Annotated in this window: 61 protein-coding genes and 2 tRNA genes (1 of these 63 running past the window's edge); 28 read left to right on the top strand and 35 right to left on the bottom strand. The window is 32.8% G+C overall.

What is annotated here, in order from left to right:
- The 3 genes in view from HA141_RS02270 to lipB are tightly spaced (at most 38 nt apart) and all read right to left on the bottom strand, a layout consistent with a single transcriptional unit that may run on beyond the window.
- On the bottom strand, positions 1 to 203 hold the start of the coding sequence (locus HA141_RS02270) for a YlqD family protein (RefSeq protein ID WP_025880659.1). The gene continues 241 nt to the left of window position 1, outside the view; 203 of the gene's 444 nt are visible here — the first part of the coding sequence; the start codon lies at positions 201 to 203; its stop codon lies off the left edge, out of view.
- 38 nt (positions 204 to 241) lie between these two features.
- Positions 242 to 2,185, bottom strand: coding sequence for an AMP-binding protein (locus HA141_RS02265; RefSeq protein WP_209116521.1), 1,944 nt, complete (start codon positions 2,183 to 2,185; stop codon positions 242 to 244).
- Positions 2,186 to 2,212: 27 nt separating this feature from the next.
- Positions 2,213 to 2,863 (bottom strand): lipoyl(octanoyl) transferase LipB, encoded by a 651-nt coding sequence (lipB, locus tag HA141_RS02260; protein WP_209116520.1) that lies wholly within the window; start codon positions 2,861 to 2,863, stop codon positions 2,213 to 2,215.
- Between the two features lie 44 nt (positions 2,864 to 2,907).
- Here lipB and hpf point away from each other — a divergent pair, with 44 nt between their 5' ends.
- From hpf to HA141_RS02240, 4 genes are all read left to right on the top strand, one after another.
- The gene (gene hpf / locus HA141_RS02255; protein ID WP_209116519.1) at positions 2,908 to 3,492 is read left to right on the top strand and encodes a ribosome hibernation-promoting factor, HPF/YfiA family; all 585 of its coding nucleotides are present in this window, start codon (positions 2,908 to 2,910) and stop codon (positions 3,490 to 3,492) included.
- Positions 3,493 to 3,499: 7 nt separating this feature from the next.
- On the top strand, positions 3,500 to 4,159 hold the full coding sequence (locus HA141_RS02250) for a 2-deoxyribose-5-phosphate aldolase (protein WP_209116518.1): 660 nt from the start codon (positions 3,500 to 3,502) through the stop codon (positions 4,157 to 4,159).
- On the top strand, positions 4,160 to 4,945 hold the full coding sequence (gene recO / locus HA141_RS02245; protein WP_209116517.1) for a DNA repair protein RecO: 786 nt from the start codon (positions 4,160 to 4,162) through the stop codon (positions 4,943 to 4,945).
- Between the two features lie 85 nt (positions 4,946 to 5,030).
- Positions 5,031 to 6,197, top strand: coding sequence for a glycosyltransferase family 4 protein (locus HA141_RS02240; protein WP_209116516.1), 1,167 nt, complete (start codon positions 5,031 to 5,033; stop codon positions 6,195 to 6,197).
- Here HA141_RS02240 and proC read toward each other — a convergent pair.
- From proC to aroQ, 10 genes are all read right to left on the bottom strand, one after another.
- Positions 6,194 to 7,006 (bottom strand): pyrroline-5-carboxylate reductase, encoded by an 813-nt coding sequence (proC, locus tag HA141_RS02235; RefSeq protein WP_209116515.1) that lies wholly within the window; start codon positions 7,004 to 7,006, stop codon positions 6,194 to 6,196. The genes HA141_RS02240 and proC overlap by 4 nt on opposite strands.
- 7 nt (positions 7,007 to 7,013) lie before the next feature.
- A complete protein-coding gene (locus HA141_RS02230) occupies positions 7,014 to 7,589 on the bottom strand; it encodes a cell division protein SepF (protein ID WP_209116514.1) in 576 nt (191 codons plus the stop codon).
- Positions 7,590 to 7,739: 150 nt separating this feature from the next.
- Entirely contained in the window at positions 7,740 to 8,375 is a 636-nt protein-coding gene (locus tag HA141_RS02225) for a YggS family pyridoxal phosphate-dependent enzyme (RefSeq protein WP_209116513.1), read from the bottom strand.
- A gap of 3 nt (positions 8,376 to 8,378) precedes the next feature.
- On the bottom strand, positions 8,379 to 8,645 hold the full coding sequence (locus tag HA141_RS02220; protein WP_209116512.1) for a PII-interacting protein PipX family protein: 267 nt from the start codon (positions 8,643 to 8,645) through the stop codon (positions 8,379 to 8,381).
- A 17-nt stretch (positions 8,646 to 8,662) separates the two neighbouring features.
- Positions 8,663 to 9,577, bottom strand: a complete 915-nt coding sequence (locus HA141_RS02215) for an energy-coupling factor transporter transmembrane component T family protein (RefSeq protein ID WP_209116511.1) — start codon at positions 9,575 to 9,577, stop codon at positions 8,663 to 8,665.
- A complete protein-coding gene (gene der, locus HA141_RS02210) occupies positions 9,577 to 10,950 on the bottom strand; it encodes a ribosome biogenesis GTPase Der (RefSeq protein WP_209116510.1) in 1,374 nt (457 codons plus the stop codon). The genes HA141_RS02215 and der overlap by 1 nt, the downstream gene beginning before the upstream one ends.
- Before the next feature lie 72 nt (positions 10,951 to 11,022).
- The gene (locus tag HA141_RS02205) at positions 11,023 to 11,508 is read right to left on the bottom strand and encodes a DUF1823 family protein (RefSeq protein WP_209116509.1); all 486 of its coding nucleotides are present in this window, start codon (positions 11,506 to 11,508) and stop codon (positions 11,023 to 11,025) included.
- Positions 11,508 to 12,263 carry a precorrin-2 C(20)-methyltransferase gene (cobI, locus tag HA141_RS02200; RefSeq protein ID WP_209116508.1) on the bottom strand — a complete coding sequence of 252 codons (756 nt, stop codon included), beginning with the start codon at positions 12,261 to 12,263 and terminating at the stop codon, positions 11,508 to 11,510. The genes HA141_RS02205 and cobI overlap by 1 nt, the downstream gene beginning before the upstream one ends.
- 18 nt (positions 12,264 to 12,281) lie before the next feature.
- Positions 12,282 to 12,890, bottom strand: a complete 609-nt coding sequence (locus tag HA141_RS02195) for a tRNA-(ms[2]io[6]A)-hydroxylase (RefSeq protein ID WP_209116507.1) — start codon at positions 12,888 to 12,890, stop codon at positions 12,282 to 12,284.
- Positions 12,891 to 13,331: a type II 3-dehydroquinate dehydratase gene (aroQ, locus tag HA141_RS02190; protein WP_209117890.1), complete on the bottom strand. Its 441-nt coding sequence runs from the start codon at positions 13,329 to 13,331 to the stop codon at positions 12,891 to 12,893.
- Between the two features lie 102 nt (positions 13,332 to 13,433).
- Here aroQ and HA141_RS02185 point away from each other — a divergent pair.
- The 5 genes from HA141_RS02185 (at position 13,434) to HA141_RS02165 (ending at position 14,698) form a co-directional block, all read left to right on the top strand.
- Positions 13,434 to 13,515, top strand: a tRNA-Tyr gene (locus HA141_RS02185).
- 9 nt (positions 13,516 to 13,524) lie between these two features.
- A tRNA-Thr gene (locus HA141_RS02180) sits at positions 13,525 to 13,596 on the top strand.
- A gap of 404 nt (positions 13,597 to 14,000) precedes the next feature.
- On the top strand, positions 14,001 to 14,210 hold the full coding sequence (locus tag HA141_RS02175; RefSeq protein ID WP_209116506.1) for a high light inducible protein: 210 nt from the start codon (positions 14,001 to 14,003) through the stop codon (positions 14,208 to 14,210).
- Positions 14,210 to 14,470 carry a chlorophyll a/b-binding protein gene (locus HA141_RS02170; RefSeq protein WP_209116505.1) on the top strand — a complete coding sequence of 87 codons (261 nt, stop codon included), beginning with the start codon at positions 14,210 to 14,212 and terminating at the stop codon, positions 14,468 to 14,470. Before HA141_RS02175 ends, HA141_RS02170 begins: the two co-directional genes overlap by 1 nt.
- Positions 14,471 to 14,698 carry a M protein gene (locus HA141_RS02165; protein ID WP_209116504.1) on the top strand — a complete coding sequence of 76 codons (228 nt, stop codon included), beginning with the start codon at positions 14,471 to 14,473 and terminating at the stop codon, positions 14,696 to 14,698.
- 483 nt (positions 14,699 to 15,181) lie between these two features.
- Here the strand turns inward: HA141_RS02165 and HA141_RS02160 are convergent, their stop codons facing one another.
- The 4 genes from HA141_RS02160 to HA141_RS02145 form a co-directional block, all read right to left on the bottom strand.
- Positions 15,182 to 15,868, bottom strand: a complete 687-nt coding sequence (locus HA141_RS02160) for a DUF1028 domain-containing protein (protein ID WP_209116503.1) — start codon at positions 15,866 to 15,868, stop codon at positions 15,182 to 15,184.
- Complete coding sequence (locus HA141_RS02155) at positions 15,869 to 17,146, bottom strand: M20 family metallo-hydrolase (protein ID WP_209116502.1); 1,278 nt, start codon at positions 17,144 to 17,146, stop codon at positions 15,869 to 15,871.
- Between the two features lie 94 nt (positions 17,147 to 17,240).
- The gene (gene asnB, locus HA141_RS02150; protein WP_209116501.1) at positions 17,241 to 19,253 is read right to left on the bottom strand and encodes an asparagine synthase (glutamine-hydrolyzing); all 2,013 of its coding nucleotides are present in this window, start codon (positions 19,251 to 19,253) and stop codon (positions 17,241 to 17,243) included.
- 4 nt (positions 19,254 to 19,257) lie between these two features.
- Positions 19,258 to 20,370, bottom strand: a complete 1,113-nt coding sequence (locus HA141_RS02145) for an aspartate/ornithine carbamoyltransferase family protein (RefSeq protein ID WP_245157255.1) — start codon at positions 20,368 to 20,370, stop codon at positions 19,258 to 19,260.
- 870 nt (positions 20,371 to 21,240) lie between these two features.
- Here HA141_RS02145 and HA141_RS02140 point away from each other — a divergent pair.
- The 8 genes from HA141_RS02140 (at position 21,241) to HA141_RS02105 (ending at position 34,327) form a co-directional block, all read left to right on the top strand.
- Entirely contained in the window at positions 21,241 to 23,004 is a 1,764-nt protein-coding gene (locus tag HA141_RS02140; RefSeq protein ID WP_348535303.1) for a hypothetical protein, read from the top strand.
- Positions 23,005 to 23,006: 2 nt separating this feature from the next.
- The gene (locus HA141_RS02135) at positions 23,007 to 24,038 is read left to right on the top strand and encodes a hypothetical protein (protein WP_209116499.1); all 1,032 of its coding nucleotides are present in this window, start codon (positions 23,007 to 23,009) and stop codon (positions 24,036 to 24,038) included.
- The gene (locus tag HA141_RS02130) at positions 24,035 to 24,748 is read left to right on the top strand and encodes a DUF6339 family protein (RefSeq protein ID WP_209116498.1); all 714 of its coding nucleotides are present in this window, start codon (positions 24,035 to 24,037) and stop codon (positions 24,746 to 24,748) included. The genes HA141_RS02135 and HA141_RS02130 overlap by 4 nt, the downstream gene beginning before the upstream one ends.
- Positions 24,745 to 26,850 carry a DNA cytosine methyltransferase gene (locus tag HA141_RS02125; protein ID WP_245157254.1) on the top strand — a complete coding sequence of 702 codons (2,106 nt, stop codon included), beginning with the start codon at positions 24,745 to 24,747 and terminating at the stop codon, positions 26,848 to 26,850. Before HA141_RS02130 ends, HA141_RS02125 begins: the two co-directional genes overlap by 4 nt.
- A 195-nt stretch (positions 26,851 to 27,045) precedes the next feature.
- Positions 27,046 to 28,485 carry an ATP-binding protein gene (locus HA141_RS02120; protein WP_209116497.1) on the top strand — a complete coding sequence of 480 codons (1,440 nt, stop codon included), beginning with the start codon at positions 27,046 to 27,048 and terminating at the stop codon, positions 28,483 to 28,485.
- On the top strand, positions 28,482 to 31,295 hold the full coding sequence (locus HA141_RS02115; protein ID WP_209116496.1) for a Z1 domain-containing protein: 2,814 nt from the start codon (positions 28,482 to 28,484) through the stop codon (positions 31,293 to 31,295). The genes HA141_RS02120 and HA141_RS02115 overlap by 4 nt, the downstream gene beginning before the upstream one ends.
- On the top strand, positions 31,288 to 32,268 hold the full coding sequence (locus HA141_RS02110; RefSeq protein ID WP_209116495.1) for a PD-(D/E)XK motif protein: 981 nt from the start codon (positions 31,288 to 31,290) through the stop codon (positions 32,266 to 32,268). The genes HA141_RS02115 and HA141_RS02110 overlap by 8 nt, the downstream gene beginning before the upstream one ends.
- Positions 32,252 to 34,327 (top strand): AIPR family protein, encoded by a 2,076-nt coding sequence (locus HA141_RS02105; protein ID WP_209116494.1) that lies wholly within the window; start codon positions 32,252 to 32,254, stop codon positions 34,325 to 34,327. The genes HA141_RS02110 and HA141_RS02105 overlap by 17 nt, the downstream gene beginning before the upstream one ends.
- A gap of 37 nt (positions 34,328 to 34,364) precedes the next feature.
- On the opposite strand, the gene HA141_RS02100 is transcribed toward HA141_RS02105, so the two are convergent.
- The gene (locus tag HA141_RS02100) at positions 34,365 to 34,787 is read right to left on the bottom strand and encodes a very short patch repair endonuclease (protein WP_209116493.1); all 423 of its coding nucleotides are present in this window, start codon (positions 34,785 to 34,787) and stop codon (positions 34,365 to 34,367) included.
- Between the two features lie 291 nt (positions 34,788 to 35,078).
- On the opposite strand from HA141_RS02100, the gene HA141_RS02095 reads away from it, so the two are divergent.
- Both HA141_RS02095 and HA141_RS02090 read left to right on the top strand, forming a co-directional pair.
- A complete protein-coding gene (locus HA141_RS02095; protein ID WP_209116492.1) occupies positions 35,079 to 35,465 on the top strand; it encodes a hypothetical protein in 387 nt (128 codons plus the stop codon).
- 37 nt (positions 35,466 to 35,502) lie between these two features.
- Positions 35,503 to 35,691 carry a hypothetical protein gene (locus HA141_RS02090; RefSeq protein ID WP_209116491.1) on the top strand — a complete coding sequence of 63 codons (189 nt, stop codon included), beginning with the start codon at positions 35,503 to 35,505 and terminating at the stop codon, positions 35,689 to 35,691.
- A 99-nt stretch (positions 35,692 to 35,790) separates the two neighbouring features.
- Here the strand turns inward: HA141_RS02090 and HA141_RS02085 are convergent, their stop codons facing one another.
- Positions 35,791 to 36,573 carry an SIMPL domain-containing protein gene (locus HA141_RS02085; protein WP_209116490.1) on the bottom strand — a complete coding sequence of 261 codons (783 nt, stop codon included), beginning with the start codon at positions 36,571 to 36,573 and terminating at the stop codon, positions 35,791 to 35,793.
- Positions 36,574 to 36,812: 239 nt separating this feature from the next.
- On the opposite strand from HA141_RS02085, the gene HA141_RS02080 reads away from it, so the two are divergent.
- From HA141_RS02080 to HA141_RS02065, 4 genes are all read left to right on the top strand, one after another.
- Positions 36,813 to 37,007, top strand: a complete 195-nt coding sequence (locus tag HA141_RS02080; RefSeq protein WP_373921799.1) for a hypothetical protein — start codon at positions 36,813 to 36,815, stop codon at positions 37,005 to 37,007.
- Entirely contained in the window at positions 37,007 to 37,510 is a 504-nt protein-coding gene (locus tag HA141_RS02075) for a hypothetical protein (RefSeq protein ID WP_209116489.1), read from the top strand. Before HA141_RS02080 ends, HA141_RS02075 begins: the two co-directional genes overlap by 1 nt.
- Positions 37,511 to 37,666: 156 nt before the next feature.
- Positions 37,667 to 41,179: a TM0106 family RecB-like putative nuclease gene (locus HA141_RS02070; RefSeq protein ID WP_209116488.1), complete on the top strand. Its 3,513-nt coding sequence runs from the start codon at positions 37,667 to 37,669 to the stop codon at positions 41,177 to 41,179.
- A 97-nt stretch (positions 41,180 to 41,276) separates the two neighbouring features.
- Entirely contained in the window at positions 41,277 to 41,816 is a 540-nt protein-coding gene (locus HA141_RS02065) for a hypothetical protein (protein ID WP_209116487.1), read from the top strand.
- Between the two features lie 10 nt (positions 41,817 to 41,826).
- On the opposite strand, the gene HA141_RS02060 is transcribed toward HA141_RS02065, so the two are convergent.
- The 9 genes from HA141_RS02060 to HA141_RS02020 all read right to left on the bottom strand — a co-directional run bounded on the left by HA141_RS02060 (position 41,827) and on the right by HA141_RS02020 (position 45,342).
- Positions 41,827 to 42,084, bottom strand: a complete 258-nt coding sequence (locus HA141_RS02060) for a hypothetical protein (RefSeq protein ID WP_012007204.1) — start codon at positions 42,082 to 42,084, stop codon at positions 41,827 to 41,829.
- 26 nt (positions 42,085 to 42,110) lie between these two features.
- Positions 42,111 to 42,347, bottom strand: a complete 237-nt coding sequence (locus HA141_RS02055; RefSeq protein WP_041484345.1) for a hypothetical protein — start codon at positions 42,345 to 42,347, stop codon at positions 42,111 to 42,113.
- A gap of 4 nt (positions 42,348 to 42,351) precedes the next feature.
- Positions 42,352 to 42,525 (bottom strand): hypothetical protein, encoded by a 174-nt coding sequence (locus tag HA141_RS02050; RefSeq protein ID WP_209116486.1) that lies wholly within the window; start codon positions 42,523 to 42,525, stop codon positions 42,352 to 42,354.
- Between the two features lie 53 nt (positions 42,526 to 42,578).
- Entirely contained in the window at positions 42,579 to 42,716 is a 138-nt protein-coding gene (locus HA141_RS02045) for a hypothetical protein (RefSeq protein WP_158508083.1), read from the bottom strand.
- 11 nt (positions 42,717 to 42,727) lie between these two features.
- Positions 42,728 to 42,904 carry a hypothetical protein gene (locus HA141_RS02040; protein ID WP_209116485.1) on the bottom strand — a complete coding sequence of 59 codons (177 nt, stop codon included), beginning with the start codon at positions 42,902 to 42,904 and terminating at the stop codon, positions 42,728 to 42,730.
- Positions 42,905 to 43,245: 341 nt separating this feature from the next.
- Positions 43,246 to 43,797: a hypothetical protein gene (locus tag HA141_RS02035; RefSeq protein WP_209116484.1), complete on the bottom strand. Its 552-nt coding sequence runs from the start codon at positions 43,795 to 43,797 to the stop codon at positions 43,246 to 43,248.
- On the bottom strand, positions 43,794 to 44,111 hold the full coding sequence (locus HA141_RS02030) for a hypothetical protein (RefSeq protein WP_209116483.1): 318 nt from the start codon (positions 44,109 to 44,111) through the stop codon (positions 43,794 to 43,796). Before HA141_RS02030 ends, HA141_RS02035 begins: the two co-directional genes overlap by 4 nt.
- Positions 44,112 to 44,113: 2 nt before the next feature.
- Entirely contained in the window at positions 44,114 to 44,398 is a 285-nt protein-coding gene (locus tag HA141_RS02025) for a DUF3764 family protein (protein WP_002805225.1), read from the bottom strand.
- Between the two features lie 89 nt (positions 44,399 to 44,487).
- Positions 44,488 to 45,342 carry a PD-(D/E)XK nuclease family protein gene (locus HA141_RS02020; RefSeq protein ID WP_209116482.1) on the bottom strand — a complete coding sequence of 285 codons (855 nt, stop codon included), beginning with the start codon at positions 45,340 to 45,342 and terminating at the stop codon, positions 44,488 to 44,490.
- A gap of 264 nt (positions 45,343 to 45,606) precedes the next feature.
- Between HA141_RS02020 and HA141_RS02015 the strand changes: the two genes are divergently transcribed.
- From HA141_RS02015 to HA141_RS02005, 3 genes are read left to right on the top strand one after another with little or no spacing between them, the layout of a single operon-like run.
- A complete protein-coding gene (locus tag HA141_RS02015) occupies positions 45,607 to 46,701 on the top strand; it encodes a WGR domain-containing protein (RefSeq protein WP_209116481.1) in 1,095 nt (364 codons plus the stop codon).
- 49 nt (positions 46,702 to 46,750) lie between these two features.
- Positions 46,751 to 47,938, top strand: coding sequence for a hypothetical protein (locus HA141_RS02010; protein WP_209116480.1), 1,188 nt, complete (start codon positions 46,751 to 46,753; stop codon positions 47,936 to 47,938).
- A gap of 12 nt (positions 47,939 to 47,950) precedes the next feature.
- Positions 47,951 to 48,373, top strand: a complete 423-nt coding sequence (locus HA141_RS02005; RefSeq protein WP_209116479.1) for a hypothetical protein — start codon at positions 47,951 to 47,953, stop codon at positions 48,371 to 48,373.
- Between the two features lie 53 nt (positions 48,374 to 48,426).
- Here HA141_RS02005 and HA141_RS02000 read toward each other — a convergent pair whose 3' ends face one another.
- The 6 genes from HA141_RS02000 to HA141_RS01975 form a co-directional block, all read right to left on the bottom strand.
- A complete protein-coding gene (locus HA141_RS02000; protein WP_209116478.1) occupies positions 48,427 to 48,990 on the bottom strand; it encodes a hypothetical protein in 564 nt (187 codons plus the stop codon).
- Positions 48,991 to 48,999: 9 nt separating this feature from the next.
- Positions 49,000 to 50,448 (bottom strand): reverse transcriptase family protein, encoded by a 1,449-nt coding sequence (locus HA141_RS01995; RefSeq protein WP_209116477.1) that lies wholly within the window; start codon positions 50,446 to 50,448, stop codon positions 49,000 to 49,002.
- Position 50,449: 1 nt separating this feature from the next.
- Positions 50,450 to 52,090 carry an SWIM zinc finger family protein gene (locus tag HA141_RS01990; protein ID WP_209116476.1) on the bottom strand — a complete coding sequence of 547 codons (1,641 nt, stop codon included), beginning with the start codon at positions 52,088 to 52,090 and terminating at the stop codon, positions 50,450 to 50,452.
- The gene (locus HA141_RS01985) at positions 52,087 to 55,077 is read right to left on the bottom strand and encodes a hypothetical protein (protein ID WP_209116475.1); all 2,991 of its coding nucleotides are present in this window, start codon (positions 55,075 to 55,077) and stop codon (positions 52,087 to 52,089) included. Before HA141_RS01985 ends, HA141_RS01990 begins: the two co-directional genes overlap by 4 nt.
- Before the next feature lie 382 nt (positions 55,078 to 55,459).
- The gene (locus HA141_RS01980) at positions 55,460 to 55,915 is read right to left on the bottom strand and encodes a hypothetical protein (protein ID WP_209116474.1); all 456 of its coding nucleotides are present in this window, start codon (positions 55,913 to 55,915) and stop codon (positions 55,460 to 55,462) included.
- Between the two features lie 107 nt (positions 55,916 to 56,022).
- Positions 56,023 to 56,490: a hypothetical protein gene (locus HA141_RS01975; protein WP_209116473.1), complete on the bottom strand. Its 468-nt coding sequence runs from the start codon at positions 56,488 to 56,490 to the stop codon at positions 56,023 to 56,025.
- Positions 56,491 to 56,772: 282 nt separating this feature from the next.
- Between HA141_RS01975 and HA141_RS01970 the strand changes: the two genes are divergently transcribed.
- Both HA141_RS01970 and HA141_RS01965 read left to right on the top strand, forming a co-directional pair.
- On the top strand, positions 56,773 to 56,910 hold the full coding sequence (locus tag HA141_RS01970; RefSeq protein WP_209116472.1) for a hypothetical protein: 138 nt from the start codon (positions 56,773 to 56,775) through the stop codon (positions 56,908 to 56,910).
- Between the two features lie 27 nt (positions 56,911 to 56,937).
- Positions 56,938 to 57,123, top strand: coding sequence for a hypothetical protein (locus tag HA141_RS01965; protein ID WP_209116471.1), 186 nt, complete (start codon positions 56,938 to 56,940; stop codon positions 57,121 to 57,123).
- Here HA141_RS01965 and HA141_RS01960 read toward each other — a convergent pair whose 3' ends face one another.
- A complete protein-coding gene (locus HA141_RS01960) occupies positions 57,124 to 57,426 on the bottom strand; it encodes a hypothetical protein (RefSeq protein WP_209116470.1) in 303 nt (100 codons plus the stop codon). It abuts the gene before it with no gap.
- Positions 57,427 to 57,671: the final 245 nt, after the last annotated feature.

Raw genomic sequence — 57,671 nt, 5'->3', positions numbered from 1 at the left:
ACCCTTGGATCTAGGGGATTAACCGATTGGGATCTAATATTATTTACTATTTGCTGCCCCTCTTGCTCCAGTTGCGATAATTGCTGATCAATGTTTGAAATTGCTTTACTTAATTCTTTTTCAGCATCTTCCTTCCAAGTTGGTGTAACTACAGCTTTAATAGCTATTGAGCGCTTTATAGATATTGAGTTTTTTGTTTCCATAAAAAATTAAATTACCTTTTTAATATAGATAGAACAAATCAAATTTTCTTACTAAATTTGTTTTCATACATATTTTCTATTTGTAATGAATACTTTTTTTCTATTTCTTTTCTTTTTTGTTTAAGAGTTTGTGTTAATAACCCATTTTCTAGAGTAAAAGCATCAACAAAATAACAATCTAATATTTGTTCTTCTGATCTTGCTCCTAATCGACTTTTAAGCAAATTATTAATTTGTGATTTGAAAAATGTACCAATTTTCTCATTAAGGTTTAATTTTGAAAGGTCTTCTTCCAAAAACTTGCTTTTAACCAATTCGACATTAGGAACTACAAGGGCTGTTAAACATTTCTTATCTTGTCCTACTAATTGAATCTGATTAATAAATTCAGAACTAAGAATTTCAGTCTCTAACGGATTGGGTTCTATATTTTCACCACTTGATAGCACTATTGTATCCTTGGCTCTTCCTGTTATAAAGAGAGAACCATTTGGTATTAGAAAACCTAAATCACCAGTATCAAACCAACCATCCTTGGATAAAACATCATTTGTAGCTATTTCATTATTAAGATAACCTTTCATTACTTGCGGCCCCCTAACAAGAATTTTCCCGACTTCTCTGAACTTCAGAATCTTTTTTTTATCATCATTCACTATTTTGATTTCAGTAAATGAAAGAGGCTGCCCAGATGATCCTCTAACATTTAATTCTCTTCTCCTACAAGTTAATACTGGACTAGTTTCTGTGAGTCCATATCCCACCAAAACATCTACACCTAAAGATTCAAAAAAAAGATCTACATGTTCTGGCAATGCACCTCCACCATTAATGGGAAATTTCAGTTTTTCTCCGCATAGTTGTCTAAGAATATTCGGCCATAAAAAAATAGTAGACAATTTATGTAAAGGATATCGGCTAATAACAGAACCCATTAAGGGGATTTTTGATTTAAAAGTTATTTGATTTATATCTATATTTCTTATCTTTCTAAGACTTCTTTTGAAAACCGAACTATTACTTATCAAAAACTTAATAAGTTTTTGCTTTTTGGAAGGCATTTTTTTCAAAGCCTGAAAAAAACCATCATGTATTGCTTCCCATAGTCTCGGTACAGTAGCCATGACAACAGGTTTTATTTGTGTAATATCATCTTTAAGAAATTTTGGAATTGTATAGTATTGAGAACAACCGCATGAAAAAAAGAAGTATTCAGCACTTCTCTCATAAGAATGCCAGATAGGCAAAACGCTTAATACAGAGGTCCCTGGTTCTGGATCAGCGATGTAGGCTAAATTGATTATTTGATGTAAAAAATTTGCATGAGTCAAAGGTACACCTTTAGGTTTTCCGGTCGTCCCAGAAGTGTAAAGAATAGTAGCGACGTCATCAATTTCTGGATTAAATTTTTCAAGATTATTATTTTGTGAATTTTCTTTTTTTACTGAACTTATGAATGTACTCCAACTTATTAAACTTTCAAATTGTTCATCTTCTAAATTGATTATAAATTTCAGTCTTTTTTTTAATTCTTCTTTGTTGTTTAACTTTAGCCAAATTTCCTTAGATTGAACTATTAGTCCTACTGAATTAGAGTGCCCAATAATATAGTCTAATTCTACTGAAGGAGAATTAATACCTCTCACTGCATTTATAGCTCCTAAACGCATTAAGCCTTGATCTACTGCTAGCCATCTTGGAGAATTTTCAGATATTACAGTAACTACATCCCCCTTTTTTAAACCATAATTTTCGAAAGAAAAAGAGACTTTTGTTATTAAATCAGCCAGCTCAGAATAAGAAAATTTTTCTTTGTATTTCCCTCTTAAATCGCAAACAGCTAAAGTATCACGACATTTAAATTTTAATTTTTCCCAAATTTGATCTATATGATCAAGGTTCTTAATAAAATCTCTATTTTTGGCAAATGTATCTTTTTTAGAAAGAGGTTTAGCTGCAGGCCAATACGCTAGATCACCCATATTAAATTGATTTTGAAATTTTAATTTCTATTTTGATATAAAATCAAAATTAAATTCTTCCTCGATGGTTTTTTTAACAATTCTCTTGACTTCTTGAATATTTAAATTTTTGTTGTAATCAATCATATTTGCCATAAGACAATTTTCTATTCCGCAAGGAACAATCTTATTAAAGTTTTCTAATTCGCAGTCAATATTGATTGAAAATCCATTTATCGTAATCCATCTTTTACACCCAATTCCAATTGATGCGATTTTCTTATTTCCTATCCAAACACCGGTAAACCCTTTTCTGGAATGACAATCTATATTAAAAGCTCCAAGGATTTTTATTATAATTTCTTCAATTTTTCTTAAGTACCAATTTAAATCTTTATTAAAATTTTTCAAATCTAAAACCAAATACGTTACTAATTGTCCTGGCATATGACAAGTTACCTCACCACCTCTATCAATCTTAAAAACATCATATTTAGTATCATTTAGAGAAAATAGTAAATTATCGTAATTAGATCCTCTCCCCAATGTATAACAGAGTTGATGCTCCCCTATCCAAATAAAATCAGGGTTAGAATTGTCTAAAATCAATGCCTCCTGATATTCTTTTTGTAATTTATAAACATCGTTAAAAGAAGAAATATTATCAGGTTGTTTAATTATTGCTGTTCTATTATCCATATTTAAGTAGATTTAGAAAGTAAGTAAATATTTTTAGATTTGTTATGAAAATTTTAATTCATGGAAAGAATCTTGAGCTCACTGGAGCATTAAAAGAATATACTGAGGCAAAGATAGAAAAAGCAACACATCACTATAAGGATATCGTTAAAGAAGCTGACATACACCTTTCAATTGAAAAGAATCCAAGAGTCTCGTTCCAAACTGCAGAAGTTACTATTTTTGCAAATGGTACCGTAATTAGAGCTGAAGAAAAAACTGAAAATCTATACTCAAGCATTGATTTAGTTTCAAATAAACTTTGTAGAAAATTACGCAAATACAAAGAAAGAAACAATAAAACAACCCATAATAAACAATTTAAAAATAAAGATTCTTTACCAATTGAAACTGTGGAATCAAATTTTTTAGATAAAGCTTTTTTTAAAGAAGGAACTGAAGCAAGTCTGCCTGAGCCATCTATAAAAAATAAATACTTTGAAATGAATCCAATTTCATCAGACGAAGCAAGAAAACAATTAGATCTAATTGATCATGATTTTTATGTTTTTCGAAATAAGAGAAATAATGAACTTCAAGTCATATATAAAAGGAATCATGGAGGTTATGGACTGATTCAATCTAAATAACTTTTAAATGCCCAATATTGAATATGAATTAAACGAGAAAATTCACGCAATTATTATTAACCCCTATCTAACTTGGGAAGATTTCTGTGCGAATTGCGATTTAATCAAAAAATATAATATTAAGAATATTTCAACTTCACTGAATTATTTAGTTGATATTAAAAATCGTTTGAGTAATTACAGCTCAAATATAAACGTTCTCATTTCTTACCCTTTAGCAGATTTACCAGTTTCGTTTATTGAAAAATTAGTTTATTTTGCAAAAGATAATGGTGCAAATGGAATTGAATATAGCCCACATTTTATCAATTTATCCAAAAGAAATTTAGAAACTTTCGCTGCTGAAATAGAGCAAGTTAAGTTATCTGGATTACCAGTTTCAATAATCATAAATAAATCAAAACTACAAAAAGAAGTTTTGTACAATGCGATAGAAATATCTTTGGAATTAGGAATAAAAAATTTTCAATTCGGAGACGGGTTTGGGCCTCCAATAACATCTAATGATGTAGTCGAAATACTAAAAATAACAGGCTCCCAAAATCAAATCAAAGTTGTAGGTGGTATAAAAAAACTGACACAAGTTATTGATTTGCTTGATAATGGAATTAGTTGCGTAGGAACTTCTAATTTTTGTGAGATTTTTCAAGAAGTAAAAGTTATTTAAATGTCTGGTTCTGGCGAGTGCAGACTAGAAGGTCTGTGTATTAAAGCATCTCCATTAGGCGAGAATGATAGATTAATAACTATTCTTACCGATGAGCAAGGGATTGTTCGATTAGCAGTACCTGGTGCCAGACGTCCAAAAAGTAGTCTTGCCGCAGCTACTCCATTAACATATTTAAGTCTGCAGATTTTTGGCAAAAGAAATCTTAAATCTGTACGTCAAATTAAAATATTAAAAAGCTATTCTGGCCTGGGGAAAAATATTGAATGCCTTGCAGCAGCACAAGCAATAACTGAATTAACATTTTTATTAGTGGGGAATAATGACAAGCAACAAAACTATTTATCTTGCGTGCTTGCACATCTAGATAGGATTTATTTATATGAAGAATCTAAAGAAGAAGATATTAAAATGCTCTCAATGAGTATTCAATCTTTAATCCATCTATTAGCCATTGGGGGCATTAATTTACCAGTTCATCATTGTTGTAAAACGGGTAATCCTATTATTCCACCTTTAGGAAATTGGGAATGGAGTTGTTATTATTTACCAAGTGAAGGTTTTTCATCTATAGAAGATCCTCAAAGTAATCTAAAAATAAATGCATCTGAAGTTGCTTTATTACAGAGACTTCTTTTCCCCGAATTACCCATAAAATCTAATGGAGAGTTATTGGGCCCTAAAAAAGTTTGGCTTAAAATATTATTTATTATTGAAACTTGGATCTTAAATCAACTAGAGAAAGATCTATCTTCACTAAAAATGTTGAGAGAAATATACAGTTAGCATTTTCTTGAAACATGAATAAATTTTAAAATTATGATCTTGGGAGCTCTGACTGTTAACTTTATAAATAGTTAATTCAAAAAATGTGGTTCATATTGCCTGGTTGGGTAAAAAATCCCCTTTTTGCGGAAATGTGACCTATGGTAATTCTACTACTGAGGAATTGAAGGCAAGAGGCCATAAAATTAGTTTTATTCATTTTGACAATCCCTCTAGTTCGAATTCATCAAAACCATTATTTCTCGCAAATGACCCTGATGTGAGTCTCCCTTATTTAATAAAGTCCCAAGTTTATACAATACCTTCCCCAAGAGCAGAAAAAGAGCTAAGGCAATCATTGGAAAGATTAAAACCTGACATAGTACATGCAAGCCTAACTTTATCTCCTTTAGACTTTAGACTTCCAGAGCTTTGTAATGAAATTAATGTTCCACTTATAGGCACATTTCACCCACCATTTGATGCAAAAAATAGAAATTTAACTGCGAGTACTCAACAATTAACGTATCAACTTTATGCTCCTTCTCTTGCAAAATTCGATAAAATAATTATTTTTTCTGAACCCCAAAAAAATGTTCTTGAGAAATTAGGAGTACCTAAAGAAAAACAAATAATTATTCCAAACGGTGTTGATGAAAATATTTGGAAACCTTTTTGTGAACAAAATAAAAAATATTATCAGGTAAAAAACAAACTTGGAAATGAAAGAATCTTTTTATATATGGGCAGGATTGCCAATGAGAAAAATATCGAGGCACTTTTACGTTCTTGGCGCCAAACAAAAAAAAATAACTGCAAATTAGTTATTGTTGGAGATGGACCAATGAAGCCAACACTTGAAAATAGTTTTTCTAACCTAATTAATGAAAAATTAATTTGGTGGGGTGCTGAATTAGATTTAGAAACTAGGGTAGCGATAATGCAAATAGCAGAAGTATTTTTCTTACCAAGCTTAGTAGAAGGTTTGTCATTATCACTTTTAGAAGCAATGTCTACTGGTACTGCATGTGTAGCCACAGATGCCGGAGCTGATGGTGAAGTTTTAGATAATGGGGCAGGAATAGTTATTTCAACTGATAATGTGGCTTCACAATTAAAAACGATAATCCCAATTCTTGTTGAACATCCTTCATTTACAAAAGATCTTGGGGAAAAAGCTAGAAAACGTGTGCTTGAGAGATATACAATTACTAAAAATATAGATGCACTTGAAAAAGTTTATATAAACTTACAAGGTAATTTCAAAAACTAACGAAATTCTTTACTTCGATTACTAGCTGAAACTATTGATTCAATTAATGCTGACCTTACACTCTTTTTTTCTAAAACTCTTAAAGCAGAAATTGTTGTTCCACCTGGAGAGGTTACTAAATTTTTAAGCTCAGAAGTAGTAAGTTTGTTTTCTTTTATTAGACTAGTAGTCCCTAGTATCATCTCCATAACAAGTTCTTCTGAAAGTATTTTTGGTAATCCACCGCTTAATCCTCCATCGCTTAATGCTTCTATAATTAATGCAATAATTGCAGGTCCTGATGAAGTTAAAGCTAAAAATGTATCAAGGTAATCTTCAACAAATTCATAAATCTTACTAGTATTTTCAAATAATTTTTTTGTAAATTCTTTCTGATCTTTTGTAATTTCTTCACCCCAAGCAATTCCAGTTAAACCTTTTCCAATAGTTATTGGAATATTTGTAACCACCCTCACACACTTATGGTTAGGAAACTTTTTAGTAAGTCTATTTATTGAAACTCCCGCAAGAATAGAAACTATTAAATTATCTTTATTTTTTATAGGATGCTCCTCATTTATATCATTAAATTGTTGGGGTTTTATCGAAAGAAGTTTATATTGACAATCCCAAATTATTTTTGAATCTTTAGAACCTGATTTATAAACGTTTATATTGTATTTATAATTATATTTTATATTTTCTAAACTTTTTTCTGAATTTACAACACAAAAAACATTCTCTGGTTTAATTAATTTTTTATCTAATAGAGGAGTTATTATAGCATTTGCAATATTTCCAAAACCAATAATCGCAATTTTATCAGTCACAGATTAATCATGAAAAAGCACTTAATTTAGAATTACCCCATGCTGGTTCGGGGGCAGTGCTATTTTCAAAATTAAATTGTGGTGTTTTTTTCTCAGACACATTAGAAGGAGTAGCTTCTTCTGGGAGGGAACTTGTTACATTTACGCAACTTGGAGCAAAAAGAAAAATGCTTTCACCCACTCTCTCTTGATGTCCATCAATCGCATAGGTCCCACCTGCGATAAAATCTACTGCTCTTTGAGCTTGATCGGGATCCATCATAGTTAAATTAAGAATTACAGTTTTTCTTTCTCTTAATGCTTGAATAGCTTGAGGCATCTCATCAAAACTTCTTGGTTCCATTAAGCTTACTTCTGAAGATGAATTTGATATCCCAGGCATTCCTACAACTTTTGATGATCTATTGTTATTCATAAATTCGAATGGATTTGAATTAGCAAGTATATTAGAGTTTTTATGATTTTGTTTAAAATCATTTACATCATTCAATTCATCTCCAGAAGCATAATCCAAATCATCAAAATCATCCTCGAGATACTCATCCCCTGCAACAACTGCCTTTAATCTAGAAATAAGTGACACCTTTTAAATCCTCTTGAAATTGATTACTAAGGTATAAAAAACCTTAAGTAATAGATCCATTTTATAAATGGATAAACTACCTATACTTAAATAACGTTACTTGCACTTTACTGCAAGTTTATAGATAAGATTTTTATAAAAAATAACTAATTATGAGCTATCTCTAAATATCAAAGAACCTAATCTTATCCAAGTTGACCCAGCTTCAACAGCCTCTTCCCAATCCCCAGACATTCCCATTGAGCAATCTGGAAGTTGAAGAGAATCAGCTAGGGAGCGACATTTTTTAAACAATTCTAAATTTTCCATAGAGCTAAGTCCCTTAGGATTAATAGTCATCAAACCAGTTAATAAAATATTTTTCAATTCTTTGATTTCTCTCCATTTCGATACTAATAATTCAGGTCTAAAACCTCCTTTAGTAGGGTCATCACTCAACTTAACCTGCAACATTATGTATGGATTTTTCTTCTCCTCCAATGAAATATTAGAAATCTTTTGCAACTTCTCGAATGAATCAACTGAATGAATATATTTAAAATTTTGAACTATCTTTCTTATTTTATTACTTTGTATTCTCCCAATAAAGTGCCAATTAATTTGCTTAAATTCTTTTAAATTCAATTGCTTTTCAAATGCCTCTTGAAACTTGCTCTCACCAAAATCATTCTGACCTGCATTTTGAATAGTCTTGATTTCTTGACTTTTAAATCCTTTACTTACAGCAAGTATATTTACATTTGAAGGGATTTTATTTTTTATCTTTAAATAATTTGAAGGATTCACCTTTTATAAAAAAGTTTGTGTAAATAAATTCTCCCATTTAGGCAGTTCTTCAGAACCTTTTCTTCTTGCTTTTTGAAGGTTTAATTCGGCCTGATTACGTGCATCTAAATAAGGAATAACTTCAAAAAAAACTTCTCTCTGTCTAATTTCTACCAAAAAAAACATTTTTTGGGCATACAAAGTGGCATATATATCTCTACCATCATTTCCTGGAGAGACTTGGTACAACATGCCAAATGTTGGATGATTCAAATAACGCTCGGAACTCAAACTAAATACTTTGTTATTTATAATGCACCATACAGTTTTCTAAGAAAAATTGCTATGCAAATAAAACATATCGATAATGTATTAACAATTACATTCAATGATTTTGAAGGATGAAGGGTTCTAAATCTATTCATTTTTATAATAATTTTTTTCTTTGAGAGCAATGATTCTGCTCCTTGGTCAATTCTCATAAATATATTTTGAAATAATCTCTCCACTAAAATTAATAAGACATTAAATGATTTCTTTAGTCCTAATTTTCTAAAATTTATTGATCTAACAGAGAATGACTTAATAATATTTTGAAATTCTTCTTGTACTAAAGGAATAAAACGTAATGCAATTAATAATTGAAAAAGCCACTTACTTATTGGTAATCCAATTTTTCTTAATGGATACAAAAACCAACTTAATCCCCATACAATATCCTCTTGTAATGTCGTTAAAAGCATCAAATTAACACTATGAATAACAGTAAATATCAAAGTGGAAGTTTTTATCCCTAATTCAAGGGCTTTTCTCGATAAGTTATAGGGACCAAAACTTATAAACCATATTTTCTGCGAAGGAATTTGTAGAATGTTCCATTCTTTATTGTTTTCCACTACCACTTGCAACTCGTTGGGATTTCTTAAATAGCCATCAATAGATTGAATATCTGAAGAAACAAGTACTGATAAACATCCAATCAATAATGATAAGCAGAAGAGAAAACTCAATGATCGCCACCATACTCTTGATGGCAACAAACTTAAAAAAGTAATCAATAATAAACAACCCACTAAACTCAATCTCCATAAAGGGCCTGCCCAGATTGGAGTTATTAGAAATATCATTACTATAATTATTTTTAATCTACTATCTATAATTCTTAGCCAACTTCTATTGCCATAAACGTATTGACCAACTGAAAATTTTGTGAGTATATTCATTAATCTTTTTGAATTAACTCAATATTTTCCCTTTCTACTTCTTTATTTAATGCTCTTTGTTGTTTCCCTCTCCAAAGTAAAATAATGGGTGTGCCTTCAAAGCCTAAATTTAATCTTATTTGTTTTTCAATATATCTTCTGTAAGTTATTCCAAATAATTTAGGGTCGTTTACAAAAAGAGTAAAAGTGGGAGGTTTATTCTTTACTTGAGTACCGTAATAAAGCCTCCCCTGCTTGCCGCTTCTTTTAGTTGGAGGGCTTTTCCAACTGATTGATTCTTTAAGAACTTCATTAACTACAGATGTTGTAACTCTTCTTCTATGTTGATTTACAGCCTTGAGAGCATGCTCAAAAATATTATCAACTCTTTGACCAGTCAGGGCAGATATAAAAATCATTTTAGACCAGTGTAAAAAATAAAGTTTAGATCTAAGCTCTTTTTCTACTTGATAAATTGTTGAACTATTTTTTTCTACAAGATCCCATTTATTAACAACAATTATACAAGCTCTGCCTTGCTCTTCTATTCTCCCTGCTAACTTCTGGTCTTGATCAGTCACTCCATCTATAGCATCTATAACTAATACACAAACATCACTTCTATCGATAGATTTGAAAGCCCTATTAATACCAAAGAATTCAGTGCCATATTTAACATTTTTCTTTCTTCTAATCCCTGCAGTATCAATAATTTTCCATTGATTATCACCTTTTTTTATAAGAGTATCTATTGAATCAGTTGTTGTTCCACTAATATCGCTTACTATTGCTCTTTGTTCTCCTGAGATTGAATTTAACAAACTAGATTTTCCAACATTTGGCCTGCCAATAATTGACATCATTATCTTTTCTTCTTCATTTTGAATACTATTTTCAGGAAGTTCGCCAATAACTAGATCTAAAAGATCCCCAGTACCTGAACCATGTATCGCTGAAACAGGATAAGGTTCGCCCAATCCTAATTTCCAAAACTCGGAAGCTAAAGAGATTCCAAAAGTAGTGGATTCACATTTATTAACAGCAACAATTGTTTTACAGCTTGAGTTTCTTAACCATTTTGCAATTGATAAGTCACCATCAGTAATACCCTGATTACCATCTACCACAAGTAATGCGAGTGAGGCTTCTTCTAAAGCCAAGAATACTTGTGTTCGTATCTCTGGGAGGAACTCACTATCATCATCAAAAACCAAGCCTCCCGTATCAACTATTTGAAACTCTCTACCTCCCCAAGAAGCATTCTGATAAGTCCTATCTCTTGTAACGCCGGGTTTATCAAATACTATTGCATCATTACTTTGGCAAAGACGATTCACCAAGGTAGATTTACCAACATTTGGTCTTCCAATTATCGCTATTGTTGGAAGAGTCAATTCTTATCTCCAAAGTAAATGGTACCTATTACAACTATACCTTTAATAGATTTATTTTCCTTGGTAAAGAAATTATTTGATTTCTGGATCACCAAAATGGCCTATTGCTGGATTAACTGATGGATAACTTGGACTTGGTATAAGATTATTATGATTTGAAAAAGAATTATTTTCATTAGCCCAATAAATCAACCAATTTACTGCGGTCGCTCTCCTAGTTCTTCTTGGATAAAGTTCATTAATCTTATAACCTTTAAAATTCAGAAAATTTTTCAATCCCTGTTTGTATTCCTTTGGAATTGATCGCGTCAAATGTACTGATGCTATTCTCTCTGAAATGATTTGAGGAGCCTTTCCAAATTTTTCTGACCAATAATTAGGAGTTAATGTACTAGAAACCCAATAATTTAGTGTTGTTTCTCTAATGTAAAAAAGTCTTTCCCAAACCAATTCACAAACAAAAACATCACTTACCTTATCTTCGAGAATAAGCAATAATATTTCCTTAGATATTGGCCATGTAAATTGATTGGCAACGAATTTTTCTGGTTTATTCATTAATCGAACCTTATCAAAATCAAAGAGAAATAAGGCATAACGTCTTTTTTATATTGAGAAGCATATTGAATAATTTGATCGGCCATACCTACACTTAAGGCAATTAATGATTTATTGATAATATCCTCTTTTTTTAAAATTTCCCTTACTAAATTCCATCTTTTCCCAACTTTCATAATGGCCAATACGGTATTATTTCCTCTACTTTCCCTAATTAGGGATGTTAATTCTGTTTTTGAAGAAGGGCATTCTTTGATTATTAAAGTCTCACCTTTTTTAACTAAATCATAATCATTCAAAGCTGCTGCTGCTGAAATAGAGGAAATTCCAGGTATTGTTTTAGTAATAATTTCGGGATGATTATGTTTTATTATCCTCAAAATATTAGATGAGCTTGCAAATAGCGAGGTATCTCCAAGGCAAAGTAAAACAACGGATTCGCTATTTCTTATAAGATTCACAATTTTTTCTACCGCATTAGACCATATCTCATCAGGATCAAAATCCTTCCTCGCCATTGGAAAAATGATAGGTATATTTTTTTTAAATTTGATATATTTCTTGACTATTTCTGCTGCAAAACTTTTCTTATTATCATCTGATATCGGAAAAACTATAACTTTCGCTTTTTTGATTGCATCTACAGCTGCAATTGTTAAAAGTGACGGATCTCCAGGTCCAACACCAACGATGGTTAATGATGCCGAACCACTTTTATAATCTTTAAATACTTTTAAAAATTTTTTTATTAACATCTTAATTTAATTATATTACTAGCTGTGTACCCTTGGCATGAGACAAGTGCTAGCGAGTATCTCTGACTCAAATTTAGACAATTCCTCCAACCTTTCAAAAGTTTGATTTTTAGAGAATTTAGTTTGCGCTAGTTTCCAATAAATTCCAAAATGTCTTGCCTCACTATTAAGCAGAGACTCATAAAGGTCTCTAAAAGATTTATCCTTTGAATTTAGAGCGAGCAAACTTAGTCTTTCATGACTTCTTGCTTCAATGAGTCCTGCGATCAAGAAACTATCTAGCATCCTTTTAGGTTCTTCTTTTCTTATATTTTTAGACAATTCAGCTCCATATGGAGGAGGTTTCAAAGCCTTAAGTGAATGTCCAAGATCCTTTAAAAAATAAAGTATTTTTTCAAAATGTTCTAATTCCTCTCTAGCAATTGGACTTAAAACTTCAGCTAAATTTGGTTCAGAAGGATATCTAAACATTAATTGAAGAGCTACACCTGCAGCTTTTCGCTCGCAATGAGCATGGTCAATAAGAATTTCTATTGGGTTAGATAATGCAATTTGTATCCAATTATCTGAGGTAAATGATGATAAATATTTAATATGGGAAGAAGGTCTTCTAAAGTCCACTAGCATTTAGTCTTTACTACTCAAATATTCAATTATCCCATCAAGTGCTAAATAATAACTTGATATCCCGAATCCGCTAATTATTCCTATAGCTTTGTCTGTAAGAAAAGATTCTTTACGAAAATCTTCTCTACTGAAAATATTTGATATATGTAACTCTACAAATGGAATTTTTGATCCAATCAAAGCATCTCTAATCGAGATGGAGGTATGAGTAAAAGCGCCAGCATTTATAAGAATGCCTTGAATCTTGTTAACCGAATCTTGAATTTTATCAACTATTTCACCTTCATGATTACTTTGAAAACATTCAAGAAGGGTTCCTTTACTTTCTGCAGTTATGTTTAAGTCTTTCTCGATATCACTCAATGTTTTATTCCCATATATTTCAGGTTCTCTAGTCCCCAAAAGATTTAGATTAGGTCCATTTATTAATAAGATATTCATCATCAATAAAATCTTTTCTTTACAAATGCTATCTAGAAAGAAACAAAAAAACCAAAACATTTTCACACAAAGTGTCCATTAACTGATAAGTTCAAATAGTGGGGGTCGGTGCCCGAGTGGTTAAAGGGGGCGGACTGTAAATCCGCTGGCTCTGCCTACGTTGGTTCAAATCCAACCCGGCCCACTTTAAATTGCCCTTGTAGCTCAGCGGTAGAGCACTCCCTTGGTAAGGGAGAGGTCTCGGGTTCAAGTCCCGACGAGGGCACTCCCGGGATAGCTTGGTATTAAAGAAACTTCCACTATCGTACAAAGAAATTATTCAGAAGTGGACGTCCGTTTTCGGGTCCACTTTTCCGTTTTAAAGGTAGATATCAGGAAAGCCCCTTTATCGATCGACTGTCAATTACTAACTATTAGCGGGTCTCATATGTCTTGGACATAAGGTAAGTAAATATATTTTGATAACAACAAAAGATGTACTTTTTATTTTTGAATATATGCATGGTTGATATTTTAATTATTAGCTTCAACATTAAAAATAAATATCTTATTGTTACATATATGTATCGTAATTGCCTACAAAGTACCGAAATACGCATATTTCTAACCTTTTTCTTTACATTAGTTAATAAGAATGTTACGTTTATTAACAATTAAATTATTTAACCAATGACTAATTCTTCATACATAACTACAGAATCAGGTGGAAGGCAAAATATTTTTCCAACTGAACCTCGTCCTTATGTTGATCAATCTGTTTCTTACTATGGATATCCTCAAAACGCAGAAAAAGTTAATGGTCGTTGGGCAATGATCGGTTTAGTTGCACTTTTGGGAGCTTATGCAACTACAGGCCAAATAATTCCAGGTATTTTTTAATGTCTCCTCTTTTAGGTTTTTTAGCTGTAATCGTATTCTTCACAGCTATCCTCGTTGCTTATCTAACCAAGCAATTTCAAAACGAAAATTTAAACTATCTAATTTCAAATCCAATGACAAATTCAAACCCTAAAGTAAAAACAATCGAAAAAGAAAAAGTTGTTGCAGAAACTCTCAATGGTAGATTCGCAATGCTTGGATTAATTGCTGCTGTCGGAGCTTACTTAACAACAGGCCAAATAATACCAGGTTTTGTCTAAATGCTTCTACTGTCTGTACCATTCTACGATTTTCCATCTTCGCCCATACTAATAATTGGCGCGATAGGGATTGTTGTAGCACTGGCTGTATTTTTTCTAGCTTACAAAAAGTACTTTAATTCTCCATTTAACAAAGAACTTCAATTAAAGAAAAAAGCTCTATTGAAGGAGAAAACAGAACTAAACAAAAAACTTGAGAAAATAGAGCAAGATTTAAAAAATTTATAGTAAAAACCAATGAACATAGACATTTTCTTAATCTCTTTCTTTACTTATCTCTTAGTACCAGTGGTAATGATCGCTAAGGGTAAAAAAGCAACTAACTAAGAAAGATTTAGACTCCCAAAAATAAGAATTTAAACTCTTTTCAATACTTACAAAGTCGTTATAGAGTTTTATATAAGTTTAAGGAGGGTAATCTTATGACCAACCTCGCTATCGAGCTACTGGTCTTGACTGTAGTTTTAGTAAATTTTGGAGCAATCCTTACAGCTAATATTTATTCAAAATCAGTAAAGGAATTTAAACGCAATAGATTATTTTGCAGTAAGTCTTTCAGCAATCCCTATTGCATTATCTGAGCAAAATTTTTGCTCCTAATTTAATAGGTCTTTAGCGATCGATATAAAACGAGAATTTGCTAATCTTTAGCAACTTCGGAGAGGTGGGTCGCTTTTCATTTTGTAAAAATTTGAAAATAATAATTAAAGTTTAAGCAACCCTAAATTCCCGTTTCATATTCATTTCAGGCAGGTCATTCATTGAGTCTCTCCATTCCTGGGCCCACTCACTTTGACTATGTTTATAAATTCTAATTAGTTCATCTACAGAGGAATCATGATAATCAACTCTCAGATCTAAAAGAGGAAAGCCTAGTTCTCCACTAACTTTTAGAGCGCTTGAGGTTGAACGGAGGCTTCGTTTATCTCCACCTACACTTTCTCCTGCATTAAGAGCATCAAGTAGTCTTTTCCCTAATTTAATATTTGGATCACTTTGTTTGAAAACATCAGCCATCACCTCAAGAACTTCAATATTCTCTAGAAAATTGCCAGCTACAGAAAAGTTTTCTCCACTAATATGTCCGCTTGTCTGAAAACATTCTTGACCTGTCCAGCATTCGCTTCTCCCATACTTATCAATTAAGTGAACCTGTCTTTTTTCCCTTCCAAAATCTTCTTTAATTAAATCTTCCAAAACAATTTTCGAATCAGAGCAAGATTGGAGTGACTCAAGACTTCTTATTCCTAAATAAGGATTAGTTTGCCCTTGAGTTGCAACAGCACCAACCTGTGATCTAACGAATGAAACTGTTGAGCCAACAGCTATATGGCAAGAAGAAACTGCAACACCAAATCTATTTTTTAAAGGATCAAAACCAATAATTGAAAATGTCATTTATATCATTAGTGGCTTGTCTAAAAAATTCTTATCAATGAAAAATATTGTATTTAATAAAACCTCAATACCATTAGCACATTGATCAAGAGAAGTATATTCCTTATAGGAATGACTCAGACCATTTCTGCTTGGGACAAAGATCATAACCATAGGACAGATCCTTCCTATTTCTTGTGAGTCATGACTTGCTTTGCTTGGTAAGATTCCAGTTTTAAATCCCAACTTTTCAGATTCATGAAATGAAGAGCTCACTAATTTAGGACATGACTTAGTGGGGATCACTTCAAATTGAGGTTCTATCTGTACTACGCATCTAGTACCTTCTTGAATTTCTGAGCATAGATTCTCAATTCTTAAGCTCATGTTCCCAATCACATCTTCATCCAAATCTCTCATATCTATTGTGAATACTGCCTCTCCTGGAATAACATTTGCCGCATTGGGATGTAATTTCAATTTACCGACAGTTGCGACTGCACTTTCAGAAGTAGTTTTAGCTATCTGTTCAATGCCAACAATAATTTTAGAGGCGGCCAAAAGTGCGTCACTTCTATTTGACATCGGGGTAGTTCCTGCATGATTTGCCTGACCTTTAACCCTAACGGTTATCCTTTTTTGACCTACTATTCCATTAACAATTCCGATATCCAAACCACCATCTTCAAGTACCTTTCCCTGTTCAACATGTAATTCAAGAAAAGCGAATATATCTTTTTTACTTCTTGCCGCACTTTTAATCTCAAGCCAATTTCCACCAATCCGAGAAAGATTATTAATTATGGAGCAAGAATTACTGGTAACAAAATCTTCTTCTTTAACAGATAAATTACCTGTAAAGCCTTTACAACCAATCATTGTCGATTCTTCATCAGCAAAGACAATTATTTCAAATGGTCTATTTAATTTAATGTCATTTTCCTGAAGAAAAAAAGCAATTTCAATTCCTGCAATCACTCCTAAAGTTCCGTCATACTTACCTCCCTTTGGAACAGTGTCGAGATGAGATCCGGTAACAATGGGAGGTAGATTATTATCATGCCCATCTAATCTTGCAATAATATTTCCTGCAGTATCAATTCTTATTTTCAAACCTAATTCCTTAAGGGTTGTCATAAAAAAATTTCTTGCATATATATCTTCATCAGAAAAACCTCTTCTTGAAACAGAACCATTCTCAGAAGCTCCGATTGAAGAAAAAGAATTTATCAAGTCTTGGATTCTCTCCTTATTTATTACCTGTGGCTCTAGGATATTTAACCCAGCGCTATAACTCATACTTCTATTACTTAAGCCTATTTAAGGTCTCTTATTTTTCAAATAAAACCTGTATTGGTTTACACCTTTTCAGAAATTAATTTAAGAAACGAATTCAAACTTTCCAGCCCAAATTATCAGCCATCTTTTGAGCCTTATCTGGGATATCCTCAATTATAAAAATCTTATATAAGATCTGAACGCTTAAAAGATGATTGATTATTGCATCCAATTGTACTTTTTCTGAGGCATCAATCTCTGAACTAAAAAATTTATTCAGCAAATCATTTACTTCTGTTTCATCCAAGATTCCAAATTCTCTTATCCTCTCCGGACTTAAAAATTCATTCACAATTTCCTGCATAGAACTTAAATTATCTTTATCTGCATGGGAGGGGGGAGCCATGAAAGGAAATTTTTCACGTTTATATAGTGATTCAGGCAGCAATCCTGACATGGCTTCTCTTAAAACATACTTCTCGACATTGTCTTTAATCCTTAATTCAGGGGGGACAGCAACGGCAGCTTCAGCTAGGTGATGATCTAAAAATGCAGGTCTGGCTTCCATTGAATTTGACATATCCACTCTATCTCCACCCCATGTGAGAATTTGGCCCTCAAGCATAGTCTTCATCCAAACATACTGAGCCTGATCAATTGCGTATCTATTTTCTAACTGTGCAAGGTCAAGTTCTCCAAAAATTGCCGCCCCGGGATCATAAGTTTCCGTTATCTCTTTATATTTACTTGAGACTAGACTTTTCGCATAAGTTTCACATGCAAGCCAAGGTTGAAGACAACTTGGCGTGAATCCTAAAAATTCCTTGAAAGATTTATTACTTATCTCTTCATTAGCTAGCATCGCGCCCTTGAAAATATCATTTGAATTTTCCAGATTTTCTTTAAGATTCTCAGATTCTGAATTAGAAATTCCGACCCCATAGGTATACATATCTTTTCTAAAAGCGGGATAGCCCCCAAACAATTCATCTGAGCCCTCTCCTGTCATAACGACCTTATAATCGAGTTCATTCACTCTTTTACTCATAAGGTACTTTGCAATTGCAAGGGTGTTATAAATAGATCTTTCAGTAAACCATAGAACCTTTTCAAAATTCCCATACAGATCATCTCCATTTATTTTTAAAATCTCATGATCTGCATTGGTGGCGACAGCCATCTCTTTTGCTATCGAAGTTTCATCATATCTTTCATCACTGAAACCAATCGTGAATGCCTTTACTGATTTTTGACTTATGGCAGAAGCCAATCCCAAAATTGAGCAACTATCAATTCCACCGGACAAATAACAGCCGACAGGAACATCAGCGACCATTCTTAATTCAACTGCTCTCAACAATTCTTTTCTAATATTTTCAATAAAATATTTTTCACTTTTATCTCTTTCATAAGTGTTTTTCTTAGGGAAATTTATATCCCAGAATTTTTCCTCTGTTATCTGAAATTTATTATTTACTCTTTTGACCTTAAGGATATATCCGGGTTTAACTTGTTTAACACCGGCAAATGCTGTAGAGCCAGGTACCATTACCTGCATCAATTGATGAACCAGTCCTTCACCCGTAAATTTTCTTTCAACTGATGGATGAGCAAATAATACTTTTAATTCAGAGCCAAATATTAAGGAATCATTGGTCTCAATCCAATATTGAGGTTTAATCCCAAAACGATCTCTTACAAGATAAAGACAATCCTGTTTTGCATCAAACAATGAAAAGGCAAATTCTCCTCGCAGATAAGATAATGATTCATCAATGCCATATTTCTCATAAAGCCTAAGTAATATTTCCGAATCGCTTTTTGAAGAAAAGCTTACCCCCTGTGCAACAAGATCAGCCCTGATTCTCTGAAAGTCATAAAATTCACCATTATGCGCCATCAGAATATGATTTTCGGCACCACCAACAAAAGGCTGTCTGGCTCGATTTTCATTTAAATCTATTATTGATAATCTCGCATGACAGAATCCTACAGAAGCACCATCTGATAATTTATATCCAAAACCGTCAGGTCCACGATGGCTTTGAATAGCCGCCATATTTACAAGAATCTGAGGTTCAACAGATTTATCTTTTGATTTATTAAAAACCCCGCCTATTCCACACATCTAGTTAAACGACATCCATCACTCTTGTTGTTCTATCCATCAGACAGGTAAGTAATGCCATTCTTACAAATACCGCTCCTCTTGACTGAGCAAAATACCAATTTTTTGAGGTCTGATCCAATGATGTTGACAATTCAGGACCACGAGCAAGTGGATGCAATATTATGGAATCTTTTTTAAATGGCAACTCACTGTGCAATTTAAATGAACTTCCATGAACCTCGTAATTTTCTCCCACCCATGCAATTGCATTTATATAGGTAACGTCCAGGGAAGGTAATACTTTTTGCATATCCGTCTCCAGCTCAATCTTCAGATCAGATTCAATAAGTTGTTCAAGCTGGCCTTCATCAAATAAATCGTTCTGATCAATTGATTTGTCATCGTAAATGACAATAATTTTTTTTATGAAATATGGAAACTTGCAGAATAATTTCAGAAGAGATCTGACTGTTCTCATACGTGATGGAACTCCGATGATACCAATGGTTATTTTTTCACTATCATTAATTGATTTGTTAACCAGATGCGGTCTCCATTTAAAAATAGTATAAAGATCAGACATCGCCTGAGTGGGATGTTCATCGATTCCGTTACCGGCATTTATTATTGGAATTCTCAATGATTTTGTCATTTCAAAGATCGCCTCATTGTCACTTTCTCTGAGGACAACGCAGTCACCGTAATTATTAAACATATGAGCAATATCCAGATGGGTTTCTCCCTTGGCAATTCCAGTGGAACTTTTATCGGTGATATTTATTGAATCGCCGCCCAGCCTGTGCCATGCGCTATCAAACGATAACCTTGTTCGTGTGCTTGGTTCATAGAAGGCATTTATGAGTATCTTTCCCTTGAGGGGACTGTTATGGGAAATATATCTGTTTGGGTTACTTTCGAATTTTGCAGCCAGCCTGAAAAGTTGTAGAAGACAATCTTTGCTGAAGGGGTCTATGGAAATTACGTGCCTATCCAATAACTCATAAAGAAATTCTGCTCTTTCCTTAATTTCAGATAATAAATTCTGAGGATGAGTGGAGCCGTAAATATCAGGTCCGATTCTTGAAAAAGAATATGATTTTTCCTTATGTAAGGTTTTTACTTTATATAGTCCCAAAATATTAAAGTTCTAAAATTTGTGCCGATAACTACATTTTTATAAACAAAAATCAATAAAGACAAGTAATTTCAAAGAAAAATCTCAGAAAAAGTCTAATCATTATCAGTTTCTGTATAGAACTAATACAGGAAATATTTAATTCAGTTCAGAATTTAACAGCATGAACAATCACTTTCAGATTCAGGATGAGAAGATTCTAGGGCATCTGCAATATCTCTGAGCATGTCAGCCACTTACCCCGAAGGACATTTAAACTTAGTTATATATTCGACACTCTTCTTCGCCATTTCTGTATATGCGGGGAGTATTAAATCATCAATCTGATTTTGAGTGGGTTTCCATCTCGCCTCGCAATTGTCGGTCATTTATAAGCTTAGAATTTCTACAATATAATTTGAACTCCAGCTGATTTCAACATCAAAAGATATAGATGTATAAGTACAAGATTTAAGTGGACTGAAGATAATTTACAGCAATCCCTATAAATAATTTGACCGCAACAGATGGGCAGTCCCCCATAGGGGGTTATTGCAAGTGATAGAGCGTATAAAATCTGTAAAGAAATTTATGATTAATATTTATAATATGGCTTCTAAATGTTGCAATTCTCTGGCCTTGAGATGACAATCTGATCGTGGCATCTATTATTTATTAACGCTTTATATAGTGTCTGAAGGGGATTTGAAAACAGCAAAGACACAACTGAAATGGATTGGGACACCATCGCTTGGACAGGGTAGATCCAGTGGTGGTAATGCCGCGAGTGAGATTTTTGAAGCAGGTGGGTCACAGAGAAAACGATCACTGCTGGAAACACTTGTAAGAGAAATCTGTCAGAACAGTCTCGATCAGAGAAAGGATAAAAAGGTGAAAATATTTTTTGATCTGATTGTGCTTAAGGGAGAGAAAAAAGAGAAATTTCTTAAATCAATCAACAGTGAAACTCTTATTCCTCATCTTTCATCAGTGAAAGGTTCAAGTGGAACTGCCCTTACCCTGAAGGCCGGACTTGAATCAATGAAATCATCTGATCTTGTCTGTCTGAAAATAAGTGATTACGGAACTGATGGTCTGACAGGTGATGACTGGGACGAGAAAGGAAATTTCCGTAAACTATGTGTGCAGAATTTTTCAACCGGAAAAGAGTCTGGGCTAGGAGGAAGCTTTGGACTGGGGAAGGCAGTCAGCTGGATGCATTCAAGAATATTCACTGTTCTTTTCTCATCAAGAATTGAAGGCAGAAAGAAATTAAGAATTTTTGGAAGAAGCGAAATTCCTGCTCATGAAATGGACGGGAAATCATGGCTTGATGGTGCCTATATGGGGTCTGAAAGTGAAAAAGATGGTATTCCAATTGCGGAATCCATCTGGATGAAAGAAAGAGATGCAGAAAAAATTCTTCTCAATCGTGACAATGAAACTGAGTGCGGAACAACTATCCTCATTCCAACTTTTCACGAACCTGATCGTGATGATACCGGTTCATCAGGGATAAGAGATCCCGAGGAGCTCTGCAGAGATTTCACAAAAGCTGCATCAAAATGGTTCTGGCCTGCAATCAGCTGGGAAAGACTTGATTTCAAAGCAAGAGTATTTCGGGAAGAGGGGAAATCAGCTGAATATATATCTGAAGCGCGTGCAGATGAAATATGGTCTCCATTCGTTGAGTGCGGAAGAGTCGAACCTTATGAAGGTGCAAAATCATTATTCCCAGGCGACAGTTCCTCAATTGATGTTGAGTTTCCCATACCTAGAAGAGTGGAACCCTCAGACAATCCTGAACTTCTTCATGATGAGCTTAAAAGTACTGTCAGACTTGGAGTTGCAAGAGTCTCTTCCAATGAGGAATGTCTGCCATGCCGTTCAACCATTGCACTTATAAGGGGTTCTGGAATGGTTATAGATTATGCCGAAGGAGCAAAGTTAAGTGATGGAGGTTCCTATTGTGCAGCTGCATTTGTAGGTACATCATTGAATGAGATTGCTAAATCTGACAAGACAGAGTTAAGCAGGGAATATAACGCATTCGCTGAAGAATATTTCCGTGCAGGTGAGCCAGTGACTCATGATGACTGGCTGCCCACAACAAGAAGACTGAGAGAAAGTTATACATGGAGAGGTCATGCCAACAGACTTAGAGGAATCAGATATGAACTAAGGCAGATCCTCATTCAGAACTTACTGACTTCTTTTATTGCACCTCCAGATGAAGGACCAGAAATGCTTAAAAGAATGATTAATCTTGGCAGAGGAATTAAAGAAAAGAAAAGTCTATCCAAGACAAAAAGTTCCGCACTTGAAGTTGTTATAGATAGAGATCAATGCTGCTTCATTAAAAAAGCCAATGGATGGAGAATAGCCGGCGAATTAGTACGATCAGGTGAATCAAACAGAACTGCAAAAGTATATTTATCTTTCCAGAGCATTGCAGACAGTGGCCAGGGAGAAATGTGGGGAATAAGTGATATGAGAATTATGGGGAGTGAAAAATATATTTCATATGACGATTCTGATTCAAGGAGATTTGTATTCTCTGCTGAAAACCAATTTTCATCAGTTCCTTTTGAGTGCATAGTCAAACCTCCATCAGGAGTAAACCCTGAAATTGCAGGCTTCAGGAAGGTGGGTTAATCATGCATTTCGTCCCTTGGAAAACAATTGATCTTGATGGAGCATTTCGAATAACAGCTCCAGACAGTATTTCTGAAGAGGTGATTCAGGAAGTAAGCAATGGAATTACTTTCAAGTTCAATGGCAAACTTAAAAAGACAAAACTTGAAATTCTGCTAACTGCTCCATTTGAATGGGAAGAAACTCTTCATCCCACAGAAAGGAAAAAGCCTCCGGTTAAATTCATATGTCGTCTCATAAGCAGATCAACAGGTAGAAGAGAAATAATTAATTTAGAAGATGGCGGTGGTGGATTCTTCTTTTCCGAAACTTCCTATATATCTTTTTTAAATGGAGAAGAAGTCAGAGCAGAAGCTCTGCTTGTAAGAACAGAACAATTTGCCGGAGAAAAATCAAGGAGCGGCTATGCCACAGAAATGGGGCAGATAATTGGGAGGAGTCTTATTCACACCATTCGTTTCGCAACCGCCGAAGCTAATAACGACTCAATCTTCAACATAAAGTGGCAATCTTTCCCCCCTGAGAGTAAAGATCAGTTATGGAGATTAATCCCAAGTGAACCTCCAGTAATTGAAATGAATGCAGATGTGACTACATCATTGAAAAAACTTCTGATGAGTAAGGCCTTGAGGAAAGATATCAATTCTCTTCAGAGAGATATCATCTTCACCGCAATTTGTTCCACTGTTTGGACCATGCTTATTTCTATTTCGATGAACTCCATCCAGAATATGTTGAATATAAACAGTGACCTGAGCAGTGAAGAAATTGTTGAGCAATTGCCGCCATCACAACTTCAGACTCTATCTCTATTTTCCAAGAATCTTCTTGAAACAAATATTTCTCCACATGAGGCGGTTGTTGCTCTTGCTAATGAACTTAGATCACCCGAATCTTTTCAGAAGTTTATTCTAAAAATGAGTTCAATAATCCAGGAGGAAACAAAGATTTTGGAATTGGCCGAAATAATGGCGAGAGGGTGCATTTTTGAATCAGAGATTCCCACTGACCTTGAAAAAGAGGAGGTTGCATGAGCGAAAAACTCTTCAGATTGAAATCACCTCTGATAAGTAATGGACTTATCTCTGCTTTAAGAAATCCAGATTCTGTAAGTGTAGAGGAAGTAAACTGCACGGTTGATCTTACGAATCTCTCAACACTTATAGATCAACTTATTCTCGAAAAAGTAATTGGTGCAAACCTGGATGCAAGATTAGTTGAGTGTGTTCATACAACATTCAAATCTCTGCCTTCTCATATTCTTACTGATATGAGGATGTGGCACTGGCTATGCGTAATAAGATATCCAAATATTCCGTGGCTTAGATGGAGAGGTAATATTCCGGTTGATCCGGAAGATGGATTTACTGTTGGAACTGGAAAGAAACATGTTCCATCACTTAGATTTCTTGGAACATCATCTATAAATGGACACGGCAGAAATACTTTCTCGAGACTTTTTTTTGCCGCCGACAGGATGATGGAGAATGATCATTCTGACTATTCCCTAGTCAAAAAATTATTTACCAGTCAGGAACTTCATCTTGGTTTGAGTGATCGTGAATTTGGCCTGATCCCAAAGATAAATAGAATACTTACTGAAAAGCTAGTTGAATTGCCAGACAGCAAAATAAGAAGTGCAATAAGAAAACTAAATTCCCTTGGAGGTTCAATATGTCTTGATCTTTTAAGTGAAGAACAACTCCAGCAGTTAATTGATACTCAGAGTAAAGAGGTCGCATGATTCATAAAAATGCAGTAGGCAAAAGTGATCCACACAGACTAAGTCCTGTAAGAGGGCCTTCATCAGAACTTGAGGCACATCTAGATTCATGCAGTTTTGATGAACTTCCTGAATATGCAGCAAAAGTTCGATCTATAAAAAAAGAACCTTATTTTGCTGTTGACCTTTTTTCAGGTGCTGGAGGTTTGAGCCTTGGACTGCATCGTGCAAATTTTGATGTAATACTGGCCTGCGATATCAGAAACGATTCAATAATGACTCATAGACATCACTTTGGTGGATGTTCATATGAATGTGATTTAAGCAAAAGAAAAGTTATTAATGAAATTTCAGAACAACTTAATAAGTGTGGAGAAATATCACTTATTGCAGGTGGTCCGCCATGTCAGCCTTTCTCCCGAAATATCAAATGGAGAAAACATAACGAAGAAGTTTCTGCTCAACATCATGAACTTAATGAAGATAGAAGAGAATTATGGGAATCATTTATTTCGATAGTGGAGCAGGTTAAACCAAAAGCTTTTCTAATGGAGAATGTTACTGATATTGCGCAGACAGGTGAGCAGGAAATATATAGATCAATAATTAATAGAGCTGAGAAAGCTGGCTATCGCATAAATCCTAAATTAATTTATGCATGGCAATATGGAGTACCTCAACTAAGGCCAAGATTATTTATTTCCGGAACAAAAATAAATGAATGCGCTCCTTTGAAATGGCCAAAGCCAAAATATGATTCTGTCGAAGAGGCAGTCACATTAGACGAGGCGATTTCAGATCTCCCTCCTCTTAAAGGAGGATGGGATGAAAAGTGGGATGAAAAATATAGCTATGAAGGACCGAAAAACGATTATCAGAAATTAATGAGGGATTGGTTGGATATTGATGACGAGATGATTCATGACCATCTGATAAGAAAAGTAAGGGAAGATGATCTTGAGACATTTAAATTAATGCGATCAACCGGGATCAAATATTCCCAATTATCAGAAGAGCAAAGAAGATATTCAGTTACGAGCAAAGCTTTCAGAGAGGGTAAGCAAGTAAAGCAAAATCAGAAAATGAGTTTTGGTGATAAATACAATATCCTCAAACCTGATGAACCATGTCTGACAATAACTGCACATATGTCAAAAGATGGTTATTGGTATATTCACCCTCACCAGAATAGAACCCTATCAGTAAGAGAAGCGGCCAGAGTTCAGTCTTTCCCTGATGGTTTCAATTTTTATGGAGGGCCTTCAAATAGATTCCACCAAATTGGAGAAGCTGTTGCACCGATTGTTGCTTTCGAACTCGGTAAATCTTTAATGAAATCAATTAAAAAAGAGAAAGAATTTACACAATCTGATGTAGTGCCCAAACTTAGAGAAAATCTTATTAACTGGTATGAATCAAATAAAAAAGAAGTTGAACTTATATGGACAAAAAAAAGGGAAGGCAGAAAAATAATTCCAAGCAATATAAGGGCATGGAATGCTTGTCTTGGAAATTTACTTCCAGAGACTTTTAAAAAAAATACTAAAGAAAAAAATAAACCTGCGATCTTAGGAGATAAAGATCTTGAAAGAAGGAAAAAAGATACCTACCAAAGATTAAAAAACTTTTGGCCTGCTCCTGAGATTTTTCTGCAAGATAAAGCTAGAAAAATGAAAATAAAAAGTTTTAGTCTTGAAAAATATATCCCTTCACTAGAACTGATTGCTGAAGAACTTACAAAAGATGAAATTGACTGGAGTGAAATCGCAAGAAAAGAATATGATTTGTTTTCAAGGAATTCCGTAAGAGGTGCTTTAGCTACAGTTGGATTAACCACAGAAATAAAACAATCAATATTTATTAGCAGAATTATTTCTCAGATCATGGATATTGATCATGAAATCTTAAAATTCAGCAATATGAATAGAGATATACATATAGGTCATTTACTAGAGACAGACAGTGAGGGGACAGGCTATTGCTCATTACTTGCCTTATCAAAACAAGAAAAAAAAGAGGTAATTATTGAAAAAATAATCAAGGAGATTTCATCTAAAAATTTCGATAATTCCAAACATGGAGTTCCTAAAATTTCCTCATTAGATTCACAAATTGCATCATGAAAAGATACAAATAAATATTAAAGATCGGCATCAAGAATTTTAAGAATATATAAATTTACTCAATAAACAAAAAAATATTGATAAGAACATCGAAGAAAAAAATAATGGAGAGCCATAACAACATGTTGAAAGATTTAAAAAAAAAGTATATTTTCGTTAAAGATTCACTTAAAAAAGAAAAGGGGTATTAGATTTTTGGCTGAAGAAGAGGTCACACCAAGAGCGAGCTCGCTGATAATGAGCATGAGAAGCTTAGGATATTCATTTAATAATTCGATTGCTGATATTTTAGATAATTCAATATCAGCAGAAGCATCGCAAATAGAAATAAACTGCTTATGGGAAGGTGTAGATCCAATCATAGAAATAAAAGATAACGGGAAAGGAATGTCTTTGGATGAACTAAGAGAAGCAATGAGGCCTGGAACTCATAGCCCTTTAGAAAAAAGAAGTGGTGAAGATTTAGGGAGATTTGGATTAGGATTAAAAACAGCTTCATTTTCTCAATGCAAAAGATTAGTTGTAAAAACAACTAAAAAGGGTGAAACATTTTGTGCAATATGGGATCTAGACAAAGTTGAAAAGGAAAACAAATGGCTACTAGATATATCTAAGTGTGAAAATTCTGATGATTGCAAAGGTACTACTGTTAGATGGGAAAATATTGATACTTTGATAAAGAAAGATAGGCAAAATGGGAAAGAAACATTCGAAAATATAATTTATAACTTAACTAATCATGTTGGAATAACCTTTCAGAGATATATAAATGGAGACAGAAATAAAATAAGATTTTTTGTCAATAATATCGAATGCGATGCATATGATCCTTTTTTTAAATCAAAATCAACTTCTTCCCCTCAGGAGTATATAAAAGATAAAAACTTAAGTTGCTTGGTTGAATCTTTTACTTTACCAAGTAAAGAAAAATGTACAGAAGAGGAATGGAATCTTTATGCAGGTAAAGAAGGCTATTTAGCTAATCAAGGTTTCTATTTATATAGAAATGGAAGACTAATTTCAGAACCAACATGGTTTGGTTTAGAAAAGAAAACACCCAAGCGTAAATTATGCAGAGTAAAAATTGATATTGACAACTCAAATGATGTTATTTGGCAGCTTGATGTAAAAAAAAGTAAGGCTGTTCCCCCTCCATTTATAAGGAAACGGCTTAGAAATATTATTAGAGAATTAGTCTCTCCTGCAGAAAGAAATTTTAATAATAGAGTTCAAAGACTCTCAAATACGCAGATCCTTCCAATTTGGGACAGAAAAGCTAATAAAGAAGGCGTTTTTTATTCCGTCAGCAGAGAGCACCCACTAATAAAAAGCTTTTTAAAAAATATTGATCATGAATCAAAACAAAATCTCGAAAATATTCTCAATTTAATTGATGCAGGAATTGGTGGAATAGCTGAAGGAATATATGCTGATTTTTCTGACGATAAAAATATAAATTTAATTGATTCAAAAGATCTGGAAAAAGATGAACTTGAAAAAATAATCCTTACAGCAAAAAGCTTTATAAAAGAGTTGACAATAAATGATAAAGTTACGTTAATTCAAGCGAAAGAAACTTTACAAAAGCTTTCGCCTTTTAAAGAATCTTGGCCATTAATTAAAGATTTGATATGAGTTCTCTAGGATCATTTGAAAACTTATTAGATATGTCTCTTGTTTTAGTAAGAAACGAAGGAGACTGTAAAGAGAGGCAGATCGAAGAAATAGTTTATAAATTAGCGGACTCTCCCATATTTGAAAATTTAGATATTAATGAAATAAAAAAGGTAATAAAAAAAGTACAAAATATTGAAGGGATTTCAATGGAAGAGGCCTCATGCATTAAGGGAGATGATCCTAATTTTATTGAATGGTTAACTCCTGAAAGAATCGAAGAAAGTTTTCAAAATGATATTCAATATTCAGAGGATTATTTAAAATATTTAAAAGCTGAAGAAAACTTTCCTGGTAAGGTAGTTTCAAGAATTGATCAGGCAACTAAAAAGATATTAGGTCTTTGTGGAGATCCTGCTAATAATAATTTTTGGGAGAGGAGAGGTATGGTTGTAGGCTCAGTTCAAAGTGGCAAGACCGCTAATTATATAAGTCTTATAAATAAAGCTGCTGATTTTGGTTATAAAGTAATTATCGTTATCACTGGGATTCATGAAAACCTAAGAGATCAAACACAAAAAAGGGTGAATGAAGGTTTTATTGGAGGTGATAGAGACTTAAAAACAGCGAGGTTTAAAAAAGTTGGCGTTGGGCGTAATACTGGTAGGCGTGTATTCCCTAGACCATTTTCTTCTAGAAGTTACGATTTCGATATTGCTGCAGCCAGAAGAAATCCAATAATAATTGATGAAAGTGAGACAAAGCCTTTAATATTTGTGATCAAAAAAAATACAAGTATTCTTCAAAGACTTATTTCTTTTTTTGAAGGATCTCCCGCTGTGGATATTTCGAATAAAATAAATCTCCCACTTCTTATTATTGATGATGAAGCAGATAACGCGTCTATAAATACTAAATATAAAAGAGGGGAAGTAACCAAGATAAACAGTCAAATAAGAAAGATTATTAATATTTTTTCTCGGTCAAGTTATGTTGGATATACAGCAACTCCATTTGCAAATATCTTTATAGATCCTGATTCAGAAGAGTTAATTTTTTCATATAAAAGATCTAAAGAAAATAATGAGCATGAATACGTTCAAGAAAATCTTAAATCTAAGGATTTATTTCCAAGAGATTTTATTGTAGGTCTAGAGCCTCCAGATAATTATTTTGGTCCAAAAAAAATATTTTCTGAAACAAGCACAATTAAAAGTACCGTAATCAAGCATATTACTGATAGTGAAAACTATATTCCCTTAGATCCTAAAATTCATAAAAGAGATCTTGACCCTGAAATTCCACCAAGTCTAAGAGAAGCAATAATTTGTTTTTTCATACAAGATGCAATAAAAAATATTAGAGGAATTTGGTTAAAAAATGATAGCAGTATGATGGTTAATGTAAGTAGATTTACACAAGTTCAAAATTTATTAAAAATTAAAATTGAAGATGAGGTTAAAGATATCAAAAAGAAAATAAGATCTTACATAGGCTTAAAAGGTAATGCCCGAAAAATCGAATTTTTAGACTATGAAGAAATTTTTAATAAGTATTTTCAAAATGTAAATTTGGGATGGAATTCTATCCTAAATTCTCTCAAAAAAACCTACCCAAGAATTGATGTAAAAGTAATAAATCAACGTTCAAAAGAAAGACTTGAATATAAGGATAAAGAAAGAAAATTTTCTCCAAAATCATATATAGTTATTGGCGGATTTTCACTCTCAAGGGGTTTAACTTTAAATGGATTAACTAACTCTTATATTCTTAGAAATACCTTGATGTATGATACGCTTTTACAAATGGGGAGATGGTTTGGATATAGGCCAGAATATGATGACATTTGTAGAATTTGGATGACTGAAGATATGAAAGAAGACTACGAACATGTAACATCCTCAGTTCTAGAATTAATGAGGGATTTGAAAGAGCTAGAACAATCTGGAAGACCTCCTATTGAATTTGGTTTAAAGGTAAAAAGCCATCCAGACTCTCTCTTAATTACTGCAAGAAATAAAGCTGGTAAAGCAGAAAAAGTTAAAACAATTTTAGATTTTAGCGGAAAAGTTATTGAAACTTTTGCCGTTCCAAACAATAAGAAAAAATTATCTTCTAATTTTGAAAACGCTACTTCCTTGATAAAAAATTCTTTGAACAATATTACAGAGGAAATAGAATTTATAAAATCTCCTGATAAGGGTTATTTAATTAAAGATATTGATTGTTCTCTTATTAGAAAATTCATTGTTAATTTTGAAGCGAACTCTTATTCAAAGCAATTAATTAATCCTGGCCCCTTAGATACTTATATAAATAAGAGAGAGAATAGAGAATTAAAAAATTGGGATATTTTTATCCCATCTCCAGGGGAGAATAGGAAAAATATTAATGTAAATGGCTTAAAAATTAATACAATAAGAAGAAAATTAAGAGGTAATGAACCATACGAAGAATTTAAATTGACAGATAATAATAAAGTAGCTTCAAGCAAAGTTGCACAGGTAGGATTATCCCAATCAAAAATTGAAGAGTTAATAGATTATGCCAAGCCTGAAGATAAGAAAAACCCAAAAATATTCAACTGCTATGGAAGAAAACCTCTACTGGTTCTCCATTTTATCGATCTAATGGACTCGTCAGAATCATATGATGTAGGTCTCCCAAAAGAAATGACTATTTCTGCTTACTCAATAATATTTCCAGTAAGTGAGATTGAAGAACAGGTCGAAGAATATTGGGCCAATGATATTTGGTTTAGACAATTATCTTTAGTAGAATTAGATGACCCTGATTCAGAGGAAAACCTAGAAGAGGAATACTATGACTGATCCTTGGGCCAGAATAAAACCAAATAAGAGATTTCCTTATTCAGAAAATGAAAATTTAAATCATGATTTTTATTGGTATGTAGAACAAAAAAATAATAACCCTTGTATACTTTTTAAAATCAAAAATGAAAGCACAAATCTTCCTTTAAAAAATAAATTTCCTAAGATCAACTACATCAACTTTTATCCAATTAATCAGGACTTTAAATTTCTTTGTGTAGAGCTTTTAGACAAGAACTATAAAGATCTATTTTACGTATACGCACAAGATATAATTTCTTCTTCTATAGTTGAAAAAAACGAAAAAGTTGCTTTAAATATTTTTATAAAAAAAGCTTGGCGTTGGCAATATCTTCTTCAAAAAGGGAGAGAGAAAAAATTAAGAGATGAGAAACAAAAAGGTCTAATCGGAGAATTACTTTTTCTTAATGATTACCTTATACCGTATTTTGGAGAAAAAACTTCAGTAGACAATTGGTTTGGACCCTTAAAATCATCAAAGGATTTTGAGTTTCCTACATTTCAAGTAGAAGTAAAAACAAAGAGAGCAAATGCAAAGCCTACAATTAAAATATCTTCTGAGAATCAACTTGATATTATACCAAAAACTAGATTATTTATTGCTGTTTTCGGGATAGTAAAGTCAGAAAATGAAAAGGCTGAATCATTAAATGATTGGTGTAATAAAATAGGAGGTTTATTACTTGAATCAAATGATCCTTCATCTATGGATGTGTTTACAAATAAATTGATAGAAGTTGGATATAATGATCAACAAGACTACAGTGATGAGAGATGGGAAATTGATGAAATATGTTTTTATGAAGTAGATGATACATTTCCTACAATCACAAGCCGTAAAATTCCATCAGCTCTTACAGATATAAGTTATTCGATTTTTATGAACCAAATAGACAAATATGAAATTTCAAAGGAAAACCTTTTATCATTTTTAAATGGAACTAACGCTTGAAGAAACTTTAAATTGGCTTTCTGCCGAGGTTAATTCATTTTCTGAAATGAATGGATCGTTAACTGAAGAAGCATTTTTTCAGGTTTTTACTGATGAAATAATTGCAGCGGGAGAAATTGATAATGCCGATAGATGTTATTTTAAAAAATTGGGGATGAGGATCGATGGATATGGAAGCGACCCTATTGATTCTGATAATGAGTTGAATGTAATTGTTGCAGATTATTCTTCTTCAGAAACTATCGAAAATGTAAATAAATTAGATATTGAAAATGTTTGCAAAAGATCTGGGAATTTCATATCTAAATGTTTAAGCCAAGATTTCATTAATGAAATGGATGTTTCAAGTCCAGAATATGGATTTGCAGATATGGTTCGCCTTAGATGGAAAGATATCTCAAAAATAAGAATTATATTTATTACAAATAAATCTCTTAGTATAAGGAAAACAGAATTCCACCCATTACCTATTCTTGGAATCAAATCAGAATTTATTTGTTGGGATATTAATAGATTACAACAATATAAAAATTCAGGAAAAGAGAAAGAACCTATATCCATAAAACTTGAAGATTTTGGAGGAGCTATATCTGCATTGAATGCGACTAATCCAAATGATATTTGTGAAAGTTATTTATGCATCATGCCTGGTGAAACTCTCGCAAAGATTTATGAGAAATTTGGGAATAGATTACTCGAAAAAAATGTACGTGTTTTTCTGCAAGCCAGGAAAAAAAGTGTAAATGATGGTATTAAAACAACTATAGAAAATGAGCCTGGTATGTTTTTTTGCTATAACAACGGACTTACAGCAACTGCCTGCAATATAAAAAAGTCGCTTACAAATCACGGTATTGCAATAGACATAATTGATGATTTTCAAGTTGTGAATGGTGGTCAAACTACTGCATCAATTTTTTATAGTTCCAAAAGAGATGTTGATATATCAGATGTCAAAGTTCAGATGAAACTAACCGTAGTTGAAGATAAAAAATCTCAAGAAATTGTTCCTAAAATCTCAGAATATGCTAATAGCCAAAATAAAGTTAATAAAGCTGATTTCTTTTCAAATCATCCATTTCATAGGGTATTTAAAAAATTATCTGATTTAAAAAGTGCTCCTCCTGCTCCAGGTAGTAATCAAATAACTTATTGGTTCTATGAGAGAGTAAGGGGTGAATATGCTGAAGCAAAGCAATCAAAATCCAAGCCTGAGAGGAAAACATTCGATAATATTTATCCCAGAAAACAACTAGTTACAAAGACAGATCTTTCAATCGTTCTTAATAGCTTTGAGGGTTATCCAGATATAGTTAGTAAAGGTGCACAGAAAAGTTTTCAACATTTTTCTGTCTTAATTCGAGAAGAGTGGGATAAACAAGGACTAGAGAATAAAAAGTTTAATGATCAATACTTTATTAGTTCAATGAGCAAGGTTTTGATTTTCAGAATTTTTGAAAAATTAGTTTCATCTCAAGAATGGTATGAAAAGGGTGGATATAGAAGAAATATCGTAACTTACTCTCTCGCAAAATTGAATATGATTCTTAAACAAAAAGGTTTAGAACTTAATTTTGAAAAAATATGGAAAAATCAAACTATTAATGAAGATTTAGAGGAAATCTTATTATCAATCGGTTTTGAGGCACAGAATCATATTGAAAACCCACCCGAAGGGACTATTAAAAATAGAACAGAATATGCAAAGAAAAAGACCTGTTGGGACCTTTTCAAAAAAACTGATTTAGATCTACCAGATAAATTTGATAGCTTCACAATTAGTAAATCTGAAGGTTTAAAAATTAGAAAAGAAGGAATAAAACTAAAGAAAATGGATAATGAATTTTCAAGTCAAATGCAGGTAATAAACTATGGTGGGAGCTTTTGGACCAAAGTTTTAGAATTTAGTAATCAAAATAATTTGTTATTAAAAAATGACTGGATCTTGTTAAGGAATGCAAGTTCCCTACCTAAAAGCATTTCAAAATTCAATGATAGAGATTGGAATAATCTCTTAAAATTATTAGAGAGAGCCAGAAGCAAAGGATTTAGTAAATAAGTCAGATTTTTTTGAAAATTTATTTTTAAAACTTTGTCTAATGATAATTTTTTAGTGCTAACAATTTTTGTTTGATTTGTTTTTTGCTTTTAAGTTCACATTCCCAAATAACGACAGATTGCCAACCAATGTTTTTTATTTTTTCCTGAATTTCTTTATCTCTTTTTACGTTTGCTTTAAATTTACTTTCCCAGAATTCTTTTCTTGTTTTTGGAGTAGAAGCATACTTACAATTTTCATGCCTATGCCAAAAACATCCATGCACAAAAATTACTTTTTTATATTTTGGCAGAACGATATCAGGAGAACCTGGTAAATCTTTTCTATGTAATCTGAATCTATATCCCATTGAATGTAGAAGTTTTCTTACCGCGATTTCAGGCTTTGTATTCTTCGATTTAATTGCAGACATATTCCTTGATCTCTGCTCACTTACCTTATGCATTACTTCACTACTCATCTAACCAATCAGTTTTAAACAATATACACTCCATCACACTAAAGGTACCTATATACAGTACGTGCATTATGTGTTTACACACATACCCACGTATCAGATATAAGTGGTTTAGTTGTAGTTGAGAGTGGTTATTTTCAGTACTTACGATGATGATGTACACACATCCAGTAAGTAGTAACTTGTCAATTTCTTGTCTTTTAACCCTTCTTCCCGTGTATTATGAGGGGGTTACGTAATCCCTTGCAATGATTGGGATCTGAGATACTATAAAAATCCCTATATTAAGTTTTTATGAAGATAAAAACCTTTCTAATACCCTTATTATTAGTCTTTTCACAAATACCTTTGAAGGCTCATGATCACACCTTTGAAAGCTGGAACGCTAAACAGTGGGAAGATTATCCTTTTGAATGTGTAGAGACAGGAGCAACACCAGAATATACAAGGTGTTACGCAGAGAAAGCAAATAAAAGAGACTGGGATTTAAGACAGGAATTGAATGAAGATAAACTATGGAAAGACTGGATGAGTGCGAGACGTAGGATTTGTTCTCACTACAATTCAAAACATTTTGGGCAGGGAACAGTTAAACCCTTAATGATAATTTCATGTGAAATGAGACTTAATACCGAAGCCACCAGATACTGTATTAATGGTGAAGATAAGCAATGCGGATAAAAACAATCTTATAATTTTAAATAGATTGTCTTAAGTAATGTCACTATCGTCATACCGAATGCATAAAATTTATCTTGCAGCGATCATGAATTATGGTCTTGGTTCTGATGATCCAGAAGAGTTGGCCTATTACAACAAGCTTAGAAAAGAGATGGATCAGATAGAGAAAGATGCTGTTAAAAAAGGAATACCCCTTACTTGGGATATTCCCGATGGAATGGATTGATGAATCTGAATACTTTTTTATTAATTGATGGGGGTCTGATGCTTTTTGGTCTACCTTTGCTGATGATCCTTAAAGGCAAAAAGAAGACTCCCTGATCTACTACTTAACCGCGAAAGTCACCCCCATAACGGCAGTGATGTCTTTCTTGATAGTCGACGTGTCATACGAACCCCAACTACTTACCTTCGTAGAATTCGGAACAGTTATCTGAAAAACTCCGGTATTCACTCTCTTTAATCCACCCACTTCAGAGCCTGCCTGAAGAGCGATAGCTTCAGCCCTGATTCGAGCATCCTTTGCCGCCTTTGCAAGCATGTCAACTCGTTTGTCGGCCAGCTTTGAATAGGTGAATTCAGGACGGCTTGGTTTCACCCTTACCCCTTTCCCAAGCAATTCTGTTATCTGACTATGAGTCTTCTGGATGTTATAAACATCCCTACTTTCAATCTCAATATTCTGATAAGTAATCCATTCAGTTCTAATAATTTCATTAGTCTTAGGATTCCTAGTTTTATATTCACTTATACTCGCAGGGCCAAGATAAACATCCTGCTTTACACTGTCCTCAATTCCATTGGCTTTAAGGAATTCCATTGTCTTATTAATGGACTCCTTGTGCTTGGTAAATGAGTCAATCTGAGTTTTACCTGAGGTCTTTACCTGGACTGACCATTTCGCGATATCACTCTCAAAACTTTCAGTACTTGCACCGGTAACAGTGATAGTATTCTCAACCGTTCTGAACCCTCTCACAAGGACTGTGGAAGCGCCTATAAAACCTCCGAGAGATAAGACAGCCATTGCGAAAACAAGTGGCGGAGTGCGGCGTATAACACCCAGTGAATCGCCTGGCAGCGATCTGAGTCTCTTAATAATTTTCATTGTCTATCAGTATTTGTGTAAGAGCTTTTTAACAGCTGAACCGAAAGAAAAATTATTGGAAAATCCCTGACTTTTATTCTTGCGTTTCTATCTGGCCATTAATGGAAACATCTAGTTGGATGTGCCAATTTAAGAGTCGGTTACTAATATTGCCAAACGAAATAATGGTGCGCAAGAAGTATATTTGTATTATGAGAAAAGTTATTTAGAACTAAACAAAAAAATTAAAATAGATAATCTTGATCAGGAAAACTATGGAACTATTTACTAGAGAAACTATTGGTAACTACACTAGTGATCCTTACGCAAAGAATGACCACAAATATTCTAAAGAAATGCAAGAAGTAAGAAAAGAATTACGAAAGTTAGATCAAGAGACTAAAAAAGATGGTGGGGTCGTTGACTGGAATCGCATGTTGAACGATTTCATGTGATGGGGAAAAGAGATAAGCCAAAAAGAATAATCAGATGCGGCAAACCAGCTGTTTGCCCAGAGTGCGGTAATAGGAAATTTTTAATAGTAATTTATGGTATGCCAACTCAAAAGGTTTGGGATAATACTGGAAGATATGACTGTAGAGGATGTTGTCTACCTCCTTTTGTAGAAGTTTTAGACCATAAAGATGGCAATATATATCATTGCCCAGAGCCAAAATATGTATGCAGTAAAAAGAGGTGCAGTTTAGAAGTTTATATGAGAGAAGATGCAGAGATAATGCCGCCAATAGATGACTCATCTTATTTCAATGGAAGTGAATGGATTCAAGGAGATTTTGTAATTCAGAGCCAACAGGCAGCAAGATTAAGAAACAAAGTTTGGAAACATGGTGGCAATAGCGAAGAAGCATTGCAAAAAGCATTTAACACTAAAACTGTTCGACAACTACACCAACTTCAAAGAGAACTATTAGGAGGTAAAAATAAGGATTTAATTTAACCAAAAATCAATTAAAAAGCTATTTGGATATTTTAAAAATGCAACGAACAGTACTTTTACAAGATCTTCTAATATCGTAAAATCGATCAATAGATCTAGACAAAAATGTTAGCAACCGAATTAGATATTAAAAAAAGTTAACATTTTTTAAATGAAATGAAAAGAAAAAAAATAACACCTTCGCAACTTTCACTTTTCAGCAGGAGTCCGGTGGTTGGTGCTTGGTGGAATGAGTTAAGGGTGCAAGGACTTTTTAAAGATAGACTCCCGGAAAGAAATGAGCTCGAAAATCAACTTTTAAAAGATGGTATACGACATGAAGAATTACTGATTGCAAATCTGAAAAAGAAAGGTTACAGAATTGCTGAACTTGGGGGCAAACAAACTGAAATTGACTATCAATCATCAATAGACGCGATGGCGGAAGGCTACGACTTTATATGGCAAGCATCTCTAAATAATAAAGAGATGAGAGGAACTGCAGATTTATTAGAAAAGATAAAAGGATCTTCACCTTTTGGTGACTGGACATATCAGCCAATTGAATGCAAACTTTCCTCTAAGACAAAAACAACATTTCTAGTGCAAGCATGTTGTTACTGTGAATTACTAACCCCAATAATTGGGAGCAAACCAAACAATTTTAAACTTTATTTGGGAGGAGAAAATTTCAAGGAATTTCAAACTGATAAATTTTGGTATTGGTATTTGCATTTAAGGGATCGTTTTAGAGATTTCCAAAATCATTTTGATCCTGACAAAGAACCTACTGACATTCCCGGAGATCATGGCGATTGGACAGCCTTTATTGATGAGAGACTTGCTAAATCACGAGATTTGATGATGGTGGCAAAAATGCGCCAAACTCAGCGTCTGAAACTTAAAGAAGCAGGTATTAATAGCATTGATGATTTAGCACTATTAAAAGATGGTTCAAAAGTAAAAGGATTAAGAACAGAAATATTGAATGATCTAAAACAACAAGCTCAATTACAAGTTTCTCCAAAGGGTACGGATGGAAGACCAAATTATATTTTAAAAAAAATCGAAAAAGATAAAGGATTGATGCTATTAACTAAACCTGATGAAGGTGACATATGGTTTGATTTGGAGGGTATTCAGGATCCGGTTCTTGGAAGCAAACTGGAATATCTTATTGGGATTTGTTTTAAAGAAAAAGATAGTATTCGAACTACTTATAAATCATGGTGGGCTCATAATGCCCTAGAAGAAAAAAAAGCTTTTGAAGGTTGGGTTGATTGGGTTGAAAAAAGGTTAGAAAAATATCCAAATTTAAAAATTTACCATTACGGTAGTTATGAAAAAAGTGCCATCAGACGAATAGCTCAGCAATACTCAACTAAAGAGGCGGTAATAGATAAATGGCTCCGCTCAAATTTATTAGTTGATCTTTTACCTATTGTGACCAGTACAATTATTTTAGGAGAAGATAGTTATTCAATAAAAAAAGTTGAGAAGCTTTATATGGATAAACGTGATGCAGATGTCAAAACGGCAGGCGATTCAGTGGTGGCATATAGGATATGGGCGAACTCCGGTGAACCAGAAATTCCAGGCAAATCTCCAACAGGCAGTCCAAGGCTTCAGATAATTGAAGACTACAATAGAGAAGATTGTGAATCTACTGAACGTCTCCAGAATTGGCTTATTAATCTTAAGAAAGCGGAAGGTCTAACTTTTGAATCTCATGAAGAGGAGAAAGAAGATGAACTATCTCAAGAAATCAAGCCACTGGAATCTTTATCGCAAAAGTTATTGGACGAGTTACCTGAAGAATATAAAACACTGAAATCAAAAGAATTAAATGATGAAACTTTTTGGGAAAATAAAACAGGTAAAAGAGGATTAAGTTTCCGGGCACAACTTTTATTAAGTCATCTTTTAGCCTTTCATCACAGGGAAAATAAAATAGATTGGTGGAATTATTTTGAACGTAAAGAAATTGCGCGCCTTGACTCTGATGAATTACTAGAAGATAGCGAGGTAATAGAAGATGCTATCTGGCAAAAATGTGAGGAGAAAAAATCTGCAAGAACTAGTGCTTACTATCATTCATTCAAATTCAATCCAGAACAACAACTTAAACTTTACTGTGATAATAATTCGAGGCTAACATTGGAAATTGCCTCAACCAATTTAAGAATTGATGCAGTTGCGATTGATAATGACAATGGTGAAATAACTCTTAAATATCCTAAGAATAAACTAGAAAAAAGAATTGAGGAAGGAGAATCAGAAGGGATTCCAAAATCTTCCTGTACTTTAATTAAAAGACCCGTAGATATTTCAAAACCATTACGAGATCGCCTTGAAAAGCAAGCTAATTCATGGATCGATGGAAATAAAAAATTACCAGCTGCATTAAGTAACTTTTTGGAATGCAATTCTGTAAAAGGTTTGGTTGATTTAAATCAAAAAATCTATAAAAATGGGACTGATATCCCAAAATCTTTAGCTGAATTTTTAGAAAAAGAATCAGGAATAACACTTGCGATACAAGGGCCTCCAGGGACTGGAAAGTCTTCAGTTACGGCGAAATTAGTAACCGAACTTCTAAAACTTGATAAAAACATAGCAATAAGCTCCAATAGTAATCAGGCGATTAATAATTTACTTATAAAGACAAAAATTGTTTGCCAAGATCAAGACCTCGAAATTGAGATCATAAAAGCAACAAGTAATAAAAAAGATCAAGAGCTTTCAGAAAAAGATATTTTGCTCTTATCTCCAAAATCTTTAACGCTTAAAGAAAGAGTCGTTGGCGGAACTACTTGGGTTTTCTCGAGAGAGGAAATGAAAAAAGCTTTTGATTTTCTAATTATTGATGAGGCAGGACAGATGTCCCTTGCGAATCTTCTCGTAATGGCTCAATGTGCAAAAACAATTATTTTAGTAGGGGATCAACAGCAACTTTCACAACCAACTAAAGCTGATCATCCTGGAGAGTCAGGAAAATCCTGTCTTGAATATTTAATTAAAGATGCAAATGTTGTGCCAAAAGATAAGGGTATATTTTTAAATACAAGTTGGCGTATGGAACCTTCATTAACAAATATTGTTTCTGAACTTTTTTATGATCAAAAATTAATAGGCTGTCAATCAAACAAGATTAACTCAATAAAGTGGGGGAAACCGTTATCATGTAAGTCTGAAGATTCTTATCCAAATAAAGGAATTATCTTTAAAAAAATTGAACATTATGGCTGCAGTGTTAAAAGTTTTGAAGAAATAAACTTAATAGAGCAAATAATTGATTCTCTTTTAGGTGGAAGTTTTGAGTATGCACAATTTGATAAAAATATAACTGGTGAAATTAAAGCTAAACATATCTTGGTAACTGCTCCATATAACGTTCAAGTAAATCTTTTAGAACAGAGATTAAAGGGCAAGGCCAGAGTTGGAACAGTTGATCGCTTTCAAGGGCAGGAAGCTCCAATCGCTATACATTCATTAACTGCAAGTTCGGGAGATAATGCGCCTAGAGGTATTGACTTTTTATTAGAGCCTAACAGACTAAATGTTGCTATAAGCAGGGCACAATGTTTATCTATAATTGTTGGATCCCCCAACCTTGCGACAGGATTGATTAATACTGTAGATGAAGCTGAAAAGGTTAATAGACTTTGCAGACTGATGATGCTCGATTAGAAAAATAAATTTAAAAATTTTTACGATATTTTTTAATTTTCCTCAGAATTGAAAAAAAGATTATTTTCGATGTATGATTTAAAAAATTTTAATCAAAATGGACAGAATCAAATTTCAAGTTGATGGATATCTTGAAGGAGGTTTTCCTATCGAAGAAGATGATATTGAGACGATAACCGAGCTGGATTGCTATGAGGAACTGATAGGTTTTATTGAAGAGGGAAATGAAAAAGAAGCATTAAATTTAGTAAATCAGAATTTAGATGCTGAATTTAATATTGACAGCATTTCTCCTTTTGAGGATGAGGGTTTTGAATTTATAGAAGTAAAAAATGTCTCTGTATTAAATCCATATATTGAAGAAATTGATGGAATCAAGATACCTCTTTTCAAATATTTACAAGCAAGTTTCATACTAGAAGGTCCAAAAGAGGTAATAAACAATTGGATGGATAAAGAAGATAATATTTATGCATTCAATGAGGAACTTTTTGAGGAATGGTTGGATGAGAATGGAGGAGATGGCCTCCAAGATGGCTGCGGTTATTTTTTTGGCGATGCTTGTTATGATTTAAATGGTTTTGGAAGTAATGCCTGTTCCATAGACCCTCAATCAATTGAAAAAGCTTTTAATTAAAATAGATAATTCAATTTTTATAATTTCTAAAACTGCAAGTTAAACCTGCAAGTATTTGATTACCTTTATTACTCTTCTCAGGAGGTAATTTCCCAAACTTAAACAAAATAATCATCTCGTTAAGTCTGTTGCTCGACCAATCTCCATCGTCCATAGTGCATAATTCATTAAGCATTTTATTCTTGTCCTCCTCCTCTAATGGGCATGCATTTATAGGACCAATAAAAACAAAAGCTGCAGAAAAAATAGTTAATAGTATTTTTCTCATTTCAATTTAGATGGCTTGAATCATATTTAATATGGACAATGAATTGAGTGTTTTTCCGTCTTATGCCTAACAAATCCAGAAGACCATTCATTTCCAGGAACATACTCCTCATAACGGACTACTTTATAACAGGTTTCAGTCCTGTTTCTTATTCTTGAATAGTTCTGTGCACTTTCAACAAATGGTTCCCAAAACTCAGCCCATGTAAGGGCATTTACAGAGGAAATATTAAAAAAAATAAAGAAATAAATTAAAGCTTTCATGATTTCAAGGGTTAATTAGATCTAATAAATGTCCACCATCATCCACTAATCTATATCTCCTATTTTGTCTAGAGGCTCTATTTTGAGCAGTCTTATATGCAGATGGTTGATGATGCATCGTGGTGTAGTGCTGCCAATTTCCAAATTGATCCTGCCATTGAATAATTACTTTTTTCATAGTTTTTTAAAGTAGTTTTTGCTTGAAATTTTTGTTTTTGAATAACTCTAAATTTACAATCTGCCGCCAATACTAATAAAAGTTTCTCTATTACATAAGCAACTTTTGTAACCCGGATAATGAATTTTCATTAAATGCGGAACTGCTAATGTAGTTGGGAATCCTGAGGCAATATAAACCCAGACTTCCATCTTTTCTTCATTTACGATATGCGGAAATCTAAAGCTGGTCTTTTGTCGTATTGACTTAAACCTGCGGGGATTGGAACTGATTTTTTTCTTATCCATGATGATTTTAAAATATTTAAAAGTGAGTAATTTTTATCTGAAAAATTATCCTTAAGGAAATTAACATCAAAATAGATGAATTCCAAAGGCATTAAAAAACACCTTGAATAATTTGAAAAAAAGATAGTGAATTTTAGAAATATTAAATTTATATTCGCCTGTTCTCAAAAGATATGAGAGGGTTTATCGACAGTCAGGTTTTGTCCTAAATCTACTATAAAAGAAATTTTGAAGATGTCCTTTTGTATTGTTCTTTTTTTCGATTGTCACAACACAAGTATGAATTTATAAGATGATTATTCTGCTGATTAAGATATTCTCCATAACTAACATTTAATTAAAAAAATTAAAAACATATTACATAATACAAATTCTTTTTCTAAAAAAAATAATGATATAGTCATCAATTAATATTTTAAAAAGATCCTCTAATTTAATCCCATCCATAAGGAAAAAACTTTCTACATCCACCTGTATCAACAAAAAATCCCTCTGCTGCATCAATAATTGTTTTCATTTCTTTTGATAATTTCTGTCTTCCATATTGTCCCTTCTCTGTAAACGGAATTGAGTAGTAATAATTTTGAGAAAGTTGCGGCATCAATGCTCTAAATTTTCCAGATTTCCTATCTTCTTTTGAAGTCGCTCGTGCTAGTTGATTGCCAACAAAATTCATAAAATGTCCTGTACCTATTTCTGTTGTATTTTTTGTTCTTTCCTGAAAGGTTTTTTCTTCGTTTAACAATTCAGGTGAATATGATCTTGCAGTGTAATACTGACCTCCATATCCATTCCAGATACCTACATAGAAACCTAATGAAGGTTTATTTTTATAATTTAGAGATCCTATACCACCAGCTGAACCAGTATATTTCAAAGTTATAGTTACATCTTTTTCTACTTCACTTGTAAGAGTACAAATTTCTTTAGCCATTACTGGAGAAATAAAACCCAATAAAAGCGGCAGGAAAAATAAGCGTTTCATTTATTTTTTTTTACTTCAGGGAAACAATCTGGGAAGATATCCAGGACTTTCCCAACAGCATTCATTTGATCTTCTTGTAAGGTTTTTTTATTTCCATGATCACGTTCGTGGAGGTTTAGAGCAAATCCCAGCATATCTATTTTTTGTTTCATGGTTATGTGATTTCTATCTACTGCATAGCAGACAGAAAGAACTTGACCAAGAAGTATTTTATTAGCTTCAATTTCACTCATTTCAGATGAAACTTTTTCATTGGCATTAAGATAATTAGGTAATGCCAAGGCAGCCAGAAGTGGTAGCAGTAGGCGTTTCAAAATTATTCAGAAATCCAGCGGTTAATTATTGTCCCTTCATAAATATGACCCGATGCTTCAACTATTGGTTTAGTTTCTGGGTTAACAAAGATGTCGTAACAAGTATTTACTGGACCTTGAAACATAACTGTCGCTCTTTTGGGGTCTTCTAATGATTTGCCAATATAAAAAGTTTTTACTCCCATCTCTTTAAACATCGCCTGTTGTTCAGGAGCATTCATATGAGCCTCATATTCTTCAAAAGTATTGCTTAATTTGAAATCCAAAACAGTTGTTTCAATTGACATAAAAAAAGGAGCTAATTGCTCCTTATTGTAGATCAACTGTCAATCAATAAAATTATCGCATTCCAGCTAAAGCATTGGCAAAAAGTTGGCTAAAACAGATTCCCCTGAATCTCTTCACTATCATCTTTCACAGGATTACAAACTAACTTGGCATATTGCTCGGAATAAGCACAATTTTTACAGGATAGATTTGGTTCCGGAATCTGGTCATTATTCATCAAAGAAACCATTGAATCTATTTCTTCCTCAATCCAATCAATATTCCAATTATAAGGGACTAAATATTCGTCAAAATTCATTCTTTTATTAAATTCTTCATCATCTCTTTTTGCATTGCAAACTAAAAAATAGGATGTTTTATGAACATCAAATCCCATCCCCTTAAGAAGATAGGCATAGAAATCCATTTGGATTTTATAGCCTTCATGATAGGGATCATCAAGATAATCTCGTTTATCTACTCTCCCAAGTTTTGCCTGTGACTTGTAATCAACAACTATTAATTCCTTAGTAATCTTATGCTGCCAAATATCATCAACCCCTCCTGTCAAGATGATATTTGTATCCTTATGGCGAAGCATCAATCCTTTATGGAGAGAATTACGCCAATCATCCATCTCAGGATGATCAAAAGGAACTAGATGACTTAAATCATTATCGATAAATAATCTATGTGGAATTTGTCTTTCTCTGCAATAATCAAATTCTTTTTTTAAGAGTAAATCAGTAGTTTCATTTAAAGTCCATCCCGGCGTTCCTGGTGGGTCTAAACCTTTTACTCTATCCAAGTAAAAACATCTTTTACAGGTTAAAAAATTAGAAAACCTTCCTCTACTTATTTTGAAATCATCTTTCTGATTAGGAGAGTAAGACGAAGATGCTCGCGCTCTTAATCCAGTAGCTTTTACAGGTTCTTTTTTACTATTTCTTTTCAGATCTATCATGATTTTTTAATTCAGAAAGAATCTTATATATATAGATTATCTATAGAAAAACTTTTATCAAAATTAATTTATAAATAACCAATTTAAAAATAATTAAATTTCAAAAAATTATTTATTAATTCATGTAAAGTTTCTAACTACGATTCAAAATCTTGATTTACATAAAGTTATAAAAGAAGATTAAATTTTATTTTAATGATTTAATTTTAAAAATATTTATTTGTATTTTTACAGAAAAAATTTTCTTAAATTTAGGCTTTGATTATGAGTAACGAAAAAATATCTTTATCATTTACGGATGGGTCATCAGACAAAGTTTATCAGGCAGAACTTAAAGAAGTTGATGGCGGATTCAATGTAACCTTTCAATATGGGCGACGAGGCAAACCTCTACAGAGTGGAACAAAGACAAAAACTCCAGTTCCTTACGAAGATGCAAAAAAAATATACGACAAGTTAGTACTATCAAAAACTTCAAAGGGTTATGCACCTGAAGATAGTGGCATTGAATATGCAGAAACAGAAAAAGCTGGAGAATCTACAGACTTTAAGCCTCAATTACTAAACTCGATAAATTATGAAAACCTTGAAGAAGTTTTCAATGATTTTCCGAAAGTTTTTATGCAGACAAAACATGATGGAGAACGTCGGGGAGCAAGTATTACTTCCTCAGAAATCATTGCATCTAACCGTAAAGGTTTGCGAGTAGGTTTGCAGAAACCTATTCAGGATGCACTGGAAAAACTTAAAGACGGAGGGTTTATAGATACTGAAATAGATACTGAAGACATGGGGGATCATTTAGTTATCTTTGATGTTCTCAAGTTCAAAGGAGTAGATGCCAAAGAAAATTTATTCGGCGATCGTGTTTCTCATCTTGGGAAACTTGGAGAAGAAATCAAATCAAAAAAACTTGATAATGCTTTAAAAGTTGATTCCCCAACCTTTGCAGATAGCTTAGAAAAAGTGAAAGCTTTTGTAGAAAGCGCAAAATCTAACAATGAAGAAGGTGTAGTTTTTAAAAATGGAGATGCCACATACAACGAAGGTAGACCAAGTTCCGGAGGGAACGCACTGAAACTTAAATTTGTAGAAAGTGCCACTCTGAGAGTCACTTCTATTTCAGAAGGAAAGCGTTCTGTATCAATTGAAATAAATGATAATGGCAATTGGATATCTGTCGGCAAGTGTACGATTCCTGCTAATCAAGATATTCCAAATCCAGGAGAATTAATTGAAGTGGATTATCTTTATGCCATTAAAGATGGAGCACTTTTTCAACCTATTTATAAAGGAAAGCGTCCTGATCTAGATGAAACTGCAGCAGTAATTTCTCAGCTTAAATATAAAAAAGATTAAATGATTTTTTTAATTAGAACCGGATTAATCTGACTAGATATTTTTAAAAATGAAACCAGTTTCCATTAACGCTTTCTATATTCATTTGAATGCATATGAAAGTGAAATTTGTACATATTTTCATGAAAAAAAAATTTCATCTGCGACATATTCAGCAATCTCAATTTTTCTAAATGATTCCGATCCTGATGCTTATGGAGTAGATGAAACTTTTTTAGATGAAGAATTTTCTTCTCTATTTGATTGGGTCAGCACTAATGAAGGAGTCCTAGATTATTTAGAAACCAGATATCAAGAAGCTGTTGCCGACCCATTAGAGGGTGATGATGAAACATGGCTTTTTTATATAGGTGATACATATAGTTGCCCTTATAAAAGCTATGAGGAATTTAAGTCCGAACTTGATATAAATATGATCCTAAAAATTTTTAAAAAGTGTTGGGAGAGATCATGCAAAAATGAATATCCAAATGGAAGACAATTACCAAAAGATTTTCCTGAATATAAAATTGATTATTCAAAAAACAAAAAACTTGTAGGAGATGAATTGCTCAAAAAAATTAAATCAGATATTCTTCCAAAGTATGAAAACATCAAAGAATATGGATATATTGCACTTAATCAAAATGGTGAAGAAATAGCAAACCTTGATGAATTTTTACAAGAACATAGAAATGCATTAGAGACTGCAAAAAATAATGGTAAAGAAATCAAGGATCATCTTTTTCCATCTGCTCAAAAGATTGGGAAATTAAGTAAAGGAAAATATCTTATTGGTGATTTATCTAAATGTCTTCCAATAGCAGATAAAAATTTAGTAGATGAACTGAAAGCTCTTGAAAGATTTAAATCATTTGATGACGTTGATGAAGATTTAGGTTTGCCTATATATATAGAAGATTTAAATGATAATGAAAATAAAAAATTAGAAATTTATAAATCTAAAAAAGATAATGATTCTCAAGATTTTTATTTATGCGGGTTAAAAAAGAAATCAGATGGTTCTAGTTTTTTATACATTTTGCCGATGATTGATGAAAGTTCTTTTCAAGATGATAAAGGAGGAAGATATTTTCAAAGTTCTAATTGCTTAATATGTATAAAGGTTGATGATGAATATGTGAACAAAGAAGCAAATATTAATTCATATTTATTTGAGGAAGATTTTGAATGTGTATATTACGATCGTTATGACACTTTAAAACTTGGAGATTTTCATGTTTATGCAGATTATTAAGGGATAATAAAAATGTTTATCTTTAAAATAGGATCTGATGAAGTCAGGGTAAGGACTGATGAAGAGTTTCAATCCCTGAATGATGATGAAAAAATTTCTTATGTATGGGACGACTTGTGGCCAGATGATTTAGGAATGACTTGGATTGAAAGAGTTTTATATGATCATGATACAGGCGATTTAGGTTTGCCTGAAATATGGGATGAATATGTATCTAAATTTTATCAAGAAAAGTATAGAGAAATTGAAAATGAAGAACCTGAAGATATGCATAAAAAAAGTGAATTGATATTTGAATTTATAGATGACCTAGATGGTAAGGAATATTCAAGAGCATTGTTATTTCTAGTAAACAAAGTTTACGATGAGAGTCTTTATTATAATTGGTTAATTGATTCTGTCGAAGAACAGGAAGAATTTACTCAAACGCATTAAGGCTCTGATAAAGGATATGCCTACGAATCGTACTTAGATGGTAATAATAATTTCTAACCGTTATATCTATTTTGGATAACAAATCCATCATCAAATAAAACCTCTCTTCCAAATCCGTAAACACCATAAAGAATATTTTTGAAATCCTCTTCATCTATCTCATCAACCCATTCAGTAACAATTTCATGATCTTCTGATATATATTCATTTTTTTCTTTTTTCCCACCGTCAAGAATTTCTTCTATAGAAGGAATTTCAAATAAATAAGAGCCTTCAGGAATATCTTCCCTGCTTGAATTTTTATAAATCTTTATCCATTCCCCTGCACAAGTATCTTCTTCATCAAAGTAAGTATCTTCATATTCATCAAAAAGTTGTTCTGATAAATACCCATCGATTACGTGACCATCAAATGCACATCTATAGAATTTATTTTTATAATTCAAAACATTGTATTCAGAGGGAATATAGTCATCAGGGGAATATTCTTTAACTTTGAAATTTAAATTCCCTTCATTCCATTCATAATCAGTTTCATCTGGATCATCACTAGAACCTTTAATTAATTCAAAATGAGCAAGCAGATCGGGAAATAATATTGGGAATTTTTTAGACATGTATTTTAATTATTTTACCCAGGAATTAGTTGAACGAAATTTTTCTGCAACTGTAGGTGAAACCATTTCGACGTATGAGATATATCCACGCGCTACAGATAATGCATCTTTACCAATTTTCTCACTCATGAAATCTAAACCTTTAGAGGAACATTGATGAAAAAATGCACGCATTCGTTTTAAATCTCTTCTACTTAGAGTAACTTCATTATTAACAACTAAACCAGTAACAGTTTGTCGATTAGGTGCGCGCATCAATCTTGTTTTTGATTGATTTACCTTAAATCCTTCTTCTGAAATTATCGATGAAATTGATTTTATTAATCTATGAGGATAACTATCTTCAGAGGTAGTAGAAAAAATTAAATCATCTGCATATCTAGAATATTTCCATCCAGATTTTGAAGAATATCCATTAAGACGTGAGTCAATTTTTCTGCAAATAAGATTAGCCAATGATGGTGAAGTGCACGCACCTTGAGGTAGTGACCTCTCACTAATAACTATAAATTGAGGATAATCTTTATTGTTTTTCTCACCATCTATAGCTTCCTGCTTAAGAATAACTTTAGGACTATCTGTACAAATCAAGGCAAACACAGTTGCAACCCCTGGGTTATAACCTAAAGATTCGAAAAAACCTCTTACACGGGGAAAAGTGATAGTGGGGAAAAAGTCTTTTATATCTATACGAACTACAATTTTTGATTTGACATGTAAGGATGCATTATCAATAATTGATAAACCTTTTTGAAAAGCCATAGCTGCTTTATCAACATCAAGGTGAATTAAAATATTTTCCAAGATCCATTTCTGAGCTTTTTTCATATCTTTCTTTGGACTGGAAATTAATCTTTTACCTCCTGATTTTTTTGGTATCTCATATCTTAAATAATGATCAATATTGCTTGCAACTCTTTCATAAATAAGCCATTGCAATTTGGATGGAGTTACTTCTAAAGCATTGGCCACATCAAGAAAAGAAGTAAGTTCTGGAATTTTATTGGATTTAAAATCTACCTTTTTATCTGTTATAAAAGTAAGTCTATTTGAGACTCCTCTCCCCAAAAATGTTGGGGAATTAATTTTCCTTTTTTTAATTTCTTTCGACCGTTTAATCTTTTCTTCTTGCTTCTTAATTTTCTTTTCTTTGGCAACCTCCTTTACTCTTTTTATTCTTCTAGATCTTATTTCTGCGAGAAGTTCCTCTATCTGATTAATGGAATCTATCTCTTTATCAACTTCTAATAATTCTGAATTAATTTTGGCTAACTCTTCAAAAACTTCTTTAGATTCCTCAATCGTCATTTTTTTATCAACACCTTTAATATCATCCAGATCAATGAAACCTAAGCGGATCATTTCTTCAAATTCAAATGCTCCCTGTCCTAGCTCTTTTAATCTTTTTTTCCATTGATTATTCAAAGAATTACTTTGATTCGCAACTTGTTCTGACATCTTACCCGCCTCCCTCCAAGCTTAATGAAACAATATGCCTACATGGTCCTTGTCTTAATTTATGAAAACGAAAATGAGAACAGTCACATTGAGCATTAATTACTCGACCATCCAAATCTTTGATAATGGAGGGTTTATTTATTTTCTCATCTAACTTTACGAGACCTTTAAGTTCACGCCCTTTGGTTGTTATCTGGTCTGAAATAACTTGGATATTTTTTGTCTTGAATATTTCTAAACCTTTTCTTTCTTCAAGTCCTGCTTCTGATTGACTTTCAAGATTTAGAGATGGGAAAAGAGCCCGCCAACGATATTTTCCATTTTCAGGATCGAACATTGCTAATCCCTTAATACATAAACTCTGAAGAATTCGACGACAATCTCCAGGGCTCTGATTAATTTTATTCGCTAATTCTTCGACAGATAATGCATTCTTTTCCTTAAGAAGAGTCGATGCATTCTCAATGATATTTGGAGATAAATCAGAGCCAGGAGTAATAGCTGAAAACCTTGCTCTACCTGCCCAATCTTGTGAAGTCCATCCAGATATACCAATTGTTAGGACTACACCTTCTATCTCAATACTCCAGAAAGATGGCATTCCCGAATCTATTAATCTGACCTTCAATTCTGGAACAATAGATAATAAATTACTCAAAACACGAAGTCTGCGTCTTCCCCAGACTTTAATTTTTCGATTATCTTCACCAGTATAAATTTTGTCAGAAACTTTATAAATTTCACCCCAAGGTTGTATTTCTATTTCAGGCTTTTCTCCAGGTGTCAGATTAAATACTAATGCTCGTGGACCTTCCCTTTCTCTTTCAGATTCTAATCTTGCAAGAATATCAGCAAGATAAGAAGAAGATAAAGTCAGCTCAACTGGTGCTAAAGATAAAGCAGCCTGTACCTCAACCAACCCTCTTACCCATGATTCTGGGAGATCTATTTTCTTCTCGACAGTAGAAGAAACTCCTGTTTCGACTCCAACTGAATCTGATCCCACAGTCAGATGTAAAGGTCTATAGTTTCTAGTCCTTGCAAGTTCCCTTTCAAGCGAGACACTGAAATCTATATTCGTAGTTCCACATGATGGTTCTCTATTAGATTTTGTTGCCGAATGGGGAAGCGATACCCGCGCATATGTAGATTCATCCAATGAAAATGCTTCAAAAAATGTTGCATCAGGCTGGACGCTTACGATAGGGTCAAGAACAATCCATGCTGCACGATTATGGGTATAAAGCCATTGCCAAAATTTATTTCTTTCCTTAATAAAATTCTTTGAATCGTACTTTTCACCCTTTTCTTTAATCGATTTTAATAGCTTTGTAATTTTATTTTTCTTTTCTAGTAAAGCTGGTAATTTAGCTTTTTTCTCTTTAATTTCGTCATTTAATTCTTTTAAATATTCTCCCCTCACCCATGCTTGATAAGCAGAATGATCCTTTTCAATTCCTGCATCTTGCATTCTTACTACGTTTCCTAAAACAAGCATTAATCGAGCAAATGCATAACTTGGAATAACATCAACATTTAGATAAACAGGTGATTGATCTACATCAACCCCAAAGGTTACAGAACTGTCTTCAGTAGAAGATCCTGAAATTGATCTTGTAAAATTTCCATTAAATGTAGTCATTTATTTCTCCTTGTATTAGTCTTTTCTATTTTAATTCCATCAAATCTGACCCCTTTCATACTGAGAGAAGCTATTCGATTCAGAGCCCATTCTCGATCTCTAATATTTTTACCTTTGGCTAAATTCAATAATGCCTCCATTCTTTTTGGAGCAAGTATTCCTTTATTTTGTATCCTTGAATCAGAATTAAGTCGATCCTTAATTTTTTCCTTTGCCTTACGATTTCTTCTTCTTGTTATTAGTACTCTATTATCAAAATCTTCAAAAACTTTATTATCACTTCCTCTTATGAGCAGCTCTTCAGCTACCCTTGCCTGAACTTTCTGATCATCAGAGGTTGATAATGAAGCAAGTAATTTTTCATTATTAATTTTTTCTGAATTTTTATCCAATAATTCCAATCCCATATCTCTTACTGTAAAAACTGAACTATCAATAGAAGCAAGAATACAAGTACTCAATTCTTCTGTATCAGATAAAGATTCTATAAATTTACGGGCTGCGAGAATTGGTTTAGGTAATCCAATCTCGGCAAGTAAAAGCCATTTAGATTGCAAGGCATTTATTTTTACGAGTTGAGCGATTGCAATATCCTGCAATTCTGGATTAGGAACTGCTGCTAGAGCTAAACCAAAAGAAATATCATTTTTTATTCTTGATGGGTTGTTTTCAATATATTTTTTTAAAACTTCATTTTGGATATTTCCACTTTTTGAAAGATCATCAATATCAATTGAATCACCAACCACTTTAAGAAAAGATTTATCTATCAGAACAAGATCTTTAATTTCATTAGAATTATCATTTGCCAGTGCATTCCAAACTATTCGAGATTTCATTGGGCTTGCATTTTGCATGAGAAAATATAACTTTCCTGATGATGTAAGAGACCATCCATTATCAGTCAGAATATCTACAATTTTTTCGTCGCTTAAATAAGGATATTTTTCAAGAAGAATACCTATTAGATCAATTCTGCGAATCTCCCATTTTTCTCCCAAAAAATATGAAGATGGATGTGTGTTCTTCAACCATTGAATAATAGGCTCTATTTGAATTTTTATTGGATCTAAATGTGTATCTTTCAACCACTGGAAAATTCTTTCTATTTGAATTTTTCTTTGATCTAAATCTGAAGAATCTTGATATTTGTTTAATAATAACCAACCAAACTCCTCAACTTTTTTCTCGCCAGCAATAAGACATTTTAATATGCTCTCTATAAAAATATCGTGGTAACCATAGCCATAGCCATAGCCATAGCCATAGCCATAAAGATAACTTTGATTTGATTTACATTTACCAAGAATTACTTCCTCTATTATTTCCAAATTACCTTCAACAAAATTCTTATTTTGAATTATTTCAAAATAAAATTCCAACAAATCCTTGAAGGGAATGTTATCTAATAAAATTCTCCATAGATCTGAAGATTTACTAAAAGAATAAAAGGAAGTGACAAGTTCTAATACTTTTCTGAATTTTTGGGCACTATATACATATCTAGGAAGAAATCTTAAATACATTCCAGCAAGAGGAGCTGCTCGCTCAATATTATCTTTGAAATATGTAGAAAAATATTTTTCTAGAGCATTAAAAAGATAGATGTTTCCCATTCCAGTCCCAACACAACGCACCTCATCAATAAAAATCCCAAATGATTTCATATCACTTTTTTCAAAGAACATCAGCCAATTATCTTCAGATATTTGATTGAATACATCCTTGAAAAACTTTGGAATTGTTTTAAGGGCAATTAATACAAGTTCATCAAAATTAGAAGATAAGGCCAATAAAACATTATTCTTCGTGAGATCTGGAATTATTTGATTATTATCTTTCAATATTTGATAACTAAAATTAAATATCTCGGAAGAATTTCTAACGTTATTAAAAATATCTATAACTTTAGAGATATTTTTATTCCATGCCTCTGGATGAGGGTCAGAACGCCTTTGCTGAAAAAGAGGTAAATAAACGACTCTACTTTTTCTATAACCATCAAGCTCAAGATATTTTCCTGACAATACATAAGCAGGAATAAAAGATTTATTTGTAATTTTTGAATCCCATGAGTCAAATTCAATGAGCATTGTGGATACAACTGAAGTATATAATTCTGGTTTAGTTTCTCCTATTTTTTTTAATTCTCTTCGCATACGTCTCGACACATAATCAATGGTTCTTTTATTTGGGAGAGGGATAAATTCTTTTAGCCAGATCAAATTCTCAAAATTAAAGTTGGGGTAATGATATGAATCATGCGATTTAGCTCCTGGATGAACAGATAATCGTGCTAAAGCTTTTCCAAATTCAATTGGCAAACGTTCAGGATCGAATTTCTTCATCAGTGCTTTAAAAGCACCCCAATATCCAAAAGTAAGTGGGGTTTTAGTTAATAATATTTTTACAAGTTCAATATCATTTTTATCTAGCACTTTTGAATCTTTGATCTTGTCACTTAATTTTTGAGCAGATATTAGATTAAATTCATTATTTTCATCTTTATCATTTATTGAATCTAATCCCTTAGTAAACCTGACAATAGATGATGTCTTTGATAATGAATCAATCCTTGCAAGAAATGGAACCGAATCTCTTGTATCGTCTTTTTCTTTATCTAAATAAACACCTTTTTCATTGGAGTTAATAACATCTTTAATAGCGTTTAAAAGTAAAGGCACATTTTGAAGACTCTTAAAATCATTACTTATGAGAGAAAAAGAATCAGACACTTTCTTATTATTTGATTTAGCAGGACCTGAATAAAGATAAATTAGTTTTTTTTCAGCATAATAATCTTTGTGATAAACGCTAAAAAACAAATCATCTGATCTTTCCAAACTATTCTCTTTCTCAACAATATCGTTAACTACTAATATATTTATGGTTGTATCAAGATGATAGTGGTAACCGCCTGCGCTTTGATCATTAGTAGAGATAAGAGAAGCAGCAAATATTATCTTTGAATTATTAAAGTTCTTCATTTTTTTGGGAAATAGGTTGTACCTGATTTCTACTATCCTTCAGAGATTGGTGCCGATCACTGTAGGCGAAGAATAGGCCAAAGGCCCTTTATCGTGGCATGACTACCTGTAGTCGTCCCAGTGCCTAAGAAAAAGGGCCTTTGGCCTATTCTTTGCTGAGAGACATTGGTATCCGATGCCGTTTGAGTGACTTTACTGCTACCCAGGCGAAACACCAGGGTTTAATTGCTAGAAACCAAGTACTGCTAAAAAATTAGCAAAAAGATTCAAACTTGAAATCCTAATTATTACTTTCTGTAAAACAAGCCGGCAAAACCTGACAATTTATCAGTAACAATCCGCAATGTATAAACCATAACCATTGCTATAAAAGGGTTTATATTCAAATTAATATCTCAAGTTTTCCATTTTTGAAGACTTCTAATGGAGCAATAGCACAACCGTTAGTAGTCATTTCTTTAAACATCCAACTTGCTGCTTCTTTATGTAAACATGGTTGAGGTAGTTCAGATTTTACAGAACAACAGTACCAAGGATTTAATTCCCAGAGATTATCTCTACTCCACATTATTGAGAAGAGAGAATATGAATAATGTGGATGTGGTTCCGGGAATGAGCAAACATAAAAATTTATTTTTTTTGTGGAGTATTCTTTGTACACAAAAGTTGCAACTTTAATGGTATTTGGAGGTAAGGAACTCTCTAGATTATTAAAGTCAGTTGACTCACAGAAATCTTCTTTTGGTGTTTCTCTCTCGCCTAAAATGCCGAACGCCGTACCAAAAGCGGTTACCTCATCATGCCAATATTCTTCTATTCGATAAGTTTCTTTCCCCATTAATTAAAAATTAAACTAAAAAAAGAATGTTTCATGACTCTTATTTTAGTTCTGATATCAAATAAAAAAAAATACTTAAAAGAAAAGTAGAAGTAGGTGAGAAATATTCAAATTATTATTTCTAATTTGCCTTCTATAAAATAATCTACCTCTGCGAAACCAGAGCCTTTGGTGGTCATTCTATTCAGCATCCAATTTGCCGCTTCTTTATGTAAAGGTGGTTGAGGTTTTTCAGATATTACGGAACAACAGTACTCAGGTATTTTTTCCCAGTGACTCCATTCTTTATTCCACCAGATAGAAAAGAGTGAATAAACTTCCATATGAGATTCTTTCCATTGTGTTTCTGTAAAAGATGCGACATGAAAATATGCTTTTTTTGGGGAGTACTTTTCATGAAAAAAAGTTGCCACTGGAATTGTATCTCCAGGGTTCCAACTCTCTAACTTATATCGGTCAGATGAATACATCTCATCTGAATTGTGAGCCAGGCTACCTTTGGGATGCATCGCTCCAGCAAAAGCTACTGCCTCATCATGAAAGTAATCTTTTATTTGATAAGCTTCTTCTCCCATCAAAAAAACATAAAAAAAGAGGGTTTTATCCCTCTATGTTAGATGGACTGTCAATCAATGAAATTATCCCATTACAGTAAAGGCAATAAAAAATTACGCTAAATATAATTCTACATCCAAATATCTGTATTATTACCTTTATCAAACTTAAAGCATTTTAACCATATTCAAGTTCAATTGTTGATCCTTTATCCGTATAAGGAAGTTCCTCAAACCGTACATATTTATTAGTCGGATGGCCTCCCTAACTAGTTAGAACATTAAGGTAGTCGTCATGAGTAAATGTCTACCAAACACACACTAAAAGAAGATTATAAATCTGAGATTGAAGAAAGATCAGAAGCAGAACTTCTAGAGGAAGAAATCAAGAATCAGCAAACATTGGATTGTTTTATTGAATCTGATAAGAACTGGAGTTGATTAAAACTTATTTATTAGGAGAAAGTTATGAACTTAAAAAGATCACCATTTTCAATCTTAAATAAAGAGAGAAGAGAAATTGACTATATCAAAGGAGTTTATAAGAGAAAAATTCAAGCTGAAATTGAATCCTATAAAGATCTTGAAGATGAGGATAAGAGAGATACGATACAAGCACAAGATGTATTGATGCTTGATAGGATTACAACTTAGTTAATCTTTCTTTTTTTTCTTCTTCTTATCTTTTTTTTTCTTCTTTACTTTTTCATAAACCTCACCAGCCTTCTGTTCAATACTATCCAGTTTTTTTGAGAGTTCTTTTATAGCTTCTCCTTTTCCTCCTTTAACTACAGTATCTTTTACCTCAATAATTTTTACTGCCTCTTCTATAACTACAGTTTCTTTTACCTCTTCAGTTTTAATTCCAAACTTACCTTTAATAAAATTGGCTATAAAAATAAGAACAGGTACATGGGTTAGACCACCTATTACTATTCTTGTTTCTGAATAAGCCATTTAATAGTTAAAATAACTGAGATATTAAAGCATAAATTGAATTTTTAAATTCGTTTTATTAAGCCAATAAACATTAATAATCATTTTTGACTCTTAAATCAATAATCTTGCTATTAATTAAGTAGAGTCTTTTTTATTAAATGCCATTAGACGTTTTTCTAATTAACATGTGTGTTGTAGTTATAGCTCTGCTTATAAGAAGAGAATTCAAACTTAAGAAGGCAGATAAATTTTGAAAACACAAA

The sequence above is a fragment of the Prochlorococcus marinus XMU1402 genome, assembly GCF_017696205.1.
In the GTDB taxonomy this organism is placed as follows: domain Bacteria; phylum Cyanobacteriota; class Cyanobacteriia; order PCC-6307; family Cyanobiaceae; genus Prochlorococcus_A; species Prochlorococcus_A marinus_AC.
The sequence above is the reverse complement of the archived record's forward strand: the minus strand, read 5'-3'. Positions and strand labels throughout refer to the sequence as shown.

Coding starts and splice junctions, on each gene's coding strand:
- HA141_RS02020 (WP_209116482.1), bottom strand. CDS start 45,342: ATGATAGATCTGAAAAGAAATAGTAAAAAAGAACCTGTAAAAGCTACT.
- HA141_RS02160 (WP_209116503.1), bottom strand. CDS start 15,868: ATGACATTTTCAATTATTGGTTTTGATCCTTTAAAAAATAGATTTGGT.
- HA141_RS02170 (WP_209116505.1), top strand. CDS start 14,210: ATGTCTCCTCTTTTAGGTTTTTTAGCTGTAATCGTATTCTTCACAGCT.
- aroQ (WP_209117890.1), bottom strand. CDS start 13,331: ATGAATATCTTATTAATAAATGGACCTAATCTAAATCTTTTGGGGACT.
- HA141_RS02010 (WP_209116480.1), top strand. CDS start 46,751: ATGAAACCAGTTTCCATTAACGCTTTCTATATTCATTTGAATGCATAT.
- HA141_RS02130 (WP_209116498.1), top strand. CDS start 24,035: ATGAGCGAAAAACTCTTCAGATTGAAATCACCTCTGATAAGTAATGGA.
- HA141_RS02110 (WP_209116495.1), top strand. CDS start 31,288: ATGACTGATCCTTGGGCCAGAATAAAACCAAATAAGAGATTTCCTTAT.
- HA141_RS02215 (WP_209116511.1), bottom strand. CDS start 9,577: ATGAATATACTCACAAAATTTTCAGTTGGTCAATACGTTTATGGCAAT.
- HA141_RS02000 (WP_209116478.1), bottom strand. CDS start 48,990: ATGTCTAAAAAATTCCCAATATTATTTCCCGATCTGCTTGCTCATTTT.
- HA141_RS02060 (WP_012007204.1), bottom strand. CDS start 42,084: ATGAGAAAAATACTATTAACTATTTTTTCTGCAGCTTTTGTTTTTATT.
- recO (WP_209116517.1), top strand. CDS start 4,160: ATGTCTGGTTCTGGCGAGTGCAGACTAGAAGGTCTGTGTATTAAAGCA.
- HA141_RS02090 (WP_209116491.1), top strand. CDS start 35,503: ATGTCACTATCGTCATACCGAATGCATAAAATTTATCTTGCAGCGATC.
- HA141_RS02265 (WP_209116521.1), bottom strand. CDS start 2,185: ATGGGTGATCTAGCGTATTGGCCTGCAGCTAAACCTCTTTCTAAAAAA.
- HA141_RS02015 (WP_209116481.1), top strand. CDS start 45,607: ATGAGTAACGAAAAAATATCTTTATCATTTACGGATGGGTCATCAGAC.
- HA141_RS02050 (WP_209116486.1), bottom strand. CDS start 42,525: ATGAAAAAAGTAATTATTCAATGGCAGGATCAATTTGGAAATTGGCAG.
- HA141_RS02135 (WP_209116499.1), top strand. CDS start 23,007: ATGCATTTCGTCCCTTGGAAAACAATTGATCTTGATGGAGCATTTCGA.
- HA141_RS02005 (WP_209116479.1), top strand. CDS start 47,951: ATGTTTATCTTTAAAATAGGATCTGATGAAGTCAGGGTAAGGACTGAT.
- HA141_RS02040 (WP_209116485.1), bottom strand. CDS start 42,904: ATGCCTTTGGAATTCATCTATTTTGATGTTAATTTCCTTAAGGATAAT.
- HA141_RS02205 (WP_209116509.1), bottom strand. CDS start 11,508: ATGAATAAACCAGAAAAATTCGTTGCCAATCAATTTACATGGCCAATA.
- cobI (WP_209116508.1), bottom strand. CDS start 12,263: ATGTTAATAAAAAAATTTTTAAAAGTATTTAAAGATTATAAAAGTGGT.
- HA141_RS02070 (WP_209116488.1), top strand. CDS start 37,667: ATGAAAAGAAAAAAAATAACACCTTCGCAACTTTCACTTTTCAGCAGG.
- HA141_RS02155 (WP_209116502.1), bottom strand. CDS start 17,146: ATGAGTTATAGCGCTGGGTTAAATATCCTAGAGCCACAGGTAATAAAT.
- HA141_RS02065 (WP_209116487.1), top strand. CDS start 41,277: ATGGACAGAATCAAATTTCAAGTTGATGGATATCTTGAAGGAGGTTTT.
- HA141_RS01965 (WP_209116471.1), top strand. CDS start 56,938: ATGAACTTAAAAAGATCACCATTTTCAATCTTAAATAAAGAGAGAAGA.
- HA141_RS02125 (WP_245157254.1), top strand. CDS start 24,745: ATGATTCATAAAAATGCAGTAGGCAAAAGTGATCCACACAGACTAAGT.
- hpf (WP_209116519.1), top strand. CDS start 2,908: ATGAAAATTTTAATTCATGGAAAGAATCTTGAGCTCACTGGAGCATTA.
- asnB (WP_209116501.1), bottom strand. CDS start 19,253: ATGTGTGGAATAGGCGGGGTTTTTAATAAATCAAAAGATAAATCTGTT.
- HA141_RS02115 (WP_209116496.1), top strand. CDS start 28,482: ATGAGTTCTCTAGGATCATTTGAAAACTTATTAGATATGTCTCTTGTT.
- HA141_RS01970 (WP_209116472.1), top strand. CDS start 56,773: ATGTCTACCAAACACACACTAAAAGAAGATTATAAATCTGAGATTGAA.
- HA141_RS01985 (WP_209116475.1), bottom strand. CDS start 55,077: ATGAAGAACTTTAATAATTCAAAGATAATATTTGCTGCTTCTCTTATC.
- HA141_RS01995 (WP_209116477.1), bottom strand. CDS start 50,448: ATGTCAGAACAAGTTGCGAATCAAAGTAATTCTTTGAATAATCAATGG.
- HA141_RS02105 (WP_209116494.1), top strand. CDS start 32,252: ATGGAACTAACGCTTGAAGAAACTTTAAATTGGCTTTCTGCCGAGGTT.
- HA141_RS02055 (WP_041484345.1), bottom strand. CDS start 42,347: ATGAAAGCTTTAATTTATTTCTTTATTTTTTTTAATATTTCCTCTGTA.
- HA141_RS02095 (WP_209116492.1), top strand. CDS start 35,079: ATGAAGATAAAAACCTTTCTAATACCCTTATTATTAGTCTTTTCACAA.
- HA141_RS02100 (WP_209116493.1), bottom strand. CDS start 34,787: ATGAGTAGTGAAGTAATGCATAAGGTAAGTGAGCAGAGATCAAGGAAT.
- HA141_RS01960 (WP_209116470.1), bottom strand. CDS start 57,426: ATGGCTTATTCAGAAACAAGAATAGTAATAGGTGGTCTAACCCATGTA.
- HA141_RS02195 (WP_209116507.1), bottom strand. CDS start 12,890: ATGCTAGTGGACTTTAGAAGACCTTCTTCCCATATTAAATATTTATCA.
- lipB (WP_209116520.1), bottom strand. CDS start 2,863: ATGGATAATAGAACAGCAATAATTAAACAACCTGATAATATTTCTTCT.
- HA141_RS02165 (WP_209116504.1), top strand. CDS start 14,471: ATGCTTCTACTGTCTGTACCATTCTACGATTTTCCATCTTCGCCCATA.
- HA141_RS01990 (WP_209116476.1), bottom strand. CDS start 52,090: ATGACTACATTTAATGGAAATTTTACAAGATCAATTTCAGGATCTTCT.
- HA141_RS02045 (WP_158508083.1), bottom strand. CDS start 42,716: ATGGAAGTCTGGGTTTATATTGCCTCAGGATTCCCAACTACATTAGCA.
- HA141_RS02250 (WP_209116518.1), top strand. CDS start 3,500: ATGCCCAATATTGAATATGAATTAAACGAGAAAATTCACGCAATTATT.
- HA141_RS02085 (WP_209116490.1), bottom strand. CDS start 36,573: ATGAAAATTATTAAGAGACTCAGATCGCTGCCAGGCGATTCACTGGGT.
- HA141_RS01980 (WP_209116474.1), bottom strand. CDS start 55,915: ATGGGGAAAGAAACTTATCGAATAGAAGAATATTGGCATGATGAGGTA.
- HA141_RS01975 (WP_209116473.1), bottom strand. CDS start 56,490: ATGGGAGAAGAAGCTTATCAAATAAAAGATTACTTTCATGATGAGGCA.
- HA141_RS02075 (WP_209116489.1), top strand. CDS start 37,007: ATGGGGAAAAGAGATAAGCCAAAAAGAATAATCAGATGCGGCAAACCA.
- HA141_RS02035 (WP_209116484.1), bottom strand. CDS start 43,797: ATGAAACGCTTATTTTTCCTGCCGCTTTTATTGGGTTTTATTTCTCCA.
- HA141_RS02175 (WP_209116506.1), top strand. CDS start 14,001: ATGACTAATTCTTCATACATAACTACAGAATCAGGTGGAAGGCAAAAT.
- HA141_RS02025 (WP_002805225.1), bottom strand. CDS start 44,398: ATGTCAATTGAAACAACTGTTTTGGATTTCAAATTAAGCAATACTTTT.